This window comes from Aeromonas sp. XH, assembly GCF_033348475.1.
In the GTDB taxonomy this organism is placed as follows: Bacteria; Pseudomonadota; Gammaproteobacteria; order Enterobacterales; family Aeromonadaceae; genus Aeromonas; species Aeromonas sanarellii.
Genome location: NZ_CP137630.1, coordinates 720,357 through 774,891, shown reverse-complemented (window position 1 = coordinate 774,891; position 54,535 = coordinate 720,357). Strand labels below are relative to the sequence as shown.

Annotated in this window: 58 protein-coding genes (2 of these 58 only partly in view); 34 read left to right on the top strand and 24 right to left on the bottom strand. The window is 63.8% G+C overall.

Features of this window, described 5'->3' with window-relative positions; translation table 11 throughout:
• On the top strand, positions 1–735 hold the 3' portion of the coding sequence (locus tag R2B70_RS03735; RefSeq protein ID WP_318162671.1) for a hypothetical protein. It extends 81 nt beyond the left edge of the window; the window shows 735 of its 816 coding nt (coding positions 82–816); the start codon falls outside the window, past its left edge; the stop codon is at positions 733–735.
• A 19-nt stretch (positions 736–754) separates the two neighbouring features.
• Here the strand turns inward: R2B70_RS03735 and R2B70_RS03730 are convergent, their stop codons facing one another.
• Entirely contained in the window at positions 755–1,663 is a 909-nt protein-coding gene (locus R2B70_RS03730) for a sulfite exporter TauE/SafE family protein (protein WP_318162670.1), read from the bottom strand.
• Between the two features lie 272 nt (positions 1,664–1,935).
• On the bottom strand, positions 1,936–2,619 hold the full coding sequence (locus tag R2B70_RS03725; protein ID WP_216990944.1) for a phosphatase PAP2 family protein: 684 nt from the start codon (positions 2,617–2,619) through the stop codon (positions 1,936–1,938).
• A 209-nt stretch (positions 2,620–2,828) separates the two neighbouring features.
• Between R2B70_RS03725 and R2B70_RS03720 the strand changes: the two genes are divergently transcribed.
• Positions 2,829–3,344, top strand: a complete 516-nt coding sequence (locus R2B70_RS03720; protein ID WP_209794112.1) for a DUF2937 family protein — start codon at positions 2,829–2,831, stop codon at positions 3,342–3,344.
• Positions 3,345–3,386: 42 nt separating this feature from the next.
• Here the strand turns inward: R2B70_RS03720 and R2B70_RS03715 are convergent, their stop codons facing one another.
• Entirely contained in the window at positions 3,387–4,268 is an 882-nt protein-coding gene (locus R2B70_RS03715) for a LysR family transcriptional regulator (RefSeq protein WP_210600816.1), read from the bottom strand.
• Between the two features lie 156 nt (positions 4,269–4,424).
• On the opposite strand from R2B70_RS03715, the gene R2B70_RS03710 reads away from it, so the two are divergent.
• The gene (locus tag R2B70_RS03710) at positions 4,425–4,829 is read left to right on the top strand and encodes an SMR family transporter (RefSeq protein WP_042077790.1); all 405 of its coding nucleotides are present in this window, start codon (positions 4,425–4,427) and stop codon (positions 4,827–4,829) included.
• Entirely contained in the window at positions 4,817–5,137 is a 321-nt protein-coding gene (locus R2B70_RS03705; protein WP_042077791.1) for an SMR family transporter, read from the top strand. Before R2B70_RS03710 ends, R2B70_RS03705 begins: the two co-directional genes overlap by 13 nt.
• 85 nt (positions 5,138–5,222) lie before the next feature.
• On the opposite strand, the gene R2B70_RS03700 is transcribed toward R2B70_RS03705, so the two are convergent.
• From R2B70_RS03700 to hrpB, 3 genes are all read right to left on the bottom strand, one after another.
• Positions 5,223–5,624, bottom strand: coding sequence for a VOC family protein (locus R2B70_RS03700; protein WP_202041728.1), 402 nt, complete (start codon positions 5,622–5,624; stop codon positions 5,223–5,225).
• A 43-nt stretch (positions 5,625–5,667) separates the two neighbouring features.
• Positions 5,668–7,989, bottom strand: coding sequence for a penicillin-binding protein 1B (mrcB, locus tag R2B70_RS03695; protein ID WP_202041727.1), 2,322 nt, complete (start codon positions 7,987–7,989; stop codon positions 5,668–5,670).
• Positions 7,990–8,118: 129 nt separating this feature from the next.
• The gene (gene hrpB / locus R2B70_RS03690; protein WP_318162669.1) at positions 8,119–10,572 is read right to left on the bottom strand and encodes an ATP-dependent helicase HrpB; all 2,454 of its coding nucleotides are present in this window, start codon (positions 10,570–10,572) and stop codon (positions 8,119–8,121) included.
• Positions 10,573–10,752: 180 nt separating this feature from the next.
• Between hrpB and thpR the strand changes: the two genes are divergently transcribed.
• The 9 genes from thpR to R2B70_RS03645 all read left to right on the top strand — a co-directional run bounded on the left by thpR (position 10,753) and on the right by R2B70_RS03645 (position 17,929).
• Positions 10,753–11,325, top strand: coding sequence for an RNA 2',3'-cyclic phosphodiesterase (thpR, locus tag R2B70_RS03685; protein ID WP_318162668.1), 573 nt, complete (start codon positions 10,753–10,755; stop codon positions 11,323–11,325).
• Positions 11,322–12,065 carry a DNA/RNA nuclease SfsA gene (gene sfsA / locus R2B70_RS03680; RefSeq protein WP_042077797.1) on the top strand — a complete coding sequence of 248 codons (744 nt, stop codon included), beginning with the start codon at positions 11,322–11,324 and terminating at the stop codon, positions 12,063–12,065. Before thpR ends, sfsA begins: the two co-directional genes overlap by 4 nt.
• A gap of 119 nt (positions 12,066–12,184) precedes the next feature.
• Entirely contained in the window at positions 12,185–12,634 is a 450-nt protein-coding gene (gene dksA / locus R2B70_RS03675) for an RNA polymerase-binding protein DksA (RefSeq protein WP_042077798.1), read from the top strand.
• A gap of 112 nt (positions 12,635–12,746) precedes the next feature.
• Complete coding sequence (gluQRS, locus tag R2B70_RS03670) at positions 12,747–13,646, top strand: tRNA glutamyl-Q(34) synthetase GluQRS (protein ID WP_318162667.1); 900 nt, start codon at positions 12,747–12,749, stop codon at positions 13,644–13,646.
• Between the two features lie 144 nt (positions 13,647–13,790).
• Positions 13,791–15,281 carry a polynucleotide adenylyltransferase PcnB gene (pcnB, locus tag R2B70_RS03665; RefSeq protein ID WP_216990950.1) on the top strand — a complete coding sequence of 497 codons (1,491 nt, stop codon included), beginning with the start codon at positions 13,791–13,793 and terminating at the stop codon, positions 15,279–15,281.
• A gap of 10 nt (positions 15,282–15,291) precedes the next feature.
• The gene (folK, locus tag R2B70_RS03660) at positions 15,292–15,789 is read left to right on the top strand and encodes a 2-amino-4-hydroxy-6-hydroxymethyldihydropteridine diphosphokinase (RefSeq protein ID WP_318162666.1); all 498 of its coding nucleotides are present in this window, start codon (positions 15,292–15,294) and stop codon (positions 15,787–15,789) included.
• Positions 15,790–15,809: 20 nt separating this feature from the next.
• The gene (gene panB, locus R2B70_RS03655; RefSeq protein WP_216990951.1) at positions 15,810–16,604 is read left to right on the top strand and encodes a 3-methyl-2-oxobutanoate hydroxymethyltransferase; all 795 of its coding nucleotides are present in this window, start codon (positions 15,810–15,812) and stop codon (positions 16,602–16,604) included.
• 102 nt (positions 16,605–16,706) lie between these two features.
• Positions 16,707–17,555, top strand: a complete 849-nt coding sequence (gene panC / locus R2B70_RS03650) for a pantoate--beta-alanine ligase (RefSeq protein WP_216990952.1) — start codon at positions 16,707–16,709, stop codon at positions 17,553–17,555.
• Positions 17,556–17,581: 26 nt separating this feature from the next.
• Positions 17,582–17,929 carry a putative quinol monooxygenase gene (locus R2B70_RS03645; RefSeq protein WP_216990953.1) on the top strand — a complete coding sequence of 116 codons (348 nt, stop codon included), beginning with the start codon at positions 17,582–17,584 and terminating at the stop codon, positions 17,927–17,929.
• 62 nt (positions 17,930–17,991) lie between these two features.
• Here the strand turns inward: R2B70_RS03645 and R2B70_RS03640 are convergent, their stop codons facing one another.
• The 3 genes from R2B70_RS03640 to hpt all read right to left on the bottom strand — a co-directional run bounded on the left by R2B70_RS03640 (position 17,992) and on the right by hpt (position 20,318).
• Positions 17,992–18,765 carry an ABC transporter permease gene (locus tag R2B70_RS03640; protein ID WP_042077808.1) on the bottom strand — a complete coding sequence of 258 codons (774 nt, stop codon included), beginning with the start codon at positions 18,763–18,765 and terminating at the stop codon, positions 17,992–17,994.
• Positions 18,762–19,679, bottom strand: a complete 918-nt coding sequence (locus tag R2B70_RS03635; RefSeq protein WP_042077811.1) for an ABC transporter ATP-binding protein — start codon at positions 19,677–19,679, stop codon at positions 18,762–18,764. The genes R2B70_RS03640 and R2B70_RS03635 overlap by 4 nt, the downstream gene beginning before the upstream one ends.
• 108 nt (positions 19,680–19,787) lie before the next feature.
• Complete coding sequence (hpt, locus tag R2B70_RS03630) at positions 19,788–20,318, bottom strand: hypoxanthine phosphoribosyltransferase (RefSeq protein WP_042077812.1); 531 nt, start codon at positions 20,316–20,318, stop codon at positions 19,788–19,790.
• 201 nt (positions 20,319–20,519) lie between these two features.
• On the opposite strand from hpt, the gene R2B70_RS03625 reads away from it, so the two are divergent.
• Positions 20,520–21,134 (top strand): TetR/AcrR family transcriptional regulator, encoded by a 615-nt coding sequence (locus tag R2B70_RS03625; protein ID WP_042077813.1) that lies wholly within the window; start codon positions 20,520–20,522, stop codon positions 21,132–21,134.
• A gap of 86 nt (positions 21,135–21,220) precedes the next feature.
• Here R2B70_RS03625 and R2B70_RS03620 read toward each other — a convergent pair whose 3' ends face one another.
• Positions 21,221–21,832 (bottom strand): flavin prenyltransferase UbiX, encoded by a 612-nt coding sequence (locus tag R2B70_RS03620; protein WP_209794099.1) that lies wholly within the window; start codon positions 21,830–21,832, stop codon positions 21,221–21,223.
• Entirely contained in the window at positions 21,829–23,199 is a 1,371-nt protein-coding gene (gene mpl, locus R2B70_RS03615; protein ID WP_216990954.1) for a UDP-N-acetylmuramate:L-alanyl-gamma-D-glutamyl-meso-diaminopimelate ligase, read from the bottom strand. Before mpl ends, R2B70_RS03620 begins: the two co-directional genes overlap by 4 nt.
• A 233-nt stretch (positions 23,200–23,432) precedes the next feature.
• On the opposite strand from mpl, the gene ppa reads away from it, so the two are divergent.
• On the top strand, positions 23,433–23,963 hold the full coding sequence (gene ppa, locus R2B70_RS03610; RefSeq protein ID WP_005335667.1) for an inorganic diphosphatase: 531 nt from the start codon (positions 23,433–23,435) through the stop codon (positions 23,961–23,963).
• A gap of 24 nt (positions 23,964–23,987) precedes the next feature.
• Here the strand turns inward: ppa and R2B70_RS03605 are convergent, their stop codons facing one another.
• Entirely contained in the window at positions 23,988–24,335 is a 348-nt protein-coding gene (locus R2B70_RS03605) for a hypothetical protein (RefSeq protein WP_209428970.1), read from the bottom strand.
• 125 nt (positions 24,336–24,460) lie between these two features.
• On the opposite strand from R2B70_RS03605, the gene R2B70_RS03600 reads away from it, so the two are divergent.
• From R2B70_RS03600 to R2B70_RS03555, 10 genes are all read left to right on the top strand, one after another.
• On the top strand, positions 24,461–25,339 hold the full coding sequence (locus R2B70_RS03600; RefSeq protein WP_209794097.1) for a hypothetical protein: 879 nt from the start codon (positions 24,461–24,463) through the stop codon (positions 25,337–25,339).
• A 217-nt stretch (positions 25,340–25,556) separates the two neighbouring features.
• Positions 25,557–26,099 carry a YtfJ family protein gene (locus R2B70_RS03595; protein WP_318162665.1) on the top strand — a complete coding sequence of 181 codons (543 nt, stop codon included), beginning with the start codon at positions 25,557–25,559 and terminating at the stop codon, positions 26,097–26,099.
• A gap of 43 nt (positions 26,100–26,142) precedes the next feature.
• Positions 26,143–26,433, top strand: a complete 291-nt coding sequence (locus R2B70_RS03590; protein ID WP_318162664.1) for a hypothetical protein — start codon at positions 26,143–26,145, stop codon at positions 26,431–26,433.
• 36 nt (positions 26,434–26,469) lie between these two features.
• Positions 26,470–27,042 carry a DUF2796 domain-containing protein gene (locus R2B70_RS03585; protein WP_318162663.1) on the top strand — a complete coding sequence of 191 codons (573 nt, stop codon included), beginning with the start codon at positions 26,470–26,472 and terminating at the stop codon, positions 27,040–27,042.
• A 4-nt stretch (positions 27,043–27,046) separates the two neighbouring features.
• On the top strand, positions 27,047–27,733 hold the full coding sequence (locus R2B70_RS03580) for an ABC transporter ATP-binding protein (protein ID WP_042077820.1): 687 nt from the start codon (positions 27,047–27,049) through the stop codon (positions 27,731–27,733).
• A 73-nt stretch (positions 27,734–27,806) separates the two neighbouring features.
• Positions 27,807–29,054 (top strand): ABC transporter permease, encoded by a 1,248-nt coding sequence (locus tag R2B70_RS03575; protein ID WP_318162662.1) that lies wholly within the window; start codon positions 27,807–27,809, stop codon positions 29,052–29,054.
• A 37-nt stretch (positions 29,055–29,091) separates the two neighbouring features.
• Positions 29,092–29,562: a DUF3299 domain-containing protein gene (locus R2B70_RS03570; RefSeq protein WP_318162661.1), complete on the top strand. Its 471-nt coding sequence runs from the start codon at positions 29,092–29,094 to the stop codon at positions 29,560–29,562.
• A 119-nt stretch (positions 29,563–29,681) separates the two neighbouring features.
• A complete protein-coding gene (locus R2B70_RS03565) occupies positions 29,682–30,530 on the top strand; it encodes a TIGR03899 family protein (protein ID WP_209794091.1) in 849 nt (282 codons plus the stop codon).
• A 260-nt stretch (positions 30,531–30,790) separates the two neighbouring features.
• Complete coding sequence (locus R2B70_RS03560) at positions 30,791–32,419, top strand: PAS domain-containing methyl-accepting chemotaxis protein (protein ID WP_318162660.1); 1,629 nt, start codon at positions 30,791–30,793, stop codon at positions 32,417–32,419.
• 736 nt (positions 32,420–33,155) lie between these two features.
• Positions 33,156–34,067 carry a DUF2569 domain-containing protein gene (locus R2B70_RS03555; protein ID WP_318162659.1) on the top strand — a complete coding sequence of 304 codons (912 nt, stop codon included), beginning with the start codon at positions 33,156–33,158 and terminating at the stop codon, positions 34,065–34,067.
• A 129-nt stretch (positions 34,068–34,196) separates the two neighbouring features.
• On the opposite strand, the gene cysC is transcribed toward R2B70_RS03555, so the two are convergent.
• The 5 genes from cysC to cysG form a co-directional block, all read right to left on the bottom strand.
• On the bottom strand, positions 34,197–34,790 hold the full coding sequence (gene cysC, locus R2B70_RS03550; RefSeq protein ID WP_318162658.1) for an adenylyl-sulfate kinase: 594 nt from the start codon (positions 34,788–34,790) through the stop codon (positions 34,197–34,199).
• Positions 34,791–34,817: 27 nt separating this feature from the next.
• Positions 34,818–36,542 (bottom strand): SLC13 family permease, encoded by a 1,725-nt coding sequence (locus R2B70_RS03545; RefSeq protein ID WP_318162657.1) that lies wholly within the window; start codon positions 36,540–36,542, stop codon positions 34,818–34,820.
• A 4-nt stretch (positions 36,543–36,546) separates the two neighbouring features.
• Entirely contained in the window at positions 36,547–37,974 is a 1,428-nt protein-coding gene (cysN, locus tag R2B70_RS03540; protein ID WP_318162656.1) for a sulfate adenylyltransferase subunit CysN, read from the bottom strand.
• Between the two features lie 11 nt (positions 37,975–37,985).
• On the bottom strand, positions 37,986–38,894 hold the full coding sequence (cysD, locus tag R2B70_RS03535) for a sulfate adenylyltransferase subunit CysD (RefSeq protein WP_042077153.1): 909 nt from the start codon (positions 38,892–38,894) through the stop codon (positions 37,986–37,988).
• A gap of 102 nt (positions 38,895–38,996) precedes the next feature.
• Positions 38,997–40,421: a siroheme synthase CysG gene (cysG, locus tag R2B70_RS03530; RefSeq protein ID WP_318162655.1), complete on the bottom strand. Its 1,425-nt coding sequence runs from the start codon at positions 40,419–40,421 to the stop codon at positions 38,997–38,999.
• Between the two features lie 196 nt (positions 40,422–40,617).
• On the opposite strand from cysG, the gene R2B70_RS03525 reads away from it, so the two are divergent.
• A complete protein-coding gene (locus R2B70_RS03525) occupies positions 40,618–41,538 on the top strand; it encodes an SPFH domain-containing protein (protein ID WP_042077157.1) in 921 nt (306 codons plus the stop codon).
• Positions 41,535–41,990, top strand: coding sequence for an NfeD family protein (locus tag R2B70_RS03520; protein WP_318162654.1), 456 nt, complete (start codon positions 41,535–41,537; stop codon positions 41,988–41,990). The genes R2B70_RS03525 and R2B70_RS03520 overlap by 4 nt, the downstream gene beginning before the upstream one ends.
• 79 nt (positions 41,991–42,069) lie before the next feature.
• Here R2B70_RS03520 and R2B70_RS03515 read toward each other — a convergent pair whose 3' ends face one another.
• The 3 genes from R2B70_RS03515 to R2B70_RS03505 all read right to left on the bottom strand — a co-directional run bounded on the left by R2B70_RS03515 (position 42,070) and on the right by R2B70_RS03505 (position 44,929).
• A complete protein-coding gene (locus R2B70_RS03515) occupies positions 42,070–42,303 on the bottom strand; it encodes a hypothetical protein (protein ID WP_033128959.1) in 234 nt (77 codons plus the stop codon).
• Between the two features lie 300 nt (positions 42,304–42,603).
• Complete coding sequence (locus R2B70_RS03510; protein WP_318162653.1) at positions 42,604–43,653, bottom strand: oxidoreductase; 1,050 nt, start codon at positions 43,651–43,653, stop codon at positions 42,604–42,606.
• Positions 43,654–43,765: 112 nt separating this feature from the next.
• Positions 43,766–44,929 (bottom strand): multidrug effflux MFS transporter, encoded by a 1,164-nt coding sequence (locus R2B70_RS03505; protein ID WP_318162652.1) that lies wholly within the window; start codon positions 44,927–44,929, stop codon positions 43,766–43,768.
• A 233-nt stretch (positions 44,930–45,162) separates the two neighbouring features.
• Here R2B70_RS03505 and rdgB point away from each other — a divergent pair, with 233 nt between their 5' ends.
• Together rdgB and hemW are read left to right on the top strand one after the other, a co-directional pair.
• Positions 45,163–45,759 (top strand): RdgB/HAM1 family non-canonical purine NTP pyrophosphatase, encoded by a 597-nt coding sequence (gene rdgB / locus R2B70_RS03500; RefSeq protein WP_318162651.1) that lies wholly within the window; start codon positions 45,163–45,165, stop codon positions 45,757–45,759.
• A 133-nt stretch (positions 45,760–45,892) separates the two neighbouring features.
• Positions 45,893–47,038, top strand: coding sequence for a radical SAM family heme chaperone HemW (gene hemW, locus R2B70_RS03495; protein WP_318162650.1), 1,146 nt, complete (start codon positions 45,893–45,895; stop codon positions 47,036–47,038).
• Between the two features lie 49 nt (positions 47,039–47,087).
• On the opposite strand, the gene R2B70_RS03490 is transcribed toward hemW, so the two are convergent.
• The 4 genes from R2B70_RS03490 to zntR form a co-directional block, all read right to left on the bottom strand.
• A complete protein-coding gene (locus R2B70_RS03490; protein WP_318162649.1) occupies positions 47,088–47,684 on the bottom strand; it encodes a cysteine hydrolase family protein in 597 nt (198 codons plus the stop codon).
• On the bottom strand, positions 47,669–47,887 hold the full coding sequence (locus tag R2B70_RS03485) for a ribosome alternative rescue factor ArfA (protein ID WP_318162648.1): 219 nt from the start codon (positions 47,885–47,887) through the stop codon (positions 47,669–47,671). The genes R2B70_RS03490 and R2B70_RS03485 overlap by 16 nt, the downstream gene beginning before the upstream one ends.
• A 117-nt stretch (positions 47,888–48,004) precedes the next feature.
• On the bottom strand, positions 48,005–48,541 hold the full coding sequence (locus tag R2B70_RS03480) for a dihydrofolate reductase family protein (protein ID WP_318162647.1): 537 nt from the start codon (positions 48,539–48,541) through the stop codon (positions 48,005–48,007).
• The gene (gene zntR / locus R2B70_RS03475; protein WP_042077173.1) at positions 48,531–48,968 is read right to left on the bottom strand and encodes a Zn(2+)-responsive transcriptional regulator; all 438 of its coding nucleotides are present in this window, start codon (positions 48,966–48,968) and stop codon (positions 48,531–48,533) included. Before zntR ends, R2B70_RS03480 begins: the two co-directional genes overlap by 11 nt.
• Positions 48,969–49,400: 432 nt before the next feature.
• Here zntR and purH point away from each other — a divergent pair, with 432 nt between their 5' ends.
• From purH to R2B70_RS03450, 5 genes are all read left to right on the top strand, one after another.
• Complete coding sequence (purH, locus tag R2B70_RS03470; RefSeq protein WP_318162646.1) at positions 49,401–50,993, top strand: bifunctional phosphoribosylaminoimidazolecarboxamide formyltransferase/IMP cyclohydrolase; 1,593 nt, start codon at positions 49,401–49,403, stop codon at positions 50,991–50,993.
• Positions 50,994–51,101: 108 nt separating this feature from the next.
• Positions 51,102–52,391 carry a phosphoribosylamine--glycine ligase gene (gene purD, locus R2B70_RS03465; RefSeq protein WP_318162645.1) on the top strand — a complete coding sequence of 430 codons (1,290 nt, stop codon included), beginning with the start codon at positions 51,102–51,104 and terminating at the stop codon, positions 52,389–52,391.
• Positions 52,392–52,642: 251 nt separating this feature from the next.
• Complete coding sequence (locus R2B70_RS03460) at positions 52,643–53,017, top strand: cytochrome b562 (RefSeq protein WP_318162644.1); 375 nt, start codon at positions 52,643–52,645, stop codon at positions 53,015–53,017.
• Positions 52,998–53,552 carry a cytochrome b/b6 domain-containing protein gene (locus tag R2B70_RS03455; protein ID WP_042077178.1) on the top strand — a complete coding sequence of 185 codons (555 nt, stop codon included), beginning with the start codon at positions 52,998–53,000 and terminating at the stop codon, positions 53,550–53,552. Before R2B70_RS03460 ends, R2B70_RS03455 begins: the two co-directional genes overlap by 20 nt.
• A gap of 266 nt (positions 53,553–53,818) precedes the next feature.
• Positions 53,819–54,535, top strand: the 5' portion of a protein-coding gene (locus R2B70_RS03450) for an alpha amylase C-terminal domain-containing protein (RefSeq protein WP_318162643.1). Its footprint extends 1,860 nt past the window's final position; 717 of the gene's 2,577 nt are visible here — the first part of the coding sequence; its start codon is at positions 53,819–53,821; the stop codon falls past the right edge of the window.

Genomic DNA, 54,535 nt, shown 5'->3' with positions numbered 1-54,535 from the left:
ATCACCCTCCCCCAGGAGTCCCTCAAGGCCTACTCCTTCGTGCAGGAGGTGCGAAGCCTGACACCACATCAGACGAGCCCCTGCATCCAGGCGCCCATTCCGGCGGCCCAGGGGCAGCTGCGCGTGCTGGTGCAGGGCCACGGTCGCGAACTGGAGATCAACCTGCACCCGCTGATCGCCTGGCTGATGGGAGACAGGGAGCGGCGCCGCGCCATTCCCTGGTTCAGGGCCGTCTACGTCATCCTGAGCCTGGCGCTGTTTCTCATCGTCGGCACCCTGATCTGGCACGGCCTCGAGCAGCTCTACCTGCTGCTGTGCGGCACCCAGCAGAACCGGCTCGGCGCCTTCAGCGCCATCATCTTCCTGACCCTGGCGCTGGCGGTGTTCGATCTGGGCAAGACCATATTGGAGGAGGAGGTGCTGCTGCATAAGGACATCTTCCGCCACAGCGCCATCCGCCGCACCATTACCCGCTTCATCGCCGCCATCCTGATCGCGGTCTCCATCGAGGGGCTGTTGCTGCTGTTCAAGGGCTCCCTCGGCCAGGTCGAGCTGCTCTGGCCTGCGGTGGGGGTGATGGGCTGCGCCGTGGGCTTGCTGCTGGCGCTGGGGCTCTATGTGTTTCTGGGGGCCAGGGCCGAGGCGGCGCTGGTCGCTTCAAGCCAGCGTCCCCCGACCGGGGGAGAGCAGGTGGGGACTCCGCTCGCCAGACGCAGGATCCGGCGAACGAGATAGCAGGTTTGGGTTGATGAGGTTAACCCGCATCTTCGGCCAGCCGGGGCTGGCTCTCGGGCTCTCCCCTGGCCGCCTTCCAGGAGGCGTACATGGTCCAGGAGGTATAGATGACGATGAAGGCCACCAGCCATTTGAGCATCGCCATGTCCATGGACTGAACCAGCATGGCCGCCAGCACCACCCCGATGGGACCGAAGAGCGCCACCGCCAGCACCGCCCGCGCATCGAAGGCCCCCTTGCGGATGAAGGTGCCCGCCGAGAAGACGCTGAGCACGGCGGTGGACCCCATCATGATGGGGAAGGCCGCCAGCGGGTTCATGCCGAGCAGGTAGACGAGGGTCATGCAGGGGGCAAACAGGCCGATGCCGACGTTCATCAGCACCCCGAAGAGGAAGTTGCCTGCCAGGGCGATCCCGAGCTTGTAACCGCTCAGCCCCATGGCCTCGCCGCCCAGGGGAAACAACCCCAGCAGACCCGCGAAGATGAGGCCGGCCACCACCAGCAGGGAGACCGCCATCACCAGCCGTATGGTCTGGCGATCGAAGGAGGCGACGTGGCGCGCCCCCCAGGCGGCCCCTGCCGCCGCCGCGCCCATCATGCCGACCAGGGTGAGGGGATCCACCTTGACGGCACCGATGAAGATGAGGGACTGGGTGACCGTCGGCAGCACGCACTGACCGTTGAGGGTGCCGGGCAACAGCCGATCGTCGATCAGCTTGAACTGCTTGTAGCAGGCGGTCTTCACCGCGAAGCTGCCGACCCCCAGAGTATCGAGAAAGTTCGCGACGAAGCCGATGGCCGCCACCGGCCAGAAGGGGGTGGGTTCAAGGGAGCCCTGCTGGCGTTTGTGCCACCAGGCGTGGATCAGCATGAAGATAAAGACCAGGGCACAGCCGATAAACAAGAGACGCAGACAAGTGACGAGCATAGGGAGACCTCCAGCAACGGGCGGCGATTCTAAGGCAGTACACGGAAAAAATCCTGGCCAGGATCAAGCTCTCGCCTGATGCAAACGTTTGGTGTCATCCATTTCCGTTGGCAGAATCCGAATGGCGCTGACCATACTTGTCATCAGGGCCAAGGCCCGGGCTCATCGGGCGTAGTCCTGGTCATTTCGCGACGACCACAGCACCGATGGGAGATAAGCAAAAGAAGGCGGGCCACCCCGCCTTCTTTTTATTTCTCGGCCTCCGGGTGGGCTCAGGAGATCCAGCGGGGCAGCCGGGGAGCAATGCGGTCGATCAACCGATCCGACAGGGGGCTCAGCAGCAGGGGCGGCAGGCAGATCAGGGAGAGGCAGAGGGCGCCGACGTAGACATCCGTCATCCAGTGAGCGCCGGCGAGGATGCGGGGGGCCGAGAACAGGGGCACCATCAGCAGGGCGATCATGGCGGCCCGGCGCGGCAGATAGCGCAGGGTGAAGCCGGCGAAGATCATCAGGAACAGGGCGTGATCACCGGGGAAGCTGTCGCCGGCGGAATCCTTGGTCGGGATGGTACTGAGCTCGGTCAGCCGCAGCGCCCCTTCCACCATCAGGGTGGGGCTGGGGCGGCTGACCGGCAGCAGGTGACCGAGCTGATTGATCACCAGGGCCGCCAGCAGCATCACGCATCCCATGGCCACCAGACGGCGGCGATCCTGCTCCCCGGCACGGAAGAAACAGGTGGCGAGGATCCCCCCCATGCAGGCCAGCGCGGCCAGATCGAACAGGCGGTTGTTGGTGATAGCCACCAGATCGGCCCAGCGGGGGGAGTGGCCGAGCCAGCCATTGACCAGCTGGAAGAGGGCGAGATCCCAGTGATCCCAGGGGCCATGATCCGGCAGGGCAGCCCAGCTGAAGGCAATCAGGCCACCGATCAGATAGAGAGGAATGAACTTGCTCATGCCGACTTTTCCTTGGAAAAGCGCGCATTCTAGGTCAGTCAAAAGATGACGTGAATCACAGAAATGTAAGCATTCGTGTCAAAAACGCATTCCATTGAATCCGCCCCTGCCCCGTTCTGCCCCCCTGGCCGGCAGAACGGGCACCGCCGTCTTGGCTCTCCCACGGCTTGCGGCTAGTATGGCCACTCCGTTCACTCAGGATGATGATGATGCGCAGCTACCTTCGCATGATGCTGTTTGCCCTCGGCTTGCTGGCTGGCGTGCAGATCCCCGGGATCGTCGATCTCTACTACCAGCGGCTGGATGCGCGCCTGCAACAGGCCAGCCTCAGTCTGGCACCCTTCCAGCGCACCGCGGATCAGCACTTCCAGGGCGATCTTCAGGCCCTGGTCGCCCACTACGGCGCCAGCCAGGATCCCGTCTTCACCCAGGATGCCGCCAGCCTGCAACAGCTGGTGAGCCAGCAGCGGCACCTGCAGCAGGAACTCGCCTTCCGGGACCAGGCCTGGTATCGGCAGCTCTCCCACCTGCTGCTGCGCGCCGATCCCCTGCTCTGGCAGGACACCCTGCACAACTACGGCTATGTGGTGCCGCTCAATCAGGCCGCCATCCTCTGCGGCGTGACGGTGGGCCTGATGGCCTCCCTGCTGGGGGATCTGCTGCTCAGCCTCCTGGCGCTGCCCTTTCGCCCGCGCCAGCCGCTCTCCCGGCGCAGCCTGCGCTGATCCCCCTGGTGCCGCCATGTCCGGCGGCGCCCCCGAACGCAGTCATTCGAAGGGTTCGAGATAGGCCCCGATGGCCTTCTTGAGCCAGGCCAGCACCTTGCCATGGTGGGCATTTTCCGCCAGATAGACCCCGTAGTCGCGCCACTGCAGGCTGAACTTGTGTTTCAGGGTCAGCAGCTCCCCCTGGCGCAGCTGGCTCTGGATCAGCGGTGACGGCAGCACGGCCCAGCCGAGGCCGTCGAGCACCGCATCCCGCATCAGCTCGAAGCTCGACAGCCCGATGTGATGGCCCCCGATGGGCAGCAGGCTCTTGACCGAGAATTCGTCCACATAGGAGAGGGTGACCTGGGTATGGCCGGTCAGGTCCTGCTGCAGCACCCGCTTCAGGCTGGCCAGCGGGTGGCTCGGGGCCACCACCATCAGGGTGCGGATTGGGTTGAGCACCTCGATGCTGAGGCCGCTGCGCTCCTGCTCCTCGGTGATGAGGCCGAAGGCGGCATCCACGAACCCCTCCTCCACCAGGGCGGGCAGCTCAGGCGGCGAGGCCAGCACCAGGGAGATGCTGGTGCCGGGAAACTGGTGGCGCAGCTGGCCCAGCATCTCCCGCCACACCGCCTCGGGGATGGCGTCATCCCGCGCCACCCGCAGCGCCACCTCGGCGCCGGAGGCATGGTGCTCGCACTTGAGCTTGAGGCTGTTGGCGGCCTGCAGCAGCCGTTTGCAGTCGTCCAGCACCTGCTCGCCGATCTCGGTCAGCCGGCTCTGGTTGGCCCCTCGTTCAAAAAGTTCGACGCCAAGCTCAACCTCAAGCGCCGCGATCGCCGTGCTGACCGCGCTGCGACTCTTGCCAAGGCGGCGGGCTGCATTGGCGATGGAGCCACTGCTGGCTGATTCCACAAAGAGTTGTATCTGGTAGAGCTTCATGATTTGGGTCGTGAGCTAGGTATCCGGCATTCACCTTATCTCGCCCGCTGCTGCCAAGGCAAACCGTCAGCGTCTGAGTTGTCGACGCTCAGCGATTCTGCCGCCTGAATGGGCTGCGGCTATCATGGCCCCGTCGCAGCAACAAGAGGACATGTTATGTCATTCAATCCCATGCTTCTGGCCCGCCTCTTCCTGACGGGTGCCATCCTGACCGAGGTCGCCGGCACCTCCACCATGGCCATGATCCCGGAGAACCAGGCCGGCTGGCTCAACTACCTGCCCATGTGGGCACTCATCTCGCTCTCCTACCTGTTGTTGGCCAAAGCCGCCACAACAATCTCCATTGGCATTGCCTTCGCGCTCTGGGAGGGGCTGGGGATCGCGCTGATCACCGTCGTCTCCGTACTGTTCCTCGACTACCGCCTGAATGCTCAGGAGTTGATCGGACTGGCGCTGGCCATAGTGGGGATTGTTCTGGTGACGATGGGTGAGCGCCACGAGGAGCCGGTCGCCCCCATGCACAGCGCCCACGAGGCCAGGGAGGTCCCATGCACCCGCTGATGATAGTGCTGGGCGCCGCCCTGCTGGATATCGGCGCCAACATGGCGATCAACCGCTCGCTCGGCTTTCGCCACAAGGGCTGGGGCCTGCTCGGCATCCTGCTGGTACTGTGCGCCTTCACCCTGCTGTCGGAGGCGGTCAGCACGGGCCGGATCGATCTGGCCGTGGCCTATGCCACCTGGGGCGCCATCGGGATCCTGGGTACCGCCCTCGGCGGACTGCTGCTGTTCGGCGAGCGACTCAAGCCCGTAGGCTGGGTCGGCATCCTGGTGATGGCCGTCGCCGTGGCCCTGCTCACCACCGCCTGACCCCCAGTTGACGCAAAGAAAGAAGCCGCCCGGTTTGCCTGGCGGCTTCTTCTGTTTGGGGGACTGAGGCCTGAGCGGCACATCCCTATGGCTGCGCTTCGTAGAGCTCCAGCGGCAGGCCGTCGGGGTCGGCGAAGAAGGTAAAGCGACTGCCGGTCAGCTCATCCACCCGCACCGGCTCCACCTCGACGCCGTGCCGCTGCAGATGGGCGATGACCCGGTCCAGCTCCCCCACCCGGAACGCCAGGTGGCGCAAACCGCACGCCTCCGGCCGGGAGGGGCGCGGCGGCGGCGCCGGAAAGCTGAACAGCTCCAGCTGGCTTCCGTCCGGCAGCGCCAGATCCAGCTTCCACGACTGGCGCTCGGCCCTCAGGGTCTCCGCAATGATGGGCAGCCCCAGCACCTGGTGATAGAAGTGGCGGGAGCGCTCATAGTCGCTGGCGATGATGGCCACGTGGTGGATGGCGTCAAACAGGGGAGTCGTCATGGGCACTCCTTGCAACACGGGCAGCCAGGGCTGCCCGTCGCAGTTAGTTGAAGAAACCGTTGAACCAGTTGTCCAGCGCGTTGACCGGGTTGGAGACCGGGCTGGCACAGCTCATGGGCTCGGCCAGACCGGCCAGCTTGGCCGGCACCTGCAGGCTGCCGGGGCAGTCGCTGGCCACCCGGGCCCCGCTCGCGCGGGAGAAGTTGGCCCAGCTCACCCCTTCCGGCATCTTCAGCCCCAGGCTGTTGACCCCGCGCTGGCTCATGTAACCGCTGAACAGCTGGAGCGCCCCGCTGGCACCGGTCAGCCCGGCCGGGGTGTTGTCGTCACGGCCGACCCAGACGCTCACCAGCTCGTTGTTGTCCATCCCGGCGAACCAGGAGTCCCGCAGCTCGTTGGTGGTCCCCGTCTTGGCGGCCATGGTGGCGCCGGGGAACTTGGCGCCCAGCGCCCGGGCCGTGCCCTGGCTCACCGTCTTGGTCATGGCGAACAGGGTCAGCCAGCTCGCCTGGGGATCCGTCACCCGCTTCGCGGTCTCGTCATGCTGGTAGAGCTGGCTGCCATCGCCGTTCACCACGGCGCGGATCGCCGACAGCGGCTGGGTCAGCCCCTGGTTCGCGATGGGCAGGTACATCTGGTTCACCTCCATCGGCGACAGCGCCACCGCCCCCAGCACCAGGGACGGATAAGGCTGGATCTCCTGCTCCACGCCGAGCTTGTGCAGGGTGTCCACCACCTTGTCCAGACCGACCTGCATCCCGAGGTTGACGGTCGGCACGTTCAGGGAGCTGGCGAGCGCCTCCATCAGCGGCACGCTCTGGCGGAACTTGCGATCGTAGTTCTGGGGCGTCCAGATCTGGCCGTCCTGGCCGCGGATGCGGATCGGCTGATCTTTCAGCGGAGTGCCCAGGGTCAGGCCGTTGGAGAGGCCGGTCAGGTAGACCGCCGGCTTCACCAGGGAGCCGATCTGGCGGCGGGCATCCAGCGCCCGGTTGAAGCCGGCGTAACGGGGATCCCGTCCCCCCACCATGGCCACCACCTCGCCCTTGTGCCAGTCGGAGACCACCATGGCCGCCTCCAGCTTCTTCTTGCCGCGCTGCTTCTCTATGGTGGCCAGCCCCGTCTGCACCGCCTGCTCGGCGGCGTGCTGGGCGATGGGATCCAGGCTGGTGAAGATCTTGAGGCCGGACTGCTTGAGCAGATCCGGACCGAAGCGGCTCTGGATCTCCCGCTTGAGCAGCCCCATGAAGGCCGGGGTGCGGCCATAGCTCATCTGGCCGCGGGCGATGATGCCCAGCGGCTGCTTGCTGGCCAGCTCATACTCGGCCTGGGTCAGGCTGCCGTGGTCCATCAGGAGCTTGAGCACCAGATCCCGGCGCGCCTTGGCCCGGTCCGGGAAGCGCCAGGGATCGTAATAGGAGGGGCCCTTCACCATGCCCACCAGCAGGGCCACCTGATCGATGTCCAGCTCGTTGACCGGGATGCCGAAGTAGAAGTAGGAGGCCAACCCGAAGCCGTAAACCCCCTGGGAGAAGTTCTGCCCCAGATAGACCTCGTTGAGGTAGGCCTCCAGGATCTCGTCCTTGCTGTAGCGGTAGTCGATGAGCACCGCCATGTAGGCCTCCTGCAGCTTGCGCCACAGGCTGCGCTCACGGGTCAGGAAGAAGTTCTTGGCGAGCTGCTGGGTGAGGGTGCTGCCCCCCTGGACGGTGCGCCCCGCCAGCAGGTTGGCCGCCATCGCGCGCATGATGGCCACGGGCGAGACGCCGCCGTGCTGGTAGAAGTCACGGTCTTCCGTGGTGAGCAGGGTGACCAGCAGGCTGTCAGGCACCTCGGAGAGCCGCACCAGCAGACGATCCTCCCGATCCTCGGTGTTGAGGCGATCCAGCAGCACAGGGTCCATCTGGGCGTAGCCGAGCTGACGCTGGTTCTCCAGGGACTGAATTCCCTCGAGCCGCGCCCCGTTGAAGGTGAGGCGCAGGCCGCGGGCGCCGTCGGCCCCGTCGTGGAACTCGAATGGACGGCGGATAAGCTCGATGCGGTTGCCGCTCACCGCATACTCCCCCGGGGTGTGAGGCTGGCGCACCTGCTTGTAGCTCAGCATGTTGAGCTCGCGCAGCATCTGGGTCTGGGAGAGACGCTGGCTGGGATAGAGCTCCAGCGGGCGACTGTAGACCATCACGGGCAACTGCCACTTCTCGCCGTCGAAGCGCTCGCGCACCTTGGTATCCAAGTAGATGCCGAACACCACCATGAAGGCGCCCACCACCAGGGAGATCTTGAAACCAAGCCAGAACAGGGTGCGCCAGATGGTGCGTTTGGGCGCCGCCTTCTTGGGGGGGCTCTTGCGTCGTTGGGTTGCCATAAATCCTCTTGTTTTCCTACTCGTCATCTCGCATTCGCGAGCGGCCAGGGATGCCGGTTCCTGTGGTGGATCGGCCCTGTGCCTGGTCCATCCTGCTCTGGTCGCACCGGCCGGTCACTTTAGTGCCGGCTACTCCTGCAGCCCCATCTTCTTCTTGGTCACCCTGGTCGGCATGGCCTCCAGCGGATTGTCCGGCCAGTAGTGACGGGGGTAGCGACCCTTCATCTCTTTCTTTACCTGTTCGTAGGATCCCGCCCAGAAGGCGGCGAGATCCGCGGTGATCTGCAAGGGCCGCTGGGCCGGGGAGAGCAGCTCCACCACCAGGGGCACCCGGCCGTCGGCCACGCAGGGGGTGGCGCCCAGCCCGAACATCTCCTGGATGCGCACCGGGATCGCCGGCGCCTGCCCCGGCTGGTAGCGGATCCGCACCCGGCTGCCGGTCGGCGCCGTGAAATGGCCAGGCAGCGCCTCATCCAGCCGCCTTGGCAGCGGCCAGGGCAGGGACTGGCGCAGGATGTCGCTCATGTCGAGCTTTTTCAACTGCTCCAGCCGGGTCAGGCCGCTCACCGCCGGCAGCAGCCACTGCTCGAGGCCCGCGAGCAGGCTCTCCTCGTCCATCGCGGGCCAGCCCTCGTCCGGCAGCCACTCGGCGGCGCAGCGCAGCCGGGCCAGCAGCCCCTCGCTGGCGTCGTCCCAGGGCAGCACGTGCAGCCCCTTGCGCCGGATCCCCTGCAGCAGGCAGAGCCCCTTCTGTTCGTCCGACAGCTCGGTGAGCGGCCGCTGACTCAGCACCAGCTCGCCCAGCACCTGCTGGCGCTCCGCCCGTACCCGCTCCTCACGCTCGTCCCAGTCGAACCACTGGCGCTCGCTCACCATCTCCGGCAGCAGGCGCACCAGCTCGTCCAGCATCACAGGCTCGGCAATGAAGATGCGGCTGCCGCGCTCGTTCTGACCCATTTCGACGGCCACGAGGGCCCCCTGCCCCTGACAGGGATGCCCTTCTACCAAATCGCAGCTCACCCCGCCACTGAGCTGGTAGCGCTGGCCGCTGCGCAGCCTGCCGATGCGATCGGGCCAGGCGAGGGCGCACAGCAACCCCAGCCACTGGCCCCGGGCGGCCTCCTGGCGCACGCCGAGCCGCTCGAACCAGCGGGTGGCCCCCTGGCGCAGGGCCCCTTGCCGGCGGTGGAACAGCACGGCAAGGCGTTCGGATCCTCGCAGATCTTCTTCCAGCAGCGCCACCAGGAAAGCCGCATCGGCGACAATCCCTGTCAGACCCTCGGATTCCAGCTCCCGGGCCCGCAGCAACATGCGGGCGAGGCGGGGATGGGTACCGAACGCCGCCATCACCCGCCCCTCGGGGGTCAACTGTTGCTCACCGCCCGGCTTCATGGCACCCAGGGTCACCAGCAGCCGCTGGGCACTGGCCACGGCGGCGGCCGGGGGCGGGTCCAGCAGCGGCAGCGCCTCCACCCTGGTCCCCCACTGGGCAGCATCCAGGAGCAGGCCGGTCAGCTCCTGGGTCAGGATGTCGGGGGGGCTCTGCTCGGCGAGGCGCTCCTGCACCTCGCCGCTCCAGAGCCGGTAGCAGACGCCGGGGCCAAGACGACCGGCCCGCCCTGCCCGCTGGGTGGCGGAGGACTTGGCGATGGGGCGGGTCTCCAGCCGGGTGACACCGCTCTTGAGATCGAAGGAGGCACGCCGCTCCAGCCCGCTGTCGACGACCACCGAGATCCCCTCGATGGTGAGAGAGGTCTCCGCCACATTGGTGGTGAGCACCAGCTTACGACGGCCCGCCGGGGCCGGATCTATGGCCGCCTGCTGGGCCGCCATGTCGAGGCGGCCGTAGAGAGGGGCGAGGCTCACCTCGTCCGGCAGCCGCCCTTCCAGCCACTGCGCCAGCCGCTCTATCTCCCCCTGTCCCGGCAGGAAGACCAGGACGCTGCCATCGTGGGCGGCCAGCGCCTCCAGCACCACGGCGCCGAGCTGGGGCTCCAGCCACTGCTGGCGGTTGGCGGGGCGATAGTGGTACTCGATGGGAAAGCCGCGTCCCTCGGAGCGCACCACGGGGGCATCCGGCAAAAGCCGCTCCAGCGCCATGCCATCCAGGGTGGCGGACATCACCAGGAGCTTGAGATCGTCGCGCAACCCCTGCTGGCTCTCGATGGCGAAGGCCAGGGCGGTGTCGGCGTGCAGGCTGCGCTCGTGGAATTCGTCGAAGATCACCAGCGAGACGCCGGTGAGCTCGGGATCCTGCTGCAGCATCCGGGTCAGCACCCCCTCGGTCACGATCTCGAGCCGGGTGGCGGCGCTGGTGCGGCTCTCGCCCCGCACCCGCAGGCCCACGCGCTCCCCCACCTTCTCCCCCAGCTGGCGCGCCAGGAAGCTCGCGATGTTGCGTGCCGCGAGGCGTCTGGGCTCCAGCATGATGATGCGACCGGGCAGCCGCTGCCGGCGCACCAGCTCCAGGGGCAGCAGGGTCGACTTGCCCGCCCCCGGCGGCGCCTGCAGGATCACGCTGGCGTGGCGGTCGATGGCGGCAAACAGCTCGGGCAGCACCGAGACGATGGGGAGTGAAGACAAAGCGGCGCGGACCTTCTGTGATGACCTGGAAAAGGCGTCCATTCTGCCACAGCCACCCGGCCACCGTAAGCGGCAGTGCCCGCCCCCGGCTGGCGGGCCAGTCGACACGGCAAGACATCCGGGGAGCAGCTGCCATAGAATGGCCTCCTGCGATGAGCACCACGAGGACAGACACCGCGCATGCCCAAACTCTTCTTTGCCCTGCCCCTGCCCACCCTGGCCCCCGAGCTGGCGGCCTGGCGCGACCGGCGCCCCTGGCCCGGCCTGCCGGTGCCGGAAGCCAATCTGCACCTGACCCTGGCCTTCCTCGGGGAGGCCGACGAGGCGACCCAGGCCCGCCTGATCGCCCTCGCCGGCCAGCAGCACTGTCCGCCCTTCAGCGTCCATCTGGATCAGACCGGCTGGTTTCAGCGTGCCAAGGCGGCCTGGGTGGGCCCCAGCGAATGGCCGAACGAGCTCACCGTCCTGGCCAGAGCCCTGCGCCGCCACGGCGAGAAGCTGGGGCTTGGCAACGGCGAGCAGGGCTATCGCCCCCATGTCACCCTGTCGCGCAAGGCGAACGAGGCCCCCGGCGAGCCGCCCGCCCCCGACTTTCAGCTCGAGGCGGACCGCTTCTGCCTCTACCGGTCCGTCAGCACCCCGGACGGCGTCCATTACGAGCCGCTGGCCTGCTGGCCCCTGCGCGCCCGCCCCAAACCCGCAGCACACCCTCGCCCCGACGCCAACGCCAACGCCCAGGAGAACCGCCGATGATCTTCGCTCCCCCCCTGCAATCCGGGCAGCTGATCGCCCGCTACAAGCGCTTCCTGACCGACGTACAACTCGAGGGCGGCGAGGTGATCACCCTCCACTGCGCCAATACCGGTGCCATGACCGGCTGCGCCGAGCCCGGTACCCGGGTCTGGTATTCCACCTCTAACAATCCCAGGCGCAAGCTGGCCCACAGCTGGGAGATCGCCGAGAGCCCGGCGGGCCACTTCATCTGCGTCAACACCGCCCGGGCCAACCAGATTGCACGGGAGCTGATCGAGCAGGGCGCCATCGCGCCGCTGGCGGGCTATGCCAGGCTGCGCACCGAGGTGAAATATGGCGAGGAGAACAGCCGCATCGATCTGCTGCTGGAGGATGACGAGCGGCCGGATTGTTACATCGAGGTGAAGTCGGTGACCCTGCTCGACGAGCGGGAGCAGCCGGGCATGGGTTACTTCCCCGATGCCGTGACCGCCCGCGGCGCCAAGCACTTGCGTGAATTGATGGCCATGAAGGCGGCCGGCCACAGGGCCGTGCTGCTATTTATGGTGCTGCACTCCGGCATCGAGCGGATGCGGCCTGCGGCCCATATCGATCCGCTCTATAGTCAACTTATCGAGCAGGCGATGGCGGCAGGGGTTGAAATTTTATGCTATCGCCCCCATGTTGGGGTGCAGGGCATTGTGGCGCAAGATTTTATCCCGTTTGAATCTGGCCATATGCTACCCGAGGGCAAAGAATAAATGCGGAAGTGGGTAACATTATTGACAAGGCTTGTTTGCCTCCCGTTGACCCTTCTGCTATAGATGTCGCCCTCAATTTATGGATGGCACGGGTAGCGTGCTGAATTAGGAGACAGGGCATGCCAACAGGCGAAAACAGGAAATCTCTGGGCCCCCTGGCCATTGCGGGTGTAGAGCCTTACCAGATGCAAGCCGGTGAGGAGTACATGAATGACCAACAGAAGGTTCATTTTCGCAAGATCCTGGGAGCCTGGCGCAACCAACTGATGCAGGAAGTTGACCGCACCGTCGACCATATGAAGGATGAGGCTGCCAACTTCCCGGATCCCGTGGATCGCGCCGCGCAGGAAGAAGAGTTCGCGCTCGAACTGCGCACCCGCGATCGTGAACGCAAACTGATCAAGAAGATCGAAAAGACCCTGCTGCTGCTCGAGGAAGATGACTTCGGTTACTGCGAGCATTGCGGCATCGAGATCGGCATCCGCCGTCTGGAAGCCCGTCCGACAGCCGACCTCTGTGTCGACTGCAAGACGCTGGCCGAGATCAAGGAAAAGCAGATGGCTGGCTGATGCCGCCCATCGGGATGAACGAAGAAGGGAGCGTGTACGCTCCCTTTTTTATTGAGCTTTTGCCCGTGGCGTCCCAGAATGCAGCCTCAATGCATCGTCTACCCGAATTGCCATGGTCATGACTCCCCCTACCACCCGGCCCTATGTCGGCCGCTTCGCCCCCTCCCCGTCCGGGCCGCTCCACTTCGGTTCCCTGGTCGCCGCCCTCGGCAGCTTCCTGCAGGCAAGGTCGCAGCAGGGCCGCTGGCTGGTGCGCATCGAGGACATAGATCCGCCGCGGGAGATGGCGGGCGCCGCAGATCTCATCCTGCAGACCCTGGAGGCCCATGGCCTCGCCTGGGATGGCGAGGTGATCTACCAGAGCCGGCGCCATGAGCGATACGACGAGGTCATCGCCGCACTCCACCGGGCGGGGGATCTCTACTGGTGCCGTTGCACCCGGCGCGAGATCATGGCCAGCGGCGGCTTCTACAACGGCCACTGCCGCAACCTGGCTCTGGCGCCCGCAGGCTGCGCCGCCCGCCTGCGCCAGCATCACCCCGTCTATCGCTTCGAGGATGCGCTGCAGGGGGAGATTAGGGTGCCAGCGGCCCTGGCCGAGGAGGATTTCATCGTGCGCCGCCGGGACGGGCTCTACGCCTACAACCTGGCGGTGGTGGTGGACGACATGGACAGCGGCATCACCGAGATAGTGCGCGGCGCCGACCTGCTGGAGCCCACGGTGCGCCAGATCGCCCTCTACCAGACCCTGGGGGCCGAGATACCCGCCTGGGTGCATCTGCCCCTGGCGGTGCTGCCGGACGGCAACAAGCTCTCCAAGCAGAACCACGCGCCGGCGCTGAATCCGGATGAGGCGAGCGCATCCCTGTGGCAGGCCCTCGCCTTTCTCGGCCAGTGCCCGCCCCCCGAACTGCGGGAAGGCGCGGTCGACGAGATCGTCGCCTGGGGCATCGCCCACTGGCAGTTGGCCCGGGTGCCTGCCAGCGAGAAGATCCAGCTGGCTGATTACTGAATCGCGCAGGCAATTTTGGTTTGATTGAACGTAAATCGCCGCTGTTGGCCGTGATTTTGTCGGGATAATCCGAGTCAAACGAGATCAATTGCCAGCACGGTTTTTCATTTGGTTAGGCCTGAGCTATGATAGGCCGCTATTTTTTTGGCCTCCCGTCAATTTGAAGTCATAACGAGGTGTACCATTTTTTCCCAGATCGCAAACTTTTGCCGCAAGGTGCTCGGCAAGGAAGACGGCGAGCAGTCGGTGGAGTCCCCCATTCCGGCCCGTGTCGCCGGGCAACGCCGTACCTTGAGCCGTGACCAGCACCCGATTTCGCGCAAAGAGATCAGCGAGAATGCCCTCAAGGTGCTCTATCGCCTGAACAAGGGGGGCTATGAGGCCTACCTGGTCGGCGGCGGTGTCCGTGACCTGCTGCTCGGGAAGACGCCCAAGGATTTCGACATCGCCACCGATGCGACGCCGGAACAGATCAAGGCGCTGTTCAGCAACTGCCGCCTCATCGGCCGCCGTTTCCGCCTGGCTCACATCGTCTTTGGTCGTGACGTGATCGAAGTGGCCACCTTCCGGGGTCACCACCATCAGGTCAATACCAGCAAGCATGTGTCGGCCCAGTCCGATGAAGGCATGCTGCTGCGGGACAACGTCTACGGCACCATCGAAGAGGATGCCGAGCGTCGCGACTTTACCGTCAACGCCCTCTACTACAGCGCCAAGGATTTCACCCTGCACGACTTCGAGGGCGGGCTGGAAGATCTGGCCGCGCGCAGGCTGGAGCTCATCGGTGACCCCGAGACCCGTTACCGGGAAGATCCGGTGCGCATGCTGCGCGCCGTGCGCTTCGCCGCCAAGCTGGACATGACCATCAGCCCGCGCACCGCCGCCCCTATCAGGGAGCTGGCCCCGCTGCTGCAGGACATCCCGGCCGCCCGCCTGTTCGAGGAGACCCTCAAGCTGTTCCTGGCCGGCGACGGTCTCGCCACCTACAAGCTGCTGCGCGAATACGGGCTGTTCCAGCCGCTCTTCCCCCAGGTCGCCGCCCTGTTCACGCCCCACGGCAACTCGCCCTACGAGCAGTTCATCGAGCAGGCGCTGATGGACACCGACACCCGGGTGCGCGAAGAGAAGCGCGTCACTCCCGCCTTCCTCTACGCCACCCTGCTGTGGGGCGCCGTCGAGGCCCGCGGCCGGGTGCTGGAAAACGAGAGCGGCCTGCCCTGGTATGACGCCTTCATGCTGGCCATCAACGAGGTGCTGGACGCCCAGGTGCGGATCATCGCCGTGCCACGCCGCTTCACCACGGACGTGCGTGACATCTGGGCCCTGCAGCAGCGCCTGACCCGTCGCCAGGGCAAGCACCCCGAGCGCGCCATGGAGCACCCGAAATTCCGTGCGGCCTTCGATTTCCTGTTGCTGCGCAACCGGGTCGAGCGCGGCCTCGGCGAGCTGGCGAGCTGGTGGGAGCGCTATGTGGCCTCCAACCCGGACGTGCGCCCGCAACTGCAACGGGAGGCGACCCGCCGCCCGGCGAGCGGCGAGCGCGCCGACTCCCGCAGCGGTGATGGCGAGAAGCGCAGCGGCAATGGCCGCAACCGCCGTCGCCCCCGTCGCCGCAAGCCGAAGTCGGCAGAGTAAGGATCCGCCGATGATCGAGGTCTTCGTCGCCATCGGCTCCAACCTGGCCGACCCCCTCGGGCAGGCTCGCCGCGCCATCGCCGCGCTGGCGACCCTGCCGGAATCCGAGCTGCTGCAGACCTCCCACCTTTACGGCAGCCGCCCCATGGGCCCTGCGGATCAGCCGGACTACGTCAATGCCGTGGCGCGGCTCCACACCCGGCTCGGTCCTCTGGCGCTGCTGGATGAGCTGCAGCGCATCGAGCTGGCGCAAGGGCGGGTTCGCAAGGACGAGCGCTGGGGTCCCCGGACCCTGGATCTCGATCTGCTGCTCTATGGCGATCTGCGCATCGAGGTGGAACGGCTGACCGTCCCTCACTACGGCATGAAGGAGCGGGAGTTTGTGCTGCTGCCCCTGGCCGAGATAGCCCCCTCCCTGGTGCTGCCCTGCGGCACCCCGCTCACCGAACTGGTTGCCCGCTGCCCGCGCAATGGACTCGAGATCCTGGCCGGCGCGGCAGGCGAGTAGAGAAGAGTAGGAACAACGTCATGAGCAAAATCACCACCACCGGCCTGTTGAAAATGAAACAGGACGGCCAGAAAATCACCGCCATCACCGCCTATGATGCCACCTTTGCCAAGCTGTTCGACGACGAGGGCGCCCTGGTGCTACTCATCGGTGACTCCCTCGGCATGGTATTGCAAGGGGGGGACGACACCCTGGCGGTCAGCATGGACGAGATGGTCTATCACACCCGCTGCGTGGCCCGCGGCACCAGCAAGGCCCTGGTCGTGGCTGACATGCCGTTCATGAGCTATGCCACCCCGGAGCAGACCTACCAGAACGCCGCCCGCCTGATGGCCGCCGGCGCCCGCATGGTGAAGATGGAAGGGGGCGACTGGCTGTGCGAGAGCATTCGCCACCTCACCCGCAACGGGGTGCCGGTCTGTGGCCACCTCGGGCTCACCCCGCAATCCGTCCACGTGTTTGGCGGCTTCAAGGTGCAGGGGCGCGACGAGTTCCACGCCCAGGAGATCTACCGCCAGGCCCTGGAGCTGCAGGCGGCCGGCATCCAGCTGCTGGTGCTCGAGTGCGTGCCCGTCTCCCTGGCCGAGCGCATCACCAAGGCGCTGCGCATTCCGGTGATCGGCATCGGTGCCGGCCCCGCCACCGACGGCCAGATCCTGGTCATGCACGATGCCTTCGGCATCACCTCAGGTTATGTGCCCAAGTTCACCAAGAACTTCCTGGCCGAGACCGGTGACATGCGTGCCGCCATCCGCCTCTATGTGCAACAGGTGAGTGACGGGACCTTCCCCGGCCCCGAGCACTGCTTCAACTGATGTGATGCCGTCATGAGAACGGGGGCCTGCGCCCCCGTTTCGCCCTCCCTCTCTGACGAAATGAACCTCTCTCTTATTGATTCATCTGAAGGTGAACTGCCGATGTTGGTTGTGAACAATCCCGCCGCTCTGCGCGAACAGATCGGCCACTGGCACCGCGAAGGACGTGCCATCGCATTCGTGCCCACCATGGGCAATCTCCACCAGGGCCATCTGACCCTGGTAGAAGAGGCGCGCCGCCATGGCGACAAGGTGGTGGTCAGCATCTTCGTGAACCCCTTGCAGTTCGACAAGGCCGAGGATCTCGCCAACTATCCGCGCACCCTGGAGCAAGATTGCGCCGCCCTGGAGTCTGCGGGAGTCGACCTGGTGTTCACCCCGACCCCGGAGATCATGTATCCCCAGGGGCTCGCCAGCCAGACCTTCGTCGAGGTGCCCGGCCTCTCCAGCCTGCTGGAAGGGGCGCTGCGCCCGGGACACTTCCGCGGCGTCAGCACCGTCGTCACCAAGCTGTTCAACCTGGTGCAGCCGGATGTGGCCTGCTTCGGCCAGAAGGATTACCAGCAGCTCGCCCTCATTCGCAAGATGGTGGCCGACATGGCCATGCCCATCGAGATCGTCGGCGTGCCCACGGTGCGGGCCGAAGACGGTCTGGCACTCTCCTCGCGCAACGGCTACCTGACCGCCGCCGAGCGGGCCATCGCCCCCGAGCTTGCGCGCACCATGAACTGGATCGCCGAGCAGATCGAGGCGGGTGACCGTCACCTCCCCTCCCTGGTGGCCCGGGCCAGCCAGCGTCTCGACAACGCCGGATTCCGGACCGATGCCATCGACATCGTCGATGCCGACACCCTGGAATCGGCCACCGCCGCCAGCCAGCGGCTGGTGATCCTGATGGCCGCGTATCTGGGCAAGGCCCGCCTGATCGACAATCGCGTCGTCGCCCTGTAAGGCCGAGACACGGAAAGGAGAGAAAGATGTCCAAGAAGGTCTATTGCATCGCCCAGTTCCAGCCCAAGCCGGGCCAGGAGCAGGCCCTGTTCCGGGTCCTGCAGGGGCTAGAACCCAACACCCTGCGCGAGGATGGCTGCCTGCAGTACATCGTCACCCGCCACATCCAGAGCCCCTTTGCCGAGGGAGAGAGCTTCCCCATCGTGTTCAACGAGATCTGGCGCGACATGGCGAGCTTCGAGGCCCACTGCCAGCGCAGCGAAATCAAGGCCTTCTTCGAGCGCTACTGCCTCGCCGACGACGGCCTGGCCGCCAAGTGGAACGTCTGCGTCTACAGCGACGAGCCGGCGGACTACGACGCGCCGGCCCTCTGAGGCGCAGCACCAGACAAATAGAAAAGGCGCCCGAGGGCGCCTTTTTGCTGGCCGGTTGCACCTCAGTGGCGCAGGCCCGTGCCGCGGGAGATGAGCCACCAGGCCAGCCCGTAGAGCACCAGGATGAAGCCGATGATGATGAGATAGGCGGTGCCGAGCGGCACGTCGGAGATACCGAGGAAGCCGTAGCGGAACGCGTTCACCATGTAGATGATGGGGTTCACCTGGGAGACCCCCTGCCAGAACGGCGGCAGCAGGGTGATGGAGTAGAAGACGCCCCCCAGATAGGTCAGGGGGGTCAGGATGAAGGTCGGGATGATGCTGATGTCATCGAACGACTTCGCGAACACGGCGTTGATGAGCCCCCCCAGGGAGAACAGGATGGAGGTGAGCAGCACGGTCACACAGACGCTGAACAGGTGGTGGATCTGCAGCGGCACGAAGAACAGCGACACCAGGGTGACGATGAGGCCGACGCAGAGGCCGCGCGCCACGCCACCGCCCACGTAACCCGCGATGATGATGTAGTTGGGCACAGGCGCCACCAGCAGCTCCTCCACGTTGCGCTGGAACTTGGCGCTGTAGAAGGAGGAGGCGACGTTGGAGTAGGAGTTGGTGATGACCGACATCATGATGAGACCGGGCACGATGAACTCCATGTAGCTGAAGCCTCCCATGTCGCCGATGCGCGACCCGATGAGGTTGCCGAAGATGACGAAGTAGAGGCTCATGGTGATGGCCGGCGGCACCAGGGTCTGGATCCAGATCCGGGTGAAGCGGCTCACTTCCTTGGCCAGTATGCTCTTGAAGGCGATGTAATAGGTCATGGGGTTCATGCTTTACGACCCTCCTCTACCAGATTGACGAACAGCTCTTCCAGCCGGTTCGCCTTGTTGCGCATGCTCAGCACCTTCACCCCCTGGGCGGAGAGCTGCTCGAACAGGCTGTTGAGGGACTGGCTCTTCTCCAGCTCCACCTCCAGGGTGTGCTCGTCCTGCATGCGGCCATTGAACTCGGGCAGGCTCGGCACCGCGGAGCCCGGCACCAGATCCAGCAGGAAGGTCTCCCGTCCCAGCTTGCCGAGCAGGCTCTTCATGCTGGTGTTCTCGATGAGGCGTCCCTTGTCGATGATGCCGATGTTGCGGCACAGCATCTCGGCCTCTTCCAGGTAGTGGGTGGTGAGGATGATGGTGACACCCTGCTCGTTGAGATCCTTGAGGAAGCTCCACATGGAGCGACGGATCTCGATGTCCACCCCGGCGGTCGGCTCGTCCAGGATCAGCAGCTTGGGCTCGTGCATCAGGGCGCGGGCGATCATCAGCCGGCGCTTCATGCCGCCGGAGAGGGTGCGGGCCGCCATGTCTCGCTTGTCCCAGAGATCGAGCTGGCGCAGGTACTTCTCGGCGCGCACCTTGGCCTCGGCCCTGGGCACGCCATAGAAGCCGGCCTGGTGAGTCACTATCTGGCTCACCTTCTCGAACATGCTGAAGTTGAACTCCTGGGGCACCAGGCCGAGCTGGGACTTGGCCAGCTCCAGATCGGTGTCGATGTCGTGACCGAACACCTTCACCTTGCCGGCACTCTTGTTCACCAGGGAGCTGATCACGCCGATGGTGGTGGACTTGCCGGCCCCGTTCGGCCCGAGCAGGGCGAAGAAATCCCCCTGCTTGACGGTGAGATCTATGCCCTTGAGGGCTTCGACGCCCCCCTGATAGGTCTTCTTCAGACCGCTGATTTCCAATGCGTTCATTGCAACCCCTGTGATGGATGAGCCCATCTCGAGACAGAAAAGGCGGCTCGAGCGCCGCCTGAAGAGAGTCGATGGCAGGCGGCCAGCCTTGCCAGTGGCGAGCCCTGCTTACTCTTGCGCAACGACCTTGCCGATGAACGGCAGATTACGGTACTTCTGGGCGTAGTCGATGCCGCAGCCCACCACGAACTCGTCGGGAATGGAGAAGCCAAGCCAGTCGACCGGCACCTGCACCTCGCGGCGGGACGGCTTGTCCAGCAGGGTGCAGATGGCCAGGGACTTGGGCTCGCGCAGGGAGAGGATCTCGCGCACCTTGTTGAGGGTGTAGCCGGTGTCGATGATGTCCTCGACGATCACCACGTCCTTGCCCTTGATGTCGTCATCCAGGTCTTTCAGGATGCGCACGTCCCGGGTGCTGTGCATGCCGGAGCCATAGCTGGAGGCGGTCATGAAGTCCAGGGTGATGGGCAACTGGCACTGGCGGCAGAGGTCCGCCAGGAAGACGCAGGAGCCGCGCAAGAGGCCAATCATGACCACCTCATCGGACCCCTGGTAACGGGCGGTGATCTCCTCGCCCAGCTTGGCGATCCGGGCGGCGACCTCGGCCTCGGGGATCATCACCTCGACAATGTGTTTCATCACATACTCCAATAATGGCCAAAGGGTTATTGGCCGTTCATTAACATCAAAACCGAGGATTCTACCACCGCAACCGGAAGGCGTCAGGCATACGTGATGCTTTTATCGGCTTATTTTAATTGATAGAGTTAGCGAGCCTTCGGGCATTATCGGTGACAATACTATAAACACCATAATCAATAACTATTAGATGAAAAAACCATGGAACCACGCGCAGAAATAAGACGTCGAACCCGGCTGTCGCCGGAGGCTCGTCGTGATCAATTGATGGAGTGTGCCGTCGAGGTCTTCTCCCGCCGCGGTATCGGCCGGGCGGGGCATGCCGAGATTGCCGAGCAGGCCAAGGTCTCCGTCGCCACCGTCTTCAACTACTTCAATACCCGTGACGATCTGGTCGACGAGGTGCTGACAGAGATAGAAGCCTACGTGCAGCAGATCCTCGAGCAGGCATACAACGGTCAGGGATCCGCCAGGGAGTGCATCCACCGCCATGTGAAGCAGGCGGTCGATGCGGCCTATGACAAGCCGGATCATGCCAGCATCTGGCTGGAGTGGAGCTCCTCGGTGCGGGAAGAGGTGTGGCCCCGCTACACCCGTCTGCTGGACAAGATGATGGCGCTGATCACCCCCCGCTTGCAAGCCGCCATGGACAACGGCGAGATCAAGAGTGTGCTGTCGGCGCAGGATCTGGCCCGCTCCCTGACCGGGTTTGGCTACGTCATGATGCAGATGATCAATCAGCCTCAGCGCCCCTCCCGGGAAGAGGTGACCGATTTTCTGTTCAAGTACGTGACGGCCCCCATCCAGGCCGCCTAGGCGGCCTCGACAATAAACTCGCCAATAAAAAAGCGGCGCCGGACCCTGAGTCCGGCGCCGCTTTTGTTTGCCCGCCCGTCATACCCTCAGGGCTTGGCGTAGCCCCAGCGTTGGGTCAGCGCCTGCTCGATGCCGAGGTGGTCGAGGATCCGCGCCACCATGAAGTCCACCAGATCCTCGATGCTTTTCGGCTCGTGATAGAAGCCGGGGGCGGCTGGCATGATGGTCACCCCGAGGCGCGCCAGCTTCAGCATGTTCTCCAGGTGGATCGCCGAGAAGGGGCTCTCGCGGGGCACCAGGATGAGCTGGCCGCGCTCCTTGATCACCACGTCCGCCGCCCGCTCCAGCAGGTTGTCGGAGGCGCCGCTGGCGATCGCCGACACGGTGCCCATGGAGCAGGGACAGATCACCATCTGCCTGGGGGCCGCCGAGCCGGAGGCCACCGGCGAGAACCACTCCTCCTTGCCACAGGCGACGATCTGCCCCTCTCTGGCGCCATACTGGCGGCAGAGGTAGGCGGAGAGCTCCTTGGGCGAGCCCGGCCACTCCTGCTGCTGCTCCGTCTTGAGCACCACCCGGGCGGCCGAGGAGGCGAGCAGATAGACCTTGTAGTCCGCCTGCACCAGACACTGGAGCAGACGCAGGGCATAGGGGGCGCCGGAGGCGCCGGTCAGCGCCAGGGTTATCGCTTTGTTCATGATGAGGCGTGTCGATCCTTGAGGCGGGCGATCAGCTTGTCATGGATGCCGCCGAAGCCGCCGTTGCTCATGATCAGAATATGATCCCCCGCGCGGCTCTCGGCCACCAGGGCGCCGATCAACGCATCCAGATCGTCGAACACCCGGGCCGGGCGGCTCATATGGGCGGTCACCTCGCCGAGATCCCAGCCGATGTTGGAAGGCTGGAAGAAGAGCACCTCGTCGGCGCCGCCGAAGCAACCCGCCAGCTCCTCCTTGTGGACCCCCAGCTTCATGGTGTTGGAGCGGGGCTCCAGCACCGCCAGGATGCGTGACCCGCCGACCTTGGCGCGCAGGCCGCCGAGGGTGGTCTCGATGGCGGTGGGGTGGTGGGCAAAGTCGTCATAGACGCTGATGCCGGCCACCTCGCCCTTGAGCTCCATGCGCCGCTTGGGGGACTTGAACTGGCAGAGCGCCGCAATGCCGTGCTCCACCATGACGCCGGCATGGCGGGCGGCGGCGATGGCCATCAGGCCGTTGTTGACGTTGTGCTCGCCGATGCACTCCCAGTGCACCTCCCCCTGCTTCTCACCATCCAGCCACACCTCGAAGGCGGAGCCGTCGTCCGCCAGCTTGACCGCCTTCCACTGGGCGTCGTCCTGGCCCACCAGCTCCACCTCGCTCCAGCAGCCCATCTTGCGCACGGCGGTGAGGTTGTCGTCGGCCTGGGGGAAGAGCACCCGGCCGTTGCTCGGCACGGTGCGCATCAGGTGGTGGAACTGGCGCTGGATGGCGGCGAGATCCGGGAAGATGTCCGCGTGATCGAACTCCAGGTTGTTCATCACCAGGGTGCGCGGGTGGTAGTGGACGAACTTGGAGCGTTTGTCGAAGAAGGCGCAGTCATACTCGTCCGCCTCGATGACGAAGAAGGGGGCGGCACCGAGACGGGCGGAGACCGGGAAGTTGCCAGGCACGCCGCCGATGAGGAAGCCGGGTTCCAGCCTGGCGTACTCCAGCACCCAGGCCAGCATGCTGGCGGTGGTGGTCTTGCCGTGGGTGCCCGCGACGGCCAGCACCCAGCGATCCTTCAGCACGTGCTCCAGCAGCCACTGGGGGCCGGAGATATAGGGCAGGTTGCGATCCAGCACATATTCCACGCAGGGGTTGCCGCGGCTCATGGCATTGCCGATCACCACCAGATCCGGCGCCGGATCGAGCTGGGAGGGATCGTAACCTTCGGTCAGTTCGATGCCCTGCTGCTCGAGCTGGGTGCTCATGGGGGGATAGACGTTGGCGTCGGAGCCGGTGACCCTGTAGCCGAGCTGTTTTGCCAACACCGCCAGACCCCCCATGAAGGTGCCGCAGATCCCGAGAATGTGAATGTGCATACCACTGCCTTTTCCAGTAAAGGGAGTGCGCATTCTAGGATCTGTTGACCTGATGGCACAAGCCGCCACCAGGGCGAGCGGGAGACGGAACGCCACAAAACGACAGAAATCGGGCGAGACCGGGGGCACACCTCCCTCCACCAGCCTGCCCGGCCCTCGAAATATGGTCATTTGACGGGACATCGCTATAATGTCGGCCTGCAAACTTGACTCCAACACTCAAAGGAAACGTCATGAGCCTGAACCTGGTACCGGCCGGCAAGAGCCTGCCTGACGACATCTACGTCATCATCGAAATCCCGCAGAATGCCGACCCGATCAAATACGAAGTCGACAAGGACAGCGGCGCCATCTTCGTTGACCGTTTCATGTCCACCCCGATGTTCTACCCGTGCAACTACGGTTACGTGAACGCCACCCTGTCCCTGGACGGGGATCCGGTCGACGTGCTGGTTCCGACTCCCTACCCGCTGCTGGCCGGCTCCGTCATTCGCTGCCGCCCGGTCGGCGTGCTGAAGATGACCGACGAATCTGGCGAAGACGCCAAGATCGTGGCCGTGCCGCACTCCAAGCTGACCAAGCAGTACGACCACATCCAGGATGTGAACGATCTGCCCGAGCTGCTGAAAGCCCAGATCCAGCACTTCTTCGAGCGCTACAAAGAGCTGGAAGCGGGCAAGTGGGTCAAGGTGGAAGGCTGGGGCGACAAGGCCGCTGCCGAAGCCGAGATCAAGACCTCTGCCGAGCGTTACGCTGCCAAGTAAGCTGCCTCTCGCAAAAAAGGCGCCTTATGGCGCCTTTTTATTTGCCCCTGGCCGAGGACCCGGTGGATCCCCCTGGATATAGATGTCGCGCCCGTTCTGGCGATAGGGGCGATAGTAGTCGTCGCCACAGCGGTACTCCCCGCCCGCGCCCCCCACCAGATCGCAGTTGACCGGCAACACCTCCAGCCACTTGATGGCCTGCTGGAAGCGCAACCACTCCTGCCATTCGTGCTCCCGCGCCAGTCGATCCCGCAGGGCGAAGGTGTCCGCGCTGGACATGCCCTGATTGACGATGACGGGCCCCGCCAGCGCAGATGACGCCCCCGCTATCAACACAAGCCATGAAACAAGCTTCATGATCATTTTCCACATGACTTATTTCCCAAATTAAATTTAAAGCCAAATCAGCCTATTACCAATATCCCCACCACCCGACCAATCCAAAAGCCGGTCACTCACCTAGTTGTTTATTATCGACCCCAGGCAGGAGGCACACCATGAAACCGGCACAAGGCGTGCTCTGGAGCCTGCTTTTCGGCGCCGTGGCACAGGCCAACGAGATCAACCTGAGCTGGCAGTGGCAATCCGCCGACGGCCAGCGCAAGCACCTGCAACTGACCACGGATGAGCGCGTCCTCTCCGCCAGCCGCCACGAGATGACGCAGCTCGACACCGCCCTCAACTACCCGCTGGAGACGCTCTACTCCTACATCAGCCCGCGTCTCTACAACAGCATCAACCAGATCAACCAGCACAGCCCCGAGACGGCGACCAAGTTCCGCAACCTGGAGCAGGCCTTTACCCTGCACGACAGCAGCCTCGAATCCACCCAGTTCTGGCAGGCCTACCGGCAATACCAGGAGGATGCCTTCTATGAGATGCGGGTCCAGCCCTGCATCCACCCGGCCAACCACAAGCTGCCCTGCGTGCGCCCCAACTATTCCCAGCTGTTCTATCAGTTCAAGGGGGACCTCAAGCCCCTGGCCCGGCAGTTCTCGGCCAAGGATCTCGCCACCAGCGTCACCCTGCTGCAGGAGTGGCTGAGCGGCATCCCCACCCCGCCCGAACAGATGGACCACTTCGCCCCGCCCTTGCAGGCCCTGCAGGACAACAAGGCCGACAGCGACGAGAAGGCGCTGCTGATGGCAAGCCTCCTGGCCGAGCTGGCCCCCCAGTACAGCCTCAGCATCATCTATCCGGACATCAGCATCGGCAGCGTCTCGCCGGCCTGGCTCGCCATCACGGCCGACAGCGGCCTCAAGGGCGATACCCTGCTGATCGGCAACCAGCGCCACGTGCTCCTCACGGGTTCTCCCCTGCTGGCCCAGCAGATGACCATGGCCCAGATCCCCCTGATCAGCGAGCCCCTCTATTAAGCCTCCCTTTAAAACCGTTGCAACCATTTGATTTTGATGGGAGGCATGCCATTCTTGCCGCCGTCTTTCGGGGGGAGGATGTCCTCTTCGGCAAGATCGCCGACGCCGCTCGGCACTATTTAACACTTTTTAAACAGATCCGATCAGTTTAGGATGTTCAGGGTCCCATTCCCTCGCCCCCGAAATCGTTATAACATCACAAAGGAGTGTCATACGGATGAAACATCTCGTGCTTACTCTGGCGCTGCTGCCAACCCTGGTCATGGCCCACAACATCAAGGAGTCGACCCAGGTGCCGCTGGTCAACATCGGCGACAAGGGTGAGCTGGTGCTCAAGGAGAAAGAGATCAGCTACCAACCCTGGCAGAGCAAGGTGTTGACCGGCAAGGTCTTCCTGATCCAGCACATCGCGGGTCGCTCCAGCGCCAAGGAGCTGAACGCCCCCATGATCGAGGCGATCAAGGCGGCCAAGCTGCCCCACGACAAGTACCAGACCGTCACCATCATCAACAGCAATGACGCCATCTGGGGCACGTCCGGCTTCGTGAAGAGCAGTGCAGAGGACAGCAAGAAAGAGTTCCCCTGGTCCGCCATGGTGCTGGATGCCAAGGGCATGGCCCGCAATGCCTGGGATCTTGCGCCGGAAAGTTCGGCCATCATACTGCTGGATAAAGAGGGCAAGGTGCTGTTTGCCAAAGATGGCCAGCTCGATGCCTCCGAGATAACCAAGGTGATGGGGCTTATCCAGTCCCATCTCTGAGTCAGAGAGAAGGGCGCTGATGGCGCCCTTTCCACAGGGGTCTATGGGTCGTTCCACGTTAACAATCTGGGTCTTGCTGCTGGGCTGGTTGTGGCTGCAACCTGCGCTGGCACAGCATCCGCTCGAAGCCGACCTGCCGGATCATAGCCATGCCTGCCCCGCTTGCGTGCTCCATCTGGATGGCAAGCTGGCCCTCACCGCCACCCCCTTTGTCCCGAGCGCCTCCCCCTTCATCGTTCTGGCCGTCGGCATCTCCCTGCCGGCCGTGCCCTCCAGGATCCTGGGCCATAGCCGCATCAGAGCCCCGCCATCACTGCATTGCTTCTTCATGTGAATCAATATCTTATCCATTACTTCAAAAGGATTGACAATGAAAGCAGTGACTCTGTTGCTGGCCGCGGCCGCCTTCGGCGCGCAGGCCAATCACGACGAACACGACCATCAGGGCCACGGTGCCCACGAGCACGGCCACGGCCACCTCAACCTGGTGCTCGACGGCAACCAGCTGATGATCGAGTTGCAGGCCCCCGCCGCCGACCTGGTGGGTTTCGAACACGCCGCCAGAAGCGATGACGAAAAGGCGCAATACGCCAAGGCCGTGGCTCGGCTCAAACAACCCGATGCCCTGTTTCGCCTCGATCCGGCCGCCGGTTGCACCCTGACCCGGCAGGAGCTGCAGGCCGCCAAAGAGGATCACGGCCATGAGCACGATCACGACAAGGCTGCCAGCGATCACGATGAACACCATCAGGAAGAGGCGGGTCATGCGGACCTGGGGGCCATGTACACCTACACCTGCGTGGATCCGGCCAAGCTGACCGGCCTGGAGGCGACCCTGTTCGGCGTCTATCCGAGCCTGGAGAAGCTGAGCGTGCAGGGCATACTGCCCAGCGGCCAGACCGCCGCCGAGCTCACCCCGTCCGCCAACAAGCTGAGCTGGTAACGCCATGAAAAACGCCGTGGTTGAGATCCGCGATCTGGCCTTCGCCTGGCCGGGTCACGAGGTCGTCCTCGATCTGCCCGCCCTTCGCATCCACGAGGGTGAGCGCGTCTTCATCAAGGGGCCGTCTGGCTGTGGCAAGTCCACCCTGCTCGGGTTGCTGGCCGGGATCCAGACCGCCGACCACGGCACCCTGGAGGTGCTGGGCCAGCCCCTGGCCCGGCTTTCCGGCCGCGCCCGTGACCAGTTCCGTGCTGCCAATCTGGGGTACATCTTCCAGCAGTTCAATCTGCTGCCGTTTCTCTCGGTGCAGGACAACGTCACCGCCGCCCTCACCTTTTCACCCGCCAAGCGGGCCCGCCTGACAGGGAGCCCGGAGCAGGAGGCACGCCGCCTGCTGGCAGAGCTGCAACTGCCGGACGAGGCGCTCCATCGCCCCGTCCACGCCCTCAGCATCGGCCAGCAGCAGCGGGTCGCCGCCGCCCGCGCGCTCATCGGCTCGCCTCCCCTGGTGATCGCCGACGAGCCCACCTCGGCCCTCGACACCGACAACAGAGCCGCCTTCATCCGGCTGCTGTTCGAGGAGTGCGACAAGCAGGGGTCGACCCTGATCTTCGTGAGCCACGATCCCTATCTGGAACCCCTCTTCCCCCGGGTGGAAAACCTGCAACAACTCAACCGGAGGGCCGCATGATGACAACGCATCCGTCCGTCTCCCGCCTGGCCATGCCGCTGCGCCATGGCGGCCCGTCACCGCGGAGGCTCCCATGCTGACCCTCGCCCTCAAGAGCCTCTGGGCCCGCCGCCTCACCGCCGGGCTCACCCTGCTGGCGGTGGCCATCAGCGTCACCCTGCTGCTCGGGGTGGAGCGGGTGCGCAGCCAGGCGCGCGACAGCTTCGCCAGCACAGTCTCCGGCACCGATCTCATCGTCGGCGCCCGTTCCGGCCAGGTGAACCTGCTGCTCTACTCGGTGTTTCGCATCGGCAACCCCACCAACAACGTGGGCTGGGATGCCTATCAGGCCATCAAGGCAAAGCCGGGCGTGGCCTGGACCATCCCCCTCTCCCTCGGCGACTCCCACAAGGGCTTCCGGGTGCTCGGCACCAACGGCGATTACTTCACCCATCTGAAGTACGGCCAGCAGCAGTCCCTGCAACTGCGCGAGGGGCGGGCGTTCGAGACGCCGCTCGAGGCGGTGCTCGGCGCCCAGGTGGCCGAAAAGCTCGGCTACACGCTGGATCAACCCATCGTCATCGCCCACGGCGCCGGCAACACCTCGTTCAGCCAGCACGACAACCTGCCGTTCAAGGTGGTGGGAATCCTGGCTCCTACCGGCACCCCCATCGATCGCACCATCCATGTGCCGCTGGCGGGTATAGAGGCGATCCACCTGGGCTGGGACACCGGTCGTCACAGCAAGAACGTCACCGCCGAGCAGGCGCTGGCGCAGGATCTCACCCCCAAGACCATCACCGCCTTCATGGTGGGGCTGAGCAACCGCATTCTGGCGTTCCAGCTGCAGCGCAGCGTCAACACCTACCGGGGCGAGCCCCTGATGGCCATCCTGCCGGGGGCCGCCTTGCAGGAGCTGTGGAGCCTGATGAGCGTGGCGGAGACGGCCCTGTCTGTCATCGCCGGCTTCGTGGTGGTGGCGGGCCTCATCGGCATGCTGACCACATTGCTGGCGGGGCTCAACGAGCGGCGCCGCGAGCTCGCCATATTGAGATCCCTGGGCGCGGGGCCGACCCACCTCTTCCTGCTGCTGGCGCTGGAGGCCATGGCGCTGACCACCCTCGGCATCGCCCTCGGGGTGGCCGTGCTCTATCTCGGTCAGGGGCTTGCCACCCCCTGGCTGCTCGGCCACTATGGCCTGCAACTGAACCTGGGGCTGCCGAGCGCCCATGAGTGGCTGTTGCTGGGGCTGGTCTGGCTGGCGGGCATGATCATCGGCCTGCTCCCCGCCGCCCGAGCCTACCGCTACAGCCTGAGCGACGGCATGAGCATCCGCGTCTGACTCTGGACGCACCCGACAAAAGAAAGAAGGACAGAAAATGAAGTGGAACATAGTGGCGCTGCTGGCCAGCCTGCTGGTGCTGCCCGCCATGGCGGCCGATTACAAGACCATCGACTGGGACATCCTCATCCCCGAAGGGGAGAAGCTGCTGCCGCCGCCCCAGGTCAATCACGAGGATCCCATGTCGGTGCCGCAGCCGGTGGGGGGCGTCAACAAGAAGCTGGACAATCAGGACGTGCGGATCCCCGGGTTCGTGGTCCCGCTGGAAGGGGATGCCAAGACCATCAAAGCCTTCCTGCTGGTGCCCTACTTCGGCGCCTGCATCCACGTGCCGCCGCCGCCCACCAACCAGGTGATCTACGTGAGCTACCCCAAGGGTGCGCCGGTGGATGACCTCTGGGACGCCATCTGGGTCAAGGGCAAGATGCGCACCGTCAGCTCCAGCCACGAGATGGCCACCGCCTCCTACTCCATGGAGGCGGTCGAGGTCAGCGTCTACGAAGAGTGACCCCTATGGCCTCCCCCGGGAGGCCATTTCTTTATGCCGTGACGGCCCCGCCAAGGGGATTGTTCATGGGCCCGGTTGGAGTAACATTCACTACCAGACCCTGCCATCACGGAGCCAGCATGGCTGACCTTCCCCCCAAGAAAGAGAGTTCCATCCTGAGCAGCCAGGAGCAGACCCTGCGCCTGGCCCGCAGCCGCGGCATCGATGGCATGCTCACCCGCAACAGCGACAGCACCTTCGAGCAGCGGGCGACCTTCCGCCAGCTGGCGGAGCAGGCGGCCCGCCAGCGCAACCTGGAATCCATCATGGTGATGGCCTCCCGCCACTGCCAGGAGACGGCCGCCGGCGGCGAGATGGACAGCGACTGGCTCACCCGCTTCCTGCAACTGGCCGAAGAGATCAGCATGGTGCCCATGCAGCAGCTGTGGGGGCGGATCTTCGCCCTGGAGGTGGCGACCCCGGGCCGCTTCTCCATCCGGGCCCTCACCACCCTCAAGGAGATGACCCAGCGGGAAGCCCAGCTGTTCCAGCGGATCTGCGCCCTCTGCTGCCACTACGAAGGCAGCGACGAGCAGCGCCTGCTGCTCGGCATGCACAAGGGCGCCGGCCTGCTCAGCCGCGCCAGGGTCACCCGCATGGGGCTCGGCAAATACCGGATCCCCTACAGCGCCTTGCTCTTGCTGTTCGACCTCGGTCTGCTGCACCGCGGCGAGCTGGAGTCCGGCCCCCTGCCCGCCGACGGGGTAGAGCTGGCCTTCGGCAACCAGCGCTGGCGCCTGCGCCAGCGCCAGAGCCACCTCACCCTGCTCTATTACCGGCTCACCCCCATCGGCAACGAGCTCGCCCTGTTGCTGGAGGAGCCGCCGCTGGAGGAGTACCTGCAGGATCTGAAGACCCTGCTCTCCACCCACCTGCAGATTGAGACCCAGATCCAGGCCCCCGTCAGCGAACCGGATCTCCCCGCCTGATCCCGGCGGGTGCCCCGGCCCCGCCTTGCCAAATTGCGAAACCCGTCACGCCCTTGCCAAAACGGCTCCCAAAAAGCGAATCGATTCAGCAGGCGAAGACGCCGGGCCGGGCCGTTTTCGTCTATCTCCGGATTTTGAGCAAATAAGATTCATTTTGAACGCAATTTAAGCGTTTCCTGGCACTCTGGTGCACGGCTTGCAATGGGACTACCAGTCCCAAATTGTCGGGACTCATCATCCCTCCACAGCCGGAAGCCGCCATGAGAGTCAATCAACCCGTTACCCAGCGTGAGCGCCTCTACCCGGAGCATCAGAATCTGATCTCCACCACGGATCTGGAGAGTCGCATCACCTATGCCAACGACGAGTTCTGCCAGATCGCCGGCTTCACCCTGGCGGAGCTGCAGGGATCGCCGCACAACCTGGTCCGCCACCCCGACATGCCGCCCCAGGCCTTCGCCGATATGTGGCGTCATCTCCGCGAAGGCAAGAGCTGGATGGGCCCGGTCAAGAACCGCTGCAAGAACGGGGATCACTACTGGGTCAACGCCTTCGTCACCCCCATCCAGGACGCGAGCGGCAAGGTGGTGGAGTACCAGTCCGTGCGCACGGCGCCGGACGACGCGGTCAAGCAGCGGGCGGAGCGGGTCTATGAGGAGGTGCGCGGCAGCAAGACACCCCTGGCCCTGCGCCTGCCCCCCTTCTCCCACACGCTCGCGCTCACTCTCTGCCTGCTGCCCTGCCTGGCGGCTCTGGTTGCCCTGGGCTATCAGCAGGGCCCTGGCTGGCCCCTTCTGCTCGGCGCCCTCTCCCTGATGCTGGCGCTCGTCATCAACCAGGCCCTCTCCCGCCGTCTCGCGCGGCTGGAGACCCTGGCCCGCAGCCGCTTCGACAATCCGCTGATGCAGCTGCTCTACACGGGCCGGGTCGATCGCCTCGCCGCCGTCGAGCTCGCCATGAAGATGAACCAGGCGGAGTTCAATGCGGTGCTGGCCCGCACCCAGCAGACCTGCCAGCAGATCCTGACATCCGCCCAGACGGATCTGCACAACGCCGAGACCATCACCGACAACCTGCAGCAGCAACAGGCCCAGACCAACCAGGTGGCGACCGCCATCACCCAGATGGCGGAGTCCATCCGCGAGGTCTCCCACAGCTCCACCGCCGCCTCCGATCGGCTGGACGAGACCGCCGACCTGTTCAGGGAGGGCAATCTGCGCGTGCAGGAGACCATCGAAGAGGTGGAAGGGATGCACGGCGAGCTGATCACCTCCAAGGGGGTGATCACCACGCTCGCCACCCAGTGCCGGGCCATCGACGGCATCCTGGACGTCATCAACAACATCGCCAACCAGACCAACCTGCTGGCCCTCAACGCCGCCATCGAGGCGGCCCGTGCCGGCGAGGCGGGTCGCGGCTTCTCGGTGGTGGCGGACGAGATCCGCACCCTGGCCATCAAGACCCAGACCTCCACCGGCGAGATCCAGAAGATGATAAGCCTCTTGCAGGCCAGTGCCGGGGATGCGGAGCAGGCCATGGCGCAAGGGGAGCGGCTCTCCGCCAGCTGCCGCCTCAAAGCCGCCGCCACCGGCGACGTGCTGCAACAGATCAGCGATCGCCTGCTGCAGGTGGCCTCCGGCAGCAACCAGATAGCCCAGGCGGTGCAGGAGCAATCCCAGGTCACCGCCGACATCGACCGCAGCGTGCTCAGCATCAAGACCCTGGCCGACGACTCCAGCCTGGGCAGCCGCCACGCCGTGCAGGGCATAGTCCAGCTGGTGCGCCAACTCGGGGAACTGGAGCGGCTGGTGCGCCAGTTCCAGCAGCATCCGGCCACCCGGCCAACCAGCGCCGCCCTGACCAGCGGCCAACCCCTGCTGGCCCGCTAAGCCTCAACGGAGAAAACCAGACCTCAAGACCGTGCGCTAATACAAAAAAGCATGGGCCCCGTCTCTCGCGAGACGGGGCCCATCGACATTATGAGGCTGGGGTCAAGTTCTCTATATCAAACCCCGATCCCACAAGTCGGCCAGCCGCTTATCCACTCAAACCACAGCTTGCCTTTGCTGCTCTCTAAATGACTGCTGCACAACACTGCACTCAACAGGGTGGCAGTCCCTCCCCGATACCATTGAGCCTTTGAGAGTTAATACGCCCCCCTCTCGAACACAACCCGCTAACAGCTCAATTTATTGATCTTGCTCGAGAGAATACCATTTCCCTCTTCCTTCCTTGGCCCCGTTCGGTAACATAGTCGTCCTCGGCAATGTTTCGTCGGAGACAACCATGCGCCAGACCAGAGCCAAGCCACAGGTAACAAGCAGGAGGCAGTTCTGATTTCACTCATTTCATTGATTATGTTTTAGCACTGCGGTGATGGTTGAATAATAAGAAGAGGGTGTGAAAAAATTTTCTGAGATCAAGAGCTGGCAGCTAATGCCATGATTAAATAAATTTTTGTGACAGTTATAAGGGTGTAACTGAGTTATGTAGAAGACTATTAGTTGTACAGCTGTACATCCAATCACCGTTAGGCACCTATTCTTTGCTTCATTTGTTAATAAGAGACATAAGAATACGAGCCAGATCTGTTGCTCTTGCACAAAAATACTACATCAGGTACTTATGAATACGTCAGAAATAAAAGGGATATCGGGCTGGTTACTTCTAATTGCCATTGGCTTAGTGACATCACCGCTCAGGTTTTATTTCACAACATTATCAACGTATCCAGATTTTTTTGAAAATGGGTCATGGTATCTACTAACAGATCCAAACTCTGCCAAATATGTAAAAGGACTTTCCTTATTAGTTTGTTCAGAAATAGTGTTCAATTTATTTTTATTCTCAAGCATGATTTATTTAAACTTCCTTTTCTTCTCTAAAAAAACAATCTTTCCCAAAGCATATATAGCAATAGCATTAATAGGTTTGCTATACACTCCCATTGACGCATTTCTAGCGAGTGCTTTTTTTCCTCAGGTTTTTCCTCCCCCCTTACTTGAGGGGGAAGCTCTTAGAAATTTTCTTACCACATTGGTATCGGCTGCGATTTGGGTTCCATATATGCTTAAGTCTCACCGAGTAAAAAACACATTCACAGAAGAGCATTGTGTTAGAAGAGCGATGTTATCTGTTTTTGTCTTAGCTTGTATTTTATTGATTGGTTGCTCACTGTACTTCAAACAAATAAAGTATGTGCCAGAGACTTTATCTATTGAAGAGAAACTAGTGCGACTAGCAAATGAAATGAACAAAAATCTACCCAAAATGTTAGATTCAGAAACCACACTTGATACTGTTTATACGTATTCTGGCAACCTTCAGTATCGTTATTCACTTGTGAACTATAGTGCTAGTGATATAGATGCAAATGTCTTACATGAAAATATGCGTCCAAGCTTAGTTGAAGCCGCGTGCTCAAACAGTACCACCGCTAGTTTTATGCAAGAAGGGGTTAGCGTTTCCTATATTTATTTTGACAAGTCAGGTGAGTATATAACCTCTATTAATGTTAAAAATTCAGACTGCGCCTAATTTTTCCTAACAACGCGTTCAAGACTGAAGAAGCGGAGAACCGCTGGCTACAAATAAAATAGCTGGAAAACAATATACAAGGGGGCCAAGGCCCCCTCTGATATCAATCCTCGGTATGGGTTATGAACCTCAGTCGATCAAGCCCCTCTGCCGCAGGGCGGTCAGCAACTCGTCTACCAACGCTGCCACCGACTTGCCGGCGTTGAGCAGATGGATCTCCGGCTGCTCCGGCGCCTCGTAGGCGGAGTCGATGCCGGTAAAGTTGCAGATCTCCCCGGCTCGCGCCTTCTTGTAGAGCCCCTTGGGGTCGCGCTCTTCACAGATGGCGAGCGGGGCATCGACAAAGACCTCGACGAACTCCCCTTCACCCACGAGATTGCGCACCAGATCCCGCTCGGCACGGAACGGCGAGATAAAGGCGGTGAGGACGATAAGGCCCGCATCCACCATGAGTTTCGCCACCTCGCCGACCCGGCGGATATTCTCCTGACGGGCGGCGTCATCGAAGCCGAGATCGCCGCACAGGCCGTGGCGCACATTGTCCCCATCCAGCAGGTAGGTGTGCTTGCCCGAGGCGGCCAGCGCCTGCTCCAGGGCTCCCGCTAGGGTGGACTTGCCCGCCCCGGACAGCCCGGTGAACCAGATCACCAGGGGCTTCTGTCCCTTCAGTTCGGCCCTGCTCCGCTTGTCGACGGCATGGTCGTGCCACACGATATTGCTCATTCACACTCCTTGCTTGGCGCTCGCGCCTTAAAACGGAAACAGCAGGGGCACCATGACGATCACCCCCAGGCTGTAAGCCAGGGAGACCGGCAGGGCCAGCCTGAGGTAGTCCGGCATCTTGTAGTTGCCCGCGGCATAGACCATCAGATTGGTCTGGTAGCCGTAGGGCATGATGAAACTGGAGCTCGCCCCGAACAGCACCGCCAGAATGAACGGCATGGTGGAAACGTCCATGCTGAGCGCCAGCTGGTAACCCATGGGGAAGGCCAGGGCCGCGGCGGCGTTGTTGCTCATCAGTTCGGTCAGGATCAGGGTGAAGAAATAGAGCCCGATAAACGCCACTATGGGGCTGGAACCGTTGAACTCCCCCATCAGCCAGTCGGCGATCAGGCGCGCCAGGCCGCTCTTCTCCAGCTGATCGGCGATGGCGAGGGCCCCGCCCACCACCAGCCAGATGTCCAGGGGAAAGCGGCGGCGGATCTCGTCCAGGGTCAGGATGCGGGTCAGCAGCAGCGCCACCAGCATCACCAGCAGCCCCTTGAAGAGCGGCACCAGATCGAGCACCGACAGGGTCAGCACCCCGAGAAAGCCCGCCACCACGGCGGCGCTGCGCTTGCCATCGAGCCGGGTGGAGGCCTCCAGCCCGCTCACCACCACGAACTCCCGGGAGAGGGACTTGTTGCCGGCAAACTTGGGGCCCGGCGCCAGCAGCAGGGTGTCGCCCGCGTGCAGCTCAATCTGGCCGAGGCCGCCGGTGAGCTGGGTCTCGCCCCGGCGCACCGCCAGCACCACCGCATCGAAGTGGGTGCGAAACTCCGCATCCTTGATGGTCTGCCCCACCAGCCGCGAGCTGTGGCTGACGATCACCTCCACCAAGTGCTGGCCGTTGAGCCTGTGCTGGCCGTAGAGATCCAGCCCCTTGAGCTCCTGCAGCACGCCGACGCTCTCCACGTCGCCGCAAAACAGCAGCATGTCCCCCTCGTGCAGCTCGTGTTCCGGCTGCACCGGGCAGATCACCTGGTTGCCCCGGATGATCTCGGCAAGATAGAGGCTTTTGAGGCTGCGCAGGCCGTTCTCCTTGACGCTGCGCCCGGCCATGGGGGAGCCGGGACCCACCTTGGCCTCGAGAAAGTAGCCGGATTCCCGGCTCATCTCGGTGTCCTGCTCCGGCAGGTGGCGGGCAAACAGCAGCACGGCCACCAGACCGGTCAACAATGTGCCGGCTCCCACCATGAAGAAGTCGAACATGCCGAGCGGCTCGGCCCCCATCTTGATGAGGAAGCTGTTGACGATGAGGTTGGTGGAGGTGCCGATCAGGGTCAGCACGCCGCCAAAGGTCGCCGCGAAGCACATGGGCAAGAGCAGCCGGGACGGCGCATGGTTGGGATTGCGCTTGACCGCCCCCAGCATGGAGGCCACCACGGCGGTGTTGTTGACGAACGCCGACAGGAAGGCGGTGGAGAACCACACCTTCACCAGCACCTTGTTGAAGGAGCCGGTGCCCACCAGGTTGGCGACCCAGCTCATGACCCGGGTCTTCTCCACCGCCAAGGAGACCAGCAGCAACAGCACCAGGGTCAGCAGGGCGCTGTTGGTGTAGCCCGCCACCACGGCGTTGATGTCCGCCAGCCCGCTCAGATAGGTGATGAGCACGGCGCCCGAGAAGAGCAGCGCCGGCCGGAGTTTGCCCTGGATCAGCAGGACGACGAGGGCAGCCAGCAGACCCAGCACCAGGGATTGTTGCCAGGTCATGGGCTTACTCCTTGCTGGCGTCGTTGCTGATGGTCAGCGCCTGCCAGTGGGGGAAGTGCTTGCGCACCAGGGCGTTGAGCTCCACTTCGAACTCGCTGTAGTGCCCTTTTACCGCCTTGGCCGCCAGCCCTTCCACTATCATGCCCGCGCCCACGGTGACGTTGGTCAGCCGGTCGATCAGGATGAAGCTGCCGGTGTCGCGGATCTCCTTGTAGGGATCGAACGCCACCGGGTCGGTCAGGCTGAATTCGCACAGGCCGATCTCGTTGAGCTTGAGTTCGGAGGCGGGCAGCTCGTCCAGCTTGTTGATCTCGATGCGGTGGCGGATGGCCTCCACCTGGCCGCGACTCTTCTTGGTGGCCAGCTTGACGTCATAGACCCGGCCCGGTTGCAGGGACTCCTCCCCCATCCAGACGATGTGAGCCAGCACGTTCTGGGTCACCTGGGGCTTTTTCGCCGCATCCACCAGCAGGTCGCCCCGGCTGATGTCGATCTCGTCCGCGAAGGTGACCGTGATGGCCTGACCCGGCAGGGCGTACTCCAGATCCCCGTCGAAGGTGACGATACGGGTCACCGTGCTCTCCTTGCCGGAGGGCAGCACCGCCAGCTTGTCGCCCACCCGCAGGATGCCGGAGGCCAGGGTGCCTGCGAAGCCGCGAAAATCGAGGTTCGGGCGGTTCACGTACTGCACCGGCAGGCGCACCGGATGACGCTCCAGCTCGCGCTCCACTTCGGCATTCTCCAGCAATGAGAGCAGGGTCTCGCCCTGATACCAGGCCAGCTTGTCGCTCGGGTTCACCACGTTGTCACCGTCCAGGGCCGAGACCGGCACTATGTGGATGGTGTCGACGCTGAGCTTCCTGGCGAATTCGCGGTAATCGGCGCTGATGCGCTCGAACACCTCCTGGCTGAACCCCACCAGGTCCATCTTGTTCACCGCCACCACAAACTGCTTTATCCCCAGCAAACTGGCGATAAAGCTGTGGCGACGGGTCTGATCCAGCACCCCCTTGCGGGCGTCGATCAATATGATGGCCAGATCGCAGGTGGAGGCGCCGGTGGCCATGTTGCGGGTGTACTGCTCGTGGCCCGGCGTATCCGAGATGATAAATTTGCGTTTCGCCGTCGAAAAATAGCGGTAGGCCACGTCTATGGTGATGCCCTGCTCGCGCTCGGCCTGCAGGCCGTCCACCAAGAGCGCCAGGTCCAGCTTCTCGCCCGTGGTGCCGAGCTTCTGGCTGTCGGACTCCAGCGCTTTCAACTGATCTTCATAGATCTGCTGGGAGTCGTGCAGCAGGCGGCCGATGAGGGTGCTCTTGCCGTCGTCCACGCTGCCACAGGTGAGAAAGCGCAGCAGGCTCTTGTGCTGCTGGGCGTGCAGGTAGGCTTCGATGCCCTGTTCGCTGATGGCGGTCTGAATGTGGTTGTTCATGTTGCGATTCCTTAGAAATATCCCTGACGCTTCTTCTGCTCCATGGAGCCGGCCTGATCGTGGTCGATGAGCCGCCCCTGCCGCTCGCTGGAGGTGGTGATCAGCATCTCTTCGATGATCTCCGGCAGGGTGGTGGCGTTGGATTCAATGGCGCCGGTCAGCGGGTAGCAGCCGAGGGTGCGGAAGCGCACCAGCTCCTGCTTCACCTCGTCCTCCGGACCTATGGGCATGCGATCGTCATCCACCATGATCTTGATGCCGCCGCGCTCCACCACGGGGCGCATGGCCGCGAAATAGAGCGGCACAATGTCGATGTTCTCGAGGTAGATGTATTGCCAGATGTCCAGCTCGGTCCAGTTGGAGAGCGGGAACACCCGGATGCTCTCCCCCTTGTTGACCTGGCCGTTGTAGACACGCCACAGCTCGGGTCTCTGGTTCTTCGGATCCCAGCGGTGGGACTTGTCGCGGAAGGAGTAGACCCGCTCCTTGGCCCGGGACTTCTCCTCGTCGCGGCGCGCGCCACCGAAGGCGGCGTCGAAACCGTACTTGTTGAGCGCCTGTTTGAGCCCCTCGGTCTTCATGATGTCGGTGTGCTTGCCGCTGCCGTGCACGAAGGGGTTGATGTTCATGGCGAGCCCGTCCGGGTTCTTGTGGACGATGAGATCCAGCCCGTACTTCCTGGCGGTCTCGTCCCGGAACTTGATCATCTCCTTGAACTTCCAGTTGGTGTCCACGTGGAGCAGCGGGAAGGGGATCTTGCCCGGATAGAAGGCCTTGCGGGCCAGGTGCAGCATGACGGAGGAGTCCTTGCCGATGGAGTACATCATCACCGGGTTTTCAAATTCGGCGGCCACCTCGCGGATGATGTGGATGCTCTCGGCCTCCAGCTGTTGCAGGTGTGTCAGTCTTTCACGGTCCATGTCTGGGTCCTCGGTTCATTGCTATCGCGCCGGCTCGGGCGCGGTCTTGGTTCAGTTCGGTGCCGCCTGGGCCGCACCGTCAAATCGATTTGGGTCTCGCCCTCAGGCCAGGCTCACCAGCTTGAGCTCGTGGCCGCTTTCGGCCTCTCGCCCTTGCGCCGCCTCGCCAAACCAGGCGAGCCGCTTGCGCAGGACCACCACCTCGCCGATGACGATGAGGGAAGGGCTCACCGCCTGCTCGGCCAGCTCGGCCAGGTCAGCGAGGGTGCCGGTCAGCACGCGCTGACGGGCGGTGGTGCCCCGCTCTATGATGGCGATGGGGGTGCTCTGGCCACGGCCATGGCTCACCAGCTGTTGCTGGATGTGCTCGGAGCGCATCAGCCCCATGTAGATGACCAGGGTCTGGTTGGTGGCGGCGAGCTGCTGCCAGTCGGGCTCCTTGCCCTCCTTCTGGCAGTGGCCCGTGATGAAGACGGCGCTCTGCGCGTGGTCGCGGTGGGTGAGCGGAATGCCCGCATAGGCGGTGGCACCGGCCGCCGCCGTGATGCCGGGCACCACTGAGAAGGGGATGCCTTCGGCTGCCAGCACTTCCAGCTCCTCGCCGCCACGGCCGAACATGAAGGGATCCCCCCCCTTGAGCCGCACCACCCGGTTGCCCGCCTTGGCGAACGTAACCAGCAGGCGATTGGTCTCCTCCTGCGGCACGCTGTGGGCGCCGGCCTTCTTGCCGACCGACACCAGGGTGGCGTCGCGGCGCACCAGGTCCAGGATCTCGGGCGAGACCAACTGGTCATAGAGCACCACTTCGGCCTGCTGGATCTGTTGCAGCGCCTTGAGGGTCAGGAGACCAGGATCGCCGGGGCCTGCCCCCACCAGCACCACTTCCCCCACCTCGGTCTGGGCCTTGTCCAGCCCTTCGTTCAGCCACTGCTCGGCCCCCTGCCAATCGGCTTTCTCAATCAGACCCGCCAGGGTGTTGGAGGCAAAGGCGCGCTCCCAGAAGCGACGGCGATCCGAGAGGGAGGCCAGCACCCGCTTGGCCCGGCTGCGCACCCGGCCGGAGAGCTCGGCCAGGCCGCCGAGATGGCGGGGCAGCAGGCTCTCGAGCCGCTCGCGCAGCAGGCGCACCAGCACGGGGGCCTTGCCGCCGCTGGAGACGGCCACCACGATGGGGCTGCGATCGATGATGGAGGGGAAGATAAAGCTGGAGCGCTCGGGGTCATCCACCAGGTTGACGAAGAGGCCGCGCTCGGTGGCGCTCTGGTAGACCAGGGCATTCACCTCGAGATCGTCGGTGGCGGCCACCACCAGGATCTGGCCCGCCAGGTGGGCCGGGTCGAAGCGCGCCGCCAGATGGGTGAAGCGACCGGCAAATTCATGGAAATCGGGGTCAATGGCGGGAGAGACCAGGGTCAGCCGGGCCCCTGCCGCCAGCAGCAGGCGCGCCTTGCGCAGGGCGACCTCGCCCCCGCCCACCAGCAGTACCGGGCGGCCTTCCAACCTGGCAAACATAGGTAAATAATCCATCAGGGCCCACTCCTCGGCATCGCGACATCTGGGGCGACTATAGGCAGGAGCGCTTATCCCTCAAAATAATAAAAAATGCTCTTTAATGCGTTTTGGTAATTAGTAAAACCGCATCGCGGCAAAGGAAAGCGAATGTCCTTGTGGTGGATGGCACCAGCCCCTAGGCTAGTGAAAGTGTTTCATAAGGAGCTTAATAATGAATGAGTCATTGATTGTATTGGGGATCTTCATATTCCTGGTGCTCGCCACCCTGAGCGCCGGCATCAAGATAGTGCCCCAGGGCTACAACTGGACGGTGGAGCGCTTCGGCCGCTACACCCGCACCCTCTCCCCCGGCCTCAACCTGCTGATCCCCTACATCGACCGCATCGGCCACAAGATCATCATGATGGAGCAGGTGCTGGACATCCCGGCCCAGGAGGTGATCTCCCGGGACAACGCCAACGTCACCATAGACGCCATCAGCTTCGTGCAGGTGGTGGATGCCCGCAAGGCGGGCTACGAGGTCAACGATCTCACCAGCGCCATCCGCAACCTGACCATGACCAACATGCGGACCGTGCTGGGCGCCATGGAGTTGGACGAGATGCTCTCCCAGCGCGACACCATCAACGAGAAGCTGCTGCGCACCATGGACGCCGCCACCGCCCCCTGGGGCATCAAGGTGACGCGGATCGAGATCAAGGACGTGCGCCCGCCGCTCGCCTTGGTGGAAGCCATGAACGCCCAGATGAAGGCCGAGCGGCAGAAGCGGGCCGAGGTGCTGGAAGCCGAAGGGGTGCGCCAGTCCAAGATCCTGAAAGCGGAGGGGGAGAAGCAGTCCCAGATCCTCAAGGCCGAGGGTGAGCGCCAGGCCGCCTTCCTCGCCGCCGAGGCGCGGGAGCGGGCCGCCGAGGCGGAAGCCAAGGCGACCCATATGGTCTCGAAAGCTATAGCGGAGGGGGATCTGCAGGCCATCAACTACTTCGTGGCCCAGAAGTATACCGAGGCCCTGGCCCGCATCGGGGAAGGTCCCAACAGCAAGGTGGTGATGATGCCCCTGGAGGCGGGCAGCCTGATCGGTGCCGTGGCCGGCATGGCCGAGCTGTTCAAGGATGGCAAGGGCGGCAAGTCATGACAGCCCTGTTCGAGGGGCTGACCCACTGGCACTGGCTGGGGCTCGGCTTCGTGCTGCTCGCCATCGAGGTGCTGGGGTCGGTGGGCTTCCTGCTCTGGACCGGCATCGCCGCCCTGGAGGTGGGGCTCCTGCTGCTGGTCTGGCCCTTCGGCTGGCAGGCGCAGCTGCTGCTGTTTGCGGTGCAGTCCCTGCTCACCACCTGGGCCTGGTGGCGCTGGCAGCACCGCCGGGATCGCTCCGGGCTGGATGCCGCCGCCCCCATCAACGAGCGGATGCAGAGCTATCTGGGGCGGGAGCTGACCCTGCTGGACGACGTCAGCCAGGGGATGAGCCGGGTCCACCTGGACGACACCGTCTGGACGGTGCGCTGCAACCAGCCGCTCCCCGCAGGCACCAGGGTCAGGGTGACGGGATACGACTCCCATATCCTGCTGGTGGAGCCGCTGCCCTGAGCGGGCGACACCCCCAATGACCATAAAAAAACGGGCCCGACGCGAGTGCGCCGGGCCCGTTCTTCAATGAGGTGCGGGCTTAGTTGGCCTTGGCATCGCTCACTGCGGCTTCTGCCTTGGTGGCCACGTCAGCGGCAGCCTTCTCGACAGTTGCGGAAGCTTCGGAAGCAGCCTTCTCTACGGTAGAGGCAGCTTCGCTAACAGTTGCAGCAACCTCGGCGGCCGGAGTAGCAGCCGGAGCGGCAGCTTCTTCTTTCTGACCACAGGCGGTCAACATCAGACCCAGGATACCGGCTACCAGTACTTTGTTCATGTACATATCCTCAAATAAGAATGGAGAGACGGTCTGCACGACCATCACTACTGTGCGCCTTGCCCCCGTGAAGAGTCCATCAGGACGGGAGCCAAGAGACGCGCGAAATATAACGCCATACCGAGCCAATGAAAACGCGTATCACAATGATATTTTCTCGTTGGCTGGATGAAAAGAACTACTACAGCGCCTGATATTAATACAAAAAACCACTCTTTACGCGATACATCGAAATAAAAAGCCGCATAAATGATCTTTATCAGTCAAACGCTGCCATTTTGAGCAAACGGCAGCGCCGACTCAGTCAGACAACTTCTGACAAGCCAGTCGCCGACCCTGGCTGTGGCTCTCCCTGGCAAGATCCAGCAGCGCCATCACCGCCAGCGCTTCGGGGGCGGGCACAGGGTTGGCCCCCTCCCCCTTGATGGCGGCGCAGACCGCGCGGTAGTAGGCGCCGTAATCCCCCGCCTCGCCGGCCACGGTCTGCTGCACAAGCTCGCCGTCCCGGATCTGGCTGAGCTGGCCGGGCACGGGATCCACGCCCCAGTCTGCCGCCGGTGGCCGCTTGCCCTGCTTGAGCTGCTCCTCCTGCACGTCCATGCCGAACTTGACGAAGGAGCCCTGGCTGCCATGGACGACGAAGCGGGGCATCACGGCCGACACCAGGCAGCTGCCGTGCAGGATCACCCGGCGCTCCCCATACCCCAGCACCACGTGGAAGTAATCGTCGCTCAGGGCCCCCGGGCGCTGCCGGGCGAGATCGGCCTGGATCCAGTCAGGCTGGCCGAACAGCTGCAGGGACTGATCCAGGATATGGGGGCCGAGATCGAACCAGAGGCCGGAGCCCGGGCCACCCGCCTCGCGCCAGCGCTGGCGCACCTCGGGGCGATAGCGATCGAAATGGGATTCGAACTGGGCGATCTGACCCAGCCCCCCGTCTGCCAGCAGGCGGCGCACGGTGAGGAAGTCCCCGTCCCAGCGCCGGTTGTGGAAGATGCTGAGCAGCCGCTGCTGCTTCTCGGCCAGCTCGACCAACGCCTTCGCCTCGGCCAGATCCAGGGCGAAGGGCTTGTCGATCACCACGTGCTTGCCCGCCAGCAGCGCCTCGCGGGCGATGGGAGCATGGGTGTCGTTCGGCGTGGCAATCACCACCAGATCCACCGACGGGTCGGCCAGCACCTGCTCCAGGGTGCCGACGAGACAACCGGGCAACTCGGCCTGCACCCTGGCGGCATCCCGGCTCACCACCCAGCGCAGGGCAAGCCCCGGGGTCGTGGTGAGGAAGGGGGCGTGAAAGGTCTGCCCTGCGAAGCCGTAACCCACCAGGGCGGCGTTGATTGTGTGACTCATCCGGTTGTCTCCACGGTATCGATGTCATGGGGAGCGGGCGAGGCGTCGCCCGCAAATGCAAATAGAGAAGGGGGCTCAAGGCCCCCTGAGTGTGCCCATCAGAGCACAGGATTTATTGCAAACACAAGCGCCGGCCCTGGCGGGTCATCAGCATCAGCAGGGGGGGCAGCAGCAGCCACATGTGCAGGGCCAGCTGGCTCAGGGGATCCGGCAGCAGCCATCCGGTGATCCCCACCAGGGCGCCGGAGCCGCTCATCTGGAACAGGCCGAGCAGGGCCGCCGCCGTACCCGCACAGTGACCGAAGGGGGCCAGCGCCATGCCGGCTGCAGCACCCAGTATCATGGCAAAGCCGATGCTGGAGAGGAACACCGGGCCCATCATGGCCAGCGGATGCGGGATGTGCATGGCCAGCGTCAGGGAGATGGCGGAGAACAGCAGCACCAGCAGGCCGATGCGCAGGGTCCGTCTCGCCCCCACCCTGGCGATGAAACGCGGTGCCAGGAAGCAGGCCAGGATGTTGAGCGCCGCATTGGCGGTGAACCAGTGGCTGAAGCCACTCATGTCCAGCCCCAGGGTCACCATCAGTTGTACCGGCGCCGCCGTCACGTAGGCGAGGATCACCGCCATCGCCAGCATGCACAGCGCCGCGTTGAACAGGAAGCTCGGGGAGCGCAGCACCGGGCTGTAGCGGGACCAGCTGATGAGCGGGCCAGCACTGCTGGTCTCCTCAGGGCGGGTTTCCGGCATCCGCCACAGCAGCCAGCTGCCGACCACCACGGCGTAACCGGCCATAAACCAGAAGTTCGCCGACCAGCCCGCCTTGGCGGTGAGCCAGCCGCCCAGCAGGGGCGCCAGCGCCGGAATGAAGCAGATGGCGCCGTTGAGATAGGAGATCATCTGGCCGCTCTTCTTGGGGCCATAGCTGTCACGCACCACGGAGAAGGCGGCCACCGAGGTGGCGCAGGCACCGAAGCCTTGCAGCACCCGGGCCAGCATCAGCTCGCCCAGGCTGGCGGCAAAGCCGGCGCCCAGGGCGCTCAGGCCGTAGAGCAGCACGCCCCCCAGGGCGACGGGCTTGCGGCCGTAGCGATCCGCCAGCGGCCCCACCAGCAGTTGCCCCAGCCCCATGCTGAACAGGAACCAGGTGATGGTGCCCTGCATCAAGGTCACCTCGGCCCCCAACTGCTCGGCCATCTGCGGGATGGCGGGCAGATAGATGTCGATGGCCAGCGGGCTGAACAGCACCAGGAGTACAAGCAGAAGAATCAATGGCATCAGTCACCTCAAGCCCTAGGAATATCGATTGGGCCGCGAGTCTACTGACTCAGAGTAATGAATTGAAATGGTATTTAATCACTTCGGTTATTCCCCCATGGAAACATGCATTTTATCCACCTCTCTTGAGGCTGGTCGGCAGCCAGCCCACGGCATAGGTCCTCGGACAATTGCGCTTTTACTCAGCCCCGGCCCCGCATAGAATGCGCAGATTATTTTTGCGGAGGTGCGTGATGAACAAGCTTGTCCTGGCAACAGGGAACCAGAAAAAGGTGAAGGAATTGGCCGCCATGCTGGTCGATATGAAGATCCAGGTGATCCCGCAGAGCGAGTTTGCAGTCTCCGATGCCGACGAGACCGGCACCACCTTCGTCGAGAATGCCATCATCAAGGCCCGCCATGCCGCCCGCGTCACGGGCCTGCCCGCCGTCGCCGACGACTCCGGCCTGGAAGTGGATCTGCTGCACGGCCGCCCCGGCGTCTACTCCGCCCGCTTCGCCGGCGCCGGTGCCAGCGACAAGGAGAACATCGACAAGCTGCTGGCCGAACTGCAAGGGGCCCCCGACTACCTGAAAAGCGCCCGCTTCTGGTGCGTGCTGGTCTACATGCGCCACGCCGACGACCCCACCCCCATCATCTGCCAGGCGAGCTGGGAGGGGATGATCATCGACGAACCCCGCGGCCAGCATGGCTTCGGCTACGACCCCGTGTTCTTCGTCCCCGACCACGACTGCACCTCGGCCCAGATGCCGGCGGAGCTCAAGAACCAGCTCAGCCACCGGGGCCAGGCCCTGGCCAAGCTGAAGGCGGCCCTGGCGGCGGTCAACTAAGGCGCTGTCTCCCGCCGCGTTGTCATCTACAATGGGGGCCGTCGGCCCCCGTTTCGTTCGCGGCGCCCCGTCCGTTGTCACCGGCAACCAGGGCAACCCGACCCCTTTTGATTTTTTGAATACTGGAAACCCCATGCTGCAACTGCCGCCCCTCTCCCTCTATATCCACGTGCCCTGGTGTGTCCAGAAGTGCCCCTATTGCGACTTCAACTCCCACGCCCAAAAGGGGGAGCTGCCCCACCTCGAGTACGTGGCGGCCCTGCTGGAGGATCTGGAGCAGGATCTGCACTGGGCCCAGGGGCGTCCCCTCTCCTCCATCTTTATCGGCGGTGGTACCCCGAGTCTTCTGAGCGTGGAGGCCATGCAAGCGCTGCTGGACGGGGTGCGCGCACGCATCGCACTCACTGCGGACTGCGAGATCACCATGGAGGCCAACCCGGGCACGGTGGAGGCGGACAAGTTCGCCGGCTTCCAGCGGGCCGGCATCAACCGCATCTCCATCGGGGTACAGAGCTTCCAGCAGGAAAAATTGACCCGGCTCGGGCGCATCCACGGCCCGGAAGAGGCGCGCAAGGCCGCCGCCCTGGCCCATGCCATCGCGCTGCCCACCTTCAACCTGGATCTGATGCACGGCCTGCCGGATCAGAGCCTGGAGGACGCCCTCTATGATCTGCAACAGGCCATCGACTGCGCGCCGCCGCACCTCTCCTGGTATCAGCTCACCATAGAGCCGAACACGGCGTTTGCCTCCAAGCCGCCCACACTGCCGGAAGATGACACCCTGTGGGACATCTACGAGCAGGGCCACGCCATGCTCACCGCCCAGGGCTATCAGCAGTACGAGATCTCGGCCTATGCCAAAGAGGGGTATCAGTGCCGCCACAACCTCAACTACTGGCGCTTCGGCGACTATCTGGGGATCGGCTGCGGCGCCCACGGCAAGGTGACGGATCTCGCGAACCAGCAGATCCTGCGCACCGCCAAGGTGAAGCACCCGAAAGGCTATCTGGACGCCAGCCGTCCCTATCTGGACCAGCAGTGGCAGGTAGCGGCGGACGATCTGCCGCTGGAGTACTTCATGAACCGCTTCAGATTGTTCGAGCCCGCCCCCAAGGCGGAGTTCGAGGCCTATACCGGGCTGGCGCTGGAGCGGGTGGAGGCTGTGCTCGCCATCGCCCGGACCAAGGAGCTTATCGAGGATCTCGGCGACAGCTGGCAGCTCACCCCTTTGGGGCATCGCTACCTCAACGTGCTGCTCGAACTCTTTATGGACGAGTAGTTTTGCCCCGAATGAAGGCGCCCTCGGGGTTCAACTCCCTGCATTGAGCTCATACACTCGGCATGGATTGGATAAGTGCCTGCGTTTCTATCGTGCAGATGCGAACGCCAAAGCTGGTGACATTCGAGAGCGTATTGTTGTGATGCTCCCGGATCTGTCTAGCCGTTGCATGGCTTTTATCATGGGTTGTGTGCGCATCTGACACCAGTTGGATGGGGAAACCCAACGCAGCGGCACGCCTTATCGTGGTATCAACGCAGAACTCGGAGGCATAGCCACAGACGATCAAATGGCTCAGGCCCCGCTCACACAGGGCCGACTCGAGTTCAGTCCGATGAAACGAGTCCGGGGTGGTCTTGCGTACCATCACATCCGTTGTGGCCGTCTCAAGGTTGCTATGCAGGCTCCATCCTTCACTGCCGAAGGCCATTGCACCCTCTGCCTGTTCGTGTTGGATGAAAAAGACAGGGTAACCACGAGCCCGCGCCCATGCGGTGATAGCGTTGATGCGCTCAACAACCGACTCAGATTCGAAGGGTTTCGGCTCCGGTTCAAACAGCGCCCGTTGTACATCAATAACCAGCACTCCTGTCATCTTCTCAACCTCGTCAGCTAAGGGCAGAAACCCGCTCAGCAGCAGACGCATACCATCTGCTGCTGGCCGGGCTCCCACCGCTTGCCGTGCTTGGCCTTGCGCTGATAGCTGCCCTTGCCTTTCTTGCTCGGCTCGACCCTGGCCTGGAACAGGGGAGAGGTCACCAGTGCCTTGAGGTGGTTGTCCTGAATGATGCCGCGCTGATGTTCGCAGGCGGGTTCGGCGGTGACGGAGGTCACCTTCTTCTTGGCCATGTTGGCTCCTTCAAGTTGTTGTCGTGTTTGCCGCGCCGGCCACAACACGACATCTCCGTGGCCAGGCGGCGAAAAAACGCGCCGATTGTGCGCCTCTTGTCTCCCCCGCGCAAGGGATCAGGCGGGGTGATAGACGACCCGTACCAGGCCGCTTGGCAGCACGGTGCTCGACACCGGCACCAGCGCGCCGGGCAGCGGCCCTGCAAAGAGCGACACCCCGCCCCCCAGGGTGACCGGCACCCAGAACAGGGTCAGCTCGTCGACGACCCCGGCCTGCAACCCCTGGCGCACCAAATCGCCGCCGTCCAGGTAGAGGTGGCGGCTCCCCGCCTGCCAAAGATCCCTGAGCACCTGCGCCAGCGCCCCCTGCCGGAAGGAGACGTGCTCACGGGGAGCGGCGGGTCTGTGGGTCAGTACCACCACAGGTTTGTCGCCATAAAACCACTCGGGAAAGGCGCTCACGACATCGTAGGTATTGCGCCCCATCAGCAGGGTGTCCGCACTGGCCATCAGGGCGCTGTAGCCGGTCTCCTCCTGGGAATCGCCGTTGTAGGGAGCGAGCCAATCCAGATCGCCCCCCTCCCCGGCAATGAAGCCGTCGAGGGAGAGGGCGAGAAAGGCGGAGACCCGGGGGCGATGGTGCTCAGTGTTCATGGTCGTGATGTTCGTGACGGGAGGGGGCACCGGACTCCAGGGTCTCGAGGATGGCGCAATGCTCCGCCGAGCGCGGGCCGCCGCAGCAGATGTCGGAGAGGGCCTTCAGGTTCTCGCGAAAACGGGTCAGCTCCAGGATCTTCTGCTCCACCTGTTCGAGCTTGGTGTCGGCTACCGCCTTCACCTCCTGGCAGGTGACCCTGGCCTTGTTGGTGTCGAGGGCGAGCAGCTCGCCTATGTCCGCGAGGGAGAAGCCCACCGACTTGGCGCGGATGATGAATTCCAGCCGCCGCCTGTCCTGTTCCCCGTAGAGGCGATAGCCCGACTCGTTGCGGATCCCCGGCGAGATGAGCCCGTTCTTCTCGTAAAAGCGCAGGGTGTCCGCCTTCACCCCGCACGCCCTGGCCAGTTCCCCTATCCGATACATAACCCTCTCCCCGACATGGCATAACGCCCAAAATGGTACTCAATATAAACCGGCATCCACTATCACCCCTTTGCCCGGCGATTGCCAGCCAAAGGCAGGAAAGCGGCAGCCAACCCCTGTCTTCCCGGCGCTTTATCCTCAAAACACTGAAAAGACAAACGTTTCACAAAAAATCACCAGAAAACGTTTAACACCGCATCCCACAAGGGTTTGTCTCTTTAAAAAATCCACCACGGCTCACATTTTTTGTGTAGAATACGCGCCCACAAGAGAGCGTCGCGTCAAGCGGGCATTTCCTAAAACGCTTTTGCCAACGGCCGCCCCGGGCGAGAGTGGTTTGCGAAATCCCCCACTTCCATTTATTTGGGGACTCTCTGTGTTGAGCCTCGCCTCCCATGGAACGGTCCCCGTTATGCTGAGGACGATAGTGTGATGGAACAAGCTCGACCCATTCGCCGTGCACTGCTGAGTGTGTCTGACAAGACTGGCATCCTGGAATTTGCCAAGGCACTCGACGCGCGTGGTGTGGCCCTGCTCTCCACCGGTGGTACCGCCAAGCTGCTGGCCGACGCCGGTCTGCCGGTGACCGAGGTGTCCGACTACACCGGATTCCCCGAGATGATGGACGGCCGGGTCAAGACCCTGCATCCCAAGGTGCACGGCGGCATCCTCGGCCGCCGCGACCGGGATGACGCCATCATGGCCCAGCACGCTATCTCCCCCATCGACATGGTCGTCGTCAACCTCTATCCCTTCGCCGCCACCGTGGCCAAACCCGGCTGCACCCTGGAAGACGCCGTCGAGAACATCGACATCGGCGGCCCGACCATGGTGCGCTCCGCCGCCAAGAACCACAAGGACGTCACCATAGTCGTCAAGGCCTCCGACTACGACCGCGTCATCGCCGAGATGGATGGCAACGGCAACAGCCTGACCCTCTCCACCCGCTTCGATCTCGCCATCGCCGCCTTCGAGCACACCGCCGCCTACGACGGCATGATCGCCAACTACTTCGGCACCCTGGTGCCCTCCTACGGCGAGAACAAGGAAGGTGACGAGGAGTCCCGCTTCCCGCGCACCTTCAACGCCCAGTTCATCAAGAAGCAGGACATGCGCTACGGCGAGAACAGCCACCAGGCTGCCGCCTTCTACGCCGAAGAGCAGGCCGCACCGGGCTCGGTGGCAAGCGCCATCCAGCTGCAGGGCAAGGCCCTCTCCTACAACAACATCGCCGACACCGACGCGGCGCTGGAGTGCGTGAAGGAGTTCAGCGAACCGGCCTGCGTCATCGTCAAGCATGCCAACCCCTGCGGCGTCGCCATCGGTGACGATCTGCTGGCTGCCTATGATCGCGCCTACCAGACCGACCCCACCTCGGCCTTTGGCGGCATCATCGCCTTCAACCGTGAACTGGACGGCGCCACCGCCGCGGCCATCGTTGCACGCCAGTTCGTGGAAGTGATCATCGCCCCCAGCATCAGCCAGGCAGCCCGCGAGGCGGTCGCCGCCAAGCAGAACGTGCGCCTGCTGGAGTGCGGCCAGTGGACAGCCCCGGCGCAAGGCTTTGACTTCAAGCGCGTCAACGGCGGCCTGCTGGTGCAGGAGCGCGATCTCGGCATGGTGACCCTGGGAGATCTGACCGTGGTCAGCCAGCGTCAGCCCACCGAGGCCGAGCTGCAGGATCTGCTGTTCTGCTGGAAGGTCGCCAAGTTCGTCAAGTCCAACGCCATCGTCTACGCCAAGAACGGCCAGACCATAGGCGTGGGCGCCGGCCAGATGAGCCGGGTCTACTCCGCCAAGATCGCCGGCATCAAGGCCGAGGATGAAGGGCTGACAGTCGCGGGCTCCGTCATGGCCTCCGACGCCTTCTTCCCGTTCCGCGACGGCATCGATGCCGCCGCCGCCGCGGGCATCTCCTGCGTCATCCAGCCCGGTGGCTCGATGCGCGACCAGGAGGTGATCGACGCCGCCAACGAACACGGCATGTGCATGGTGTTCACCAACATGCGTCATTTCCGTCACTGACAGCCCAGGGCCGCCGATGGCGGCCCTGCCTCTTTATCAATGGATCCTTTCCGCTGGCGCACCGCCACCGCACCGCGCCAGTGACCTCAGACAGAAGCGAGCGAGACGATGAAAGTACTGATCATTGGCAACGGCGGCCGTGAACACGCCCTGGCCTGGAAGGCCAAACACTCCCCCCTGGTGACCCAGGTCTTCGTGGCACCGGGCAATGCGGGCACCCAGCTAGAGCCGGGCATCGAGAACGTCGCCATCCAGGCCACCGACATCGACGGCCTGCTGGCCTTCGCCAAGGCGAACCAGATCGGCCTCACCATAGTCGGACCGGAAGCCCCCCTGGTGAAAGGGGTAGTCGACGCCTTCCGCGCCGCCGATCAGACCATCTTCGGCCCGACCGCCGCCGCCGCCCAGCTGGAAGGCTCCAAGGCCTTCACCAAGGACTTCCTGGCCCGCCACGTCATCCCCACCGCCGATTACCAGAACTTCACCGAGGTGGAGCCGGCACTGGCCTACCTGCGGGAGAAGGGAGCCCCCATCGTGATCAAGGCCGACGGTCTGGCCGCCGGCAAAGGGGTGATCGTCGCCATGACCCTCGACGAGGCGGAAGCGGCGGTGCGTGACATGCTCTCCGGCAATGCCTTCGGCGACGCCGGTGCCCGGGTGGTGATCGAGGAGTTCCTGGACGGGGAAGAGGCGAGCTTCATCGTCATGGTGGACGGCGAGCACGTGCTGCCCATGGCCACCAGCCAGGATCACAAGCGCGCCTTCGACGGCGATACCGGCCCCAACACCGGCGGCATGGGGGCCTACTCCCCGGCCCCCGTGGTGACCGACGAGGTGCACCAGCGCGTGATGGAGCGGGTGATCATGCCGACCGTGCGCGGCATGGCGGCCGAAGGCAACGTCTACACCGGCTTCCTCTACGCCGGTCTGATGATCGATGCCGAGGGCAACCCCAAGGTAATCGAGTTCAACTGCCGCTTCGGCGACCCCGAAACCCAGCCCATCATGCTGCGGATGCAATCCGATCTGGTGGATCTCTGCCTCGCCGCCTGCGCCGGCCAGCTGGATCAGAAGGAAGCCGTCTATGACCCCCGCGCCGCCATCGGCGTGGTGCTGGCGGCGGGTGGCTATCCCGGCGACTACAGCAGCAACCACCCCATCAGGGGTCTGCCGGTGGACGAAGTGGCAGGGGAGAAGGTGTTCCATGCAGGCACCCGCCTGGAAGGGCACACCAGCCTGACCCAGGGTGGCCGCGTGCTGTGCGCCACCGCCCTCGGCCACACGGTGCAGGAAGCCCAGCAACGGGCCTATGCCCTGGCTGGCCGCATCCACTGGGACGGCATCTTCTACCGCAAGGACATCGGCTGGCGTGCCATCGAGCGCGAACAGGCCGAGTAAGGCGTCTCCGCTCACATCAAAGGGCCTGCGGGCCCTTTTCTCTGCCTCTCTTTCCCCCATGAGGGCCCCCCTTTCCCCTGGCGCCATCCGCGTTCTGGTTACATAACGCCAGCACAATGCACACATTTAGTCACAATTGGTCGCACTTTCCCCATACAATTACCCCGCTTTCGTGGCATCATGCTGCGTGACACCGCACTCAAATGAGTGCCATTAGAACCCGCAATGTCGTCGTCTCAAGAGGAAATCCCATGTTGAAAACTGTGCGTCCCCTGCTGCTGCCCCTGATGTTCGGCCTGATGACCCTGCCCACCATGGCCGGTGATCTGGAACAGCCGATGAAGAAGATCGGCTTCAACTACAAGCAGGCCGTGAAGGCCGACGATGCGGCCACCATGGAGAAACACATCAAGGAGATGAAGGCGCAGCTGGATGTGGCCAAGGAGAGAAACATGCCGGCCGCCAAGAAGGAGAAGTTCCTCGAAGGCATGAACAAGGTACAGACCGAGCTGGATGCCAGCCTGGCGGCCCTGCAGGCCGGTGATCAGGAGAAGGCCCAGGCCCACCTGGCCAAGGTCAACGACCTGAAGAAGGAGTATCACAACTATGCCAAGCAGAAAGGCTGATCCCTTCCACTGGGATGGCCTGGTCCGCCTCACCCACTGGGGGGTGGCGGCCATCTGCATCGGCAACCTCTGGCTCAACGAGGCAGGGGAAGAGTGGCACGAGCGGCTGGGATACGCCGTCATGGTGCTGATAGGCCTGCGCCTGCTGTGGGGGCTCACCTTCGCACGCGGCCACGCCCGCCTGCGCGCCCTGATCCCGAGCCGGGACGATTTTCGCCAGCAGGCCGAGGCGCTGCGTACGCGCGCCCCCGCGGCCCCCGGCCATCACGGCAGTGGCAAGCTGGCGGTCTGGGCCCTCTGGCTGCTGGTGCTGGCCACCGCCGGTAGCGGCTGGTTCCAGAACACCGAGACCGGCTTCGAGCTGGGGGCGGATGACTGGCACGAGTGGTGCACCTGGGCCCTGCAGGCCATGATCGCCCTGCACCTGTGCGCCATCGTCTACACCTCCTGGCGCCAGCGCAGCAACCTGGTGACCCGCATGCTGCCCCGGCGCCGGGGCCATGCCCGGGTCCGGCAGCAGGAACCCAACGCCTGAATGCTTGCGGGGCCCTTCGGGGCCCCTGTGTTTCCCCTAATCGCTCGCGCCTCTCTCCCCTCCATCCCGCCCGCACCTCCGATCGGAAGCTGGTTCCCCCAGGGGATCATGAAAGCATTTTCATTCACATTTCTTAATTAATTCAGCTTGTTCGATTTTCAACCACTCCGATTTCATGAATGCTACAGAGCCGAACGAGGTTGTTCGTTGTCCGTTCGACTCAACGACAGTGATACGTCAATAACAAGATCGAAGGGAAAATCGTCATGCACAGCACACTGCTTCGAACCGCCCTGCTGGCGGCGGCACTCGGCTCTTTCAGCCACACCGCGACCGCCGAAGGGGTCATGGTTCACCTGTTCCAATGGAAGTTCAACGACATCGCCAACGAGTGCGAGACCGTGCTCGGTCCCAAGGGATTCGGCGGCGTCCAGATCACCCCGCCCGCCGAGCACAAGCAGGGCAGCCAGGTCTGGTGGACCGTCTATCAACCGGTCAGCTTCAAGAACTTCAACAGCTTCGGCGGCAGCGAGGCACAGCTCAGGAGCATGATCGCCCGCTGCAATGCAGCCGGGGTCAAGGTCTATGCCGACGCCGTCTTCAACCAGCTGGCGTCGGGCACCGGGACCGCCACCGGCGGCGGCAGCTACAACTCGGGGCAGTACCAGTATCCCCAGTTCGGCTACAACGACTTCCACCACAGCGGTGACATCACCAACTACGGCGACAGCAACAACGTCTGGAACGGCGCCCTCTACGGCATGCCGGACCTCAACACCGGCTCCTCCTACGTGCAGGATCAGATCGCCACCTACATGAAGACCCTGCTCGGCTGGGGCGTGGCGGGCTTTCGCATCGATGCGGCCAAGCACATGGCGCCGGCCGACGTGAAGGCTATCCTAGACAAGGCGGGCAGCCCCAGGGCCTACCTGGAGGTGATCGGCGCAGGCGGGGAGTCCCCCGACATCCAGCCGGGCCGCTAC

Excerpts from the sequence above, each read along its gene's own strand:
- cysN (WP_318162656.1), bottom strand. The coding sequence starts at position 37,974 with ATGAACAACCACATTCAGACCGCCATCAGCGAACAGGGCATCGAAGCC.
- R2B70_RS03555 (WP_318162659.1), top strand. The coding sequence starts at position 33,156 with ATGAATACGTCAGAAATAAAAGGGATATCGGGCTGGTTACTTCTAATT.
- cysC (WP_318162658.1), bottom strand. The coding sequence starts at position 34,790 with ATGAGCAATATCGTGTGGCACGACCATGCCGTCGACAAGCGGAGCAGG.
- R2B70_RS03625 (WP_042077813.1), top strand. The coding sequence starts at position 20,520 with ATGGAACCACGCGCAGAAATAAGACGTCGAACCCGGCTGTCGCCGGAG.
- R2B70_RS03635 (WP_042077811.1), bottom strand. The coding sequence starts at position 19,679 with ATGAACGCATTGGAAATCAGCGGTCTGAAGAAGACCTATCAGGGGGGC.
- R2B70_RS03710 (WP_042077790.1), top strand. The coding sequence starts at position 4,425 with ATGTCATTCAATCCCATGCTTCTGGCCCGCCTCTTCCTGACGGGTGCC.
- thpR (WP_318162668.1), top strand. The coding sequence starts at position 10,753 with ATGCCCAAACTCTTCTTTGCCCTGCCCCTGCCCACCCTGGCCCCCGAG.
- R2B70_RS03590 (WP_318162664.1), top strand. The coding sequence starts at position 26,143 with ATGGGTCGTTCCACGTTAACAATCTGGGTCTTGCTGCTGGGCTGGTTG.
- R2B70_RS03640 (WP_042077808.1), bottom strand. The coding sequence starts at position 18,765 with ATGAACCCCATGACCTATTACATCGCCTTCAAGAGCATACTGGCCAAG.
- mrcB (WP_202041727.1), bottom strand. The coding sequence starts at position 7,989 with ATGGCAACCCAACGACGCAAGAGCCCCCCCAAGAAGGCGGCGCCCAAA.
- R2B70_RS03515 (WP_033128959.1), bottom strand. The coding sequence starts at position 42,303 with ATGAACAAAGTACTGGTAGCCGGTATCCTGGGTCTGATGTTGACCGCC.
- R2B70_RS03575 (WP_318162662.1), top strand. The coding sequence starts at position 27,807 with ATGCTGACCCTCGCCCTCAAGAGCCTCTGGGCCCGCCGCCTCACCGCC.
- R2B70_RS03485 (WP_318162648.1), bottom strand. The coding sequence starts at position 47,887 with ATGGCCAAGAAGAAGGTGACCTCCGTCACCGCCGAACCCGCCTGCGAA.
- R2B70_RS03730 (WP_318162670.1), bottom strand. The coding sequence starts at position 1,663 with ATGCTCGTCACTTGTCTGCGTCTCTTGTTTATCGGCTGTGCCCTGGTC.
- R2B70_RS03510 (WP_318162653.1), bottom strand. The coding sequence starts at position 43,653 with ATGAGTCACACAATCAACGCCGCCCTGGTGGGTTACGGCTTCGCAGGG.
- cysG (WP_318162655.1), bottom strand. The coding sequence starts at position 40,421 with ATGGATTATTTACCTATGTTTGCCAGGTTGGAAGGCCGCCCGGTACTG.
- R2B70_RS03570 (WP_318162661.1), top strand. The coding sequence starts at position 29,092 with ATGAAGTGGAACATAGTGGCGCTGCTGGCCAGCCTGCTGGTGCTGCCC.
- dksA (WP_042077798.1), top strand. The coding sequence starts at position 12,185 with ATGCCAACAGGCGAAAACAGGAAATCTCTGGGCCCCCTGGCCATTGCG.
- R2B70_RS03600 (WP_209794097.1), top strand. The coding sequence starts at position 24,461 with ATGAAACCGGCACAAGGCGTGCTCTGGAGCCTGCTTTTCGGCGCCGTG.
- rdgB (WP_318162651.1), top strand. The coding sequence starts at position 45,163 with ATGAACAAGCTTGTCCTGGCAACAGGGAACCAGAAAAAGGTGAAGGAA.
- panB (WP_216990951.1), top strand. The coding sequence starts at position 15,810 with ATGAGCAAAATCACCACCACCGGCCTGTTGAAAATGAAACAGGACGGC.
- mpl (WP_216990954.1), bottom strand. The coding sequence starts at position 23,199 with ATGCACATTCACATTCTCGGGATCTGCGGCACCTTCATGGGGGGTCTG.
- folK (WP_318162666.1), top strand. The coding sequence starts at position 15,292 with ATGATCGAGGTCTTCGTCGCCATCGGCTCCAACCTGGCCGACCCCCTC.
- R2B70_RS03700 (WP_202041728.1), bottom strand. The coding sequence starts at position 5,624 with ATGACGACTCCCCTGTTTGACGCCATCCACCACGTGGCCATCATCGCC.
- R2B70_RS03480 (WP_318162647.1), bottom strand. The coding sequence starts at position 48,541 with ATGAACACTGAGCACCATCGCCCCCGGGTCTCCGCCTTTCTCGCCCTC.
- sfsA (WP_042077797.1), top strand. The coding sequence starts at position 11,322 with ATGATCTTCGCTCCCCCCCTGCAATCCGGGCAGCTGATCGCCCGCTAC.
- R2B70_RS03705 (WP_042077791.1), top strand. The coding sequence starts at position 4,817 with ATGCACCCGCTGATGATAGTGCTGGGCGCCGCCCTGCTGGATATCGGC.
- R2B70_RS03545 (WP_318162657.1), bottom strand. The coding sequence starts at position 36,542 with ATGACCTGGCAACAATCCCTGGTGCTGGGTCTGCTGGCTGCCCTCGTC.
- R2B70_RS03715 (WP_210600816.1), bottom strand. The coding sequence starts at position 4,268 with ATGAAGCTCTACCAGATACAACTCTTTGTGGAATCAGCCAGCAGTGGC.
- R2B70_RS03455 (WP_042077178.1), top strand. The coding sequence starts at position 52,998 with ATGCCAAGCAGAAAGGCTGATCCCTTCCACTGGGATGGCCTGGTCCGC.
- R2B70_RS03525 (WP_042077157.1), top strand. The coding sequence starts at position 40,618 with ATGAATGAGTCATTGATTGTATTGGGGATCTTCATATTCCTGGTGCTC.
- R2B70_RS03645 (WP_216990953.1), top strand. The coding sequence starts at position 17,582 with ATGTCCAAGAAGGTCTATTGCATCGCCCAGTTCCAGCCCAAGCCGGGC.
- R2B70_RS03725 (WP_216990944.1), bottom strand. The coding sequence starts at position 2,619 with ATGAGCAAGTTCATTCCTCTCTATCTGATCGGTGGCCTGATTGCCTTC.
- R2B70_RS03585 (WP_318162663.1), top strand. The coding sequence starts at position 26,470 with ATGAAAGCAGTGACTCTGTTGCTGGCCGCGGCCGCCTTCGGCGCGCAG.
- panC (WP_216990952.1), top strand. The coding sequence starts at position 16,707 with ATGTTGGTTGTGAACAATCCCGCCGCTCTGCGCGAACAGATCGGCCAC.
- R2B70_RS03490 (WP_318162649.1), bottom strand. The coding sequence starts at position 47,684 with ATGCGTCTGCTGCTGAGCGGGTTTCTGCCCTTAGCTGACGAGGTTGAG.
- R2B70_RS03595 (WP_318162665.1), top strand. The coding sequence starts at position 25,557 with ATGAAACATCTCGTGCTTACTCTGGCGCTGCTGCCAACCCTGGTCATG.
- R2B70_RS03620 (WP_209794099.1), bottom strand. The coding sequence starts at position 21,832 with ATGAACAAAGCGATAACCCTGGCGCTGACCGGCGCCTCCGGCGCCCCC.
- ppa (WP_005335667.1), top strand. The coding sequence starts at position 23,433 with ATGAGCCTGAACCTGGTACCGGCCGGCAAGAGCCTGCCTGACGACATC.
- hpt (WP_042077812.1), bottom strand. The coding sequence starts at position 20,318 with ATGAAACACATTGTCGAGGTGATGATCCCCGAGGCCGAGGTCGCCGCC.
- cysD (WP_042077153.1), bottom strand. The coding sequence starts at position 38,894 with ATGGACCGTGAAAGACTGACACACCTGCAACAGCTGGAGGCCGAGAGC.
- R2B70_RS03720 (WP_209794112.1), top strand. The coding sequence starts at position 2,829 with ATGCGCAGCTACCTTCGCATGATGCTGTTTGCCCTCGGCTTGCTGGCT.
- R2B70_RS03505 (WP_318162652.1), bottom strand. The coding sequence starts at position 44,929 with ATGCCATTGATTCTTCTGCTTGTACTCCTGGTGCTGTTCAGCCCGCTG.
- R2B70_RS03580 (WP_042077820.1), top strand. The coding sequence starts at position 27,047 with ATGAAAAACGCCGTGGTTGAGATCCGCGATCTGGCCTTCGCCTGGCCG.
- R2B70_RS03605 (WP_209428970.1), bottom strand. The coding sequence starts at position 24,335 with ATGTGGAAAATGATCATGAAGCTTGTTTCATGGCTTGTGTTGATAGCG.
- R2B70_RS03565 (WP_209794091.1), top strand. The coding sequence starts at position 29,682 with ATGGCTGACCTTCCCCCCAAGAAAGAGAGTTCCATCCTGAGCAGCCAG.
- R2B70_RS03520 (WP_318162654.1), top strand. The coding sequence starts at position 41,535 with ATGACAGCCCTGTTCGAGGGGCTGACCCACTGGCACTGGCTGGGGCTC.
- zntR (WP_042077173.1), bottom strand. The coding sequence starts at position 48,968 with ATGTATCGGATAGGGGAACTGGCCAGGGCGTGCGGGGTGAAGGCGGAC.
- purH (WP_318162646.1), top strand. The coding sequence starts at position 49,401 with ATGGAACAAGCTCGACCCATTCGCCGTGCACTGCTGAGTGTGTCTGAC.
- R2B70_RS03560 (WP_318162660.1), top strand. The coding sequence starts at position 30,791 with ATGAGAGTCAATCAACCCGTTACCCAGCGTGAGCGCCTCTACCCGGAG.
- hemW (WP_318162650.1), top strand. The coding sequence starts at position 45,893 with ATGCTGCAACTGCCGCCCCTCTCCCTCTATATCCACGTGCCCTGGTGT.
- R2B70_RS03460 (WP_318162644.1), top strand. The coding sequence starts at position 52,643 with ATGTTGAAAACTGTGCGTCCCCTGCTGCTGCCCCTGATGTTCGGCCTG.
- purD (WP_318162645.1), top strand. The coding sequence starts at position 51,102 with ATGAAAGTACTGATCATTGGCAACGGCGGCCGTGAACACGCCCTGGCC.
- gluQRS (WP_318162667.1), top strand. The coding sequence starts at position 12,747 with ATGGTCATGACTCCCCCTACCACCCGGCCCTATGTCGGCCGCTTCGCC.